We start from the raw sequence: 57,671 nt of genomic DNA, 5'->3' as shown, positions 1-57,671 counted from the left end.
GTACGCGGGTTCTGGGTACGTTTTTCAGAATCATCATCACTGCGGACATACATCACTTTGACCTTGCCGCTTTTATTCTTCAATTCATCGTTCATGCTTTTCTCCACCAGCGCTGCGCGAAGCGCGCAGATTACCCGATGTGCACGTCGTTAGCCATTATTTCATTTAAAAGCTTATGACTATTGTACTCATTGAATAAAACGCATTGTTGTTTAAAACAGTCTCTCCGATAATATGTAACATAATAGAAACATACCGGCGTCATTGCCGCGAAGTCCATCCTACTCATCCAGAGGTTAGTTATGAATACCGTTTGTACCAGCTGCCAGGCTATCAACCGCATCCCTGAAGATCGCGTTCAGGATACGGCCAAATGCGGACGCTGTGGTCACGATCTGTTTGATGGTGAGGTGATCAATGCGACCGGAGCTACACTGGATAAGTTATTAAAAGACGATCTTCCGGTGGTAGTCGACTTCTGGGCACCATGGTGTGGCCCATGCCGTAACTTCGCCCCAATTTTTGAAGATGTTGCCGAAGAGCGTAGCGGTAAAGTACGCTTTGTTAAAGTGAATACGGAAGCTGAACGCGAACTCAGCGCACGTTTCGGCATCCGCAGCATCCCGACAATCATGATTTTCAAGAAAGGTGAAGTCGTCGATATGTTAAATGGCGCCGTGCCAAAAGCCCCATTTGATAGCTGGCTTAACGAATCACTATAATCTATCCGGGGCACGTCTTGTGCCCCGTTTTGTCCTCTGCGACAATAACGTTTTTCAACGTGCTTCCCCATGACAGATAACGCCGTTCTTCAGTTACGTGCCGAGCGCCTTGCGCGCGCCACGCGCCCTTTTCTTGCCAGAGGTAATCGCATCCGTCGCTGCCAGCGTTGCCTGCTGCCACTAAAGCTCTGCCTTTGCGAAACGCTCGCGCCCTCTCAGGCAAAAAGTCGCTTTTGTCTGGTGATGTTTGATACCGAACCTATGAAGCCCAGCAATACGGGGCGTTTAATTGCCGATATTTTGCCAGATACCGTTGCCTTTCAGTGGTCACGAACCGAACCGCCGCAGGCATTACTTGAGCTGGCACGAAATCCAGATTATCACCCCATGGTAGTGTTCCCCGCTTCATATGCAGGTGAGGAACGTGAAGTAATTTTCACGCCACCAGCAGATAAACCGCCGTTGTTTATTATGCTCGATGGTACCTGGCCGGAAGCGCGCAAGATGTTCCGTAAAAGTCCGTACCTGGATAACCTGCCGGTGATTTCCGTCGATTTATCGCGCCTTTCCGCCTACCATCTGCGCGAAGCGCATGCTGAGGGGCAGTATTGCACTGCCGAAGTGGCGATAGCCTTACTGGATCTGGCTGGTGACAGGCAAGCAGCAGAAGCATTAGGTGGGCACTTCACACGCTTTAAAACACGCTATCTGGCAGGAAAAACTCAACATCAGGGAAGCGTCACAGCAGATTCAGCAGAAAGCGTTTAAAATCATTCGGTCACTGGTGTCATTAAGGAAGCCGATATGAGTCAACGTGGTCTGGAAGCGCTACTGCGACCGAAATCCATTGCGGTGATTGGGGCATCAATGAAACCCAATCGAGCAGGTTACCTGATGATGCGTAACTTACTGGCTGGGGGTTTCAATGGGCCGGTTTTACCGGTGACACCTGCCTGGAAAGCGGTTTTAGGTGTTCTTGCCTGGCCCGATATCGCCAGCCTGCCTTTTACTCCCGATCTTGCCGTTTTGTGCACCAATGCGAGCCGCAATCTGGCATTGCTTGAAGCGTTAGGTGAAAAAGGCTGTAAAACCTGCATTATTCTCTCGGCGCCCGCAGCACAGCACGCTGAACTGTTAGCTTGCGCATCACGCCATAGAATACGTCTGCTCGGTCCCAACAGTTTGGGACTTCTCGCCCCCTGGCAGGGACTCAACGCCAGTTTTTCACCGGTACCGATTAAGCGCGGTAAGCTTGCATTTATCTCTCAGTCTGCTGCCGTATCCAACACTATTCTCGACTGGGCGCAGCAGCGGGAAATGGGATTTTCCTATTTCATCGCGCTTGGCGACAGCCTGGATATCGACGTTGATGAGCTACTTGATTACCTGGCCCGTGACAGTAAAACCAGCGCAATTCTGCTCTATCTCGAACATTTGAGTGATGCCCGACGCTTTGTCTCTGCGGCACGTAGCGCATCGCGTAATAAACCTATTTTGGTGATTAAAAGCGGTCGAAGTCCGGCAGCCCAGCGTTTACTTCATACCAGTGCGGGAATGGACCCTGCCTGGGATGCCGCCATCCAGCGTGCCGGTCTGTTACGCGTACAGGATACTCACGAGCTTTTTTCTGCGGTAGAAACCCTGAGCCATATGCGCCCGCTACGGGGCGACAGGTTAATGATTATCAGCAACGGTGCCGCTCCCGCTGCTCTGGCATTAGATGAGTTGTGGTCACGAAACGGCAAGCTGGCCACGCTGAGTGAAGAGACCTGTCAGAAATTACGCGATGCCTTACCTCTCCATGTTGATATCGCAAATCCACTGGATCTGCGTGACGACGCCAGCAGCGAACACTACATCAAAACACTGGATATTTTACTCTCCAGCCAGGATTTCGACGCCCTGATGGTGATTCACTCGCCCAGCGCTGCGGCTCCAGGCACCGAGAGCGCACATGCACTGATCGAAGCAGTTAAACACCACCCCAGAGGGAAATTCATTTCCTTGCTGACGAACTGGTGCGGAGAATTTTCATCCCAGGAGGCACGCAGGCTGTTTAGTGAGGCTGGATTACCCACCTATCGCACACCGGAGGGAACCATCACCGCGTTTATGCATATGGTCGAGTATCGGCGTAACCAGAAGCAATTGCGAGAAACACCGGCGTTGCCCGACAGCCTGACCGCCAATACCGCCGAAGCACATAATCTTTTGCAGCGGGCGATTGCTGACGGGGCGACATCTCTCGATACACATGAAGTACAGCCAATTTTGCAAGCCTATGGCTTACACACACTGCCGACCTGGATTGCCAGTGACAGCGCAGAGGCCGTGCACATCGCAGAACAAATCGGCTACCCGGTGGCATTAAAACTGCGTTCCCCTGATATTCCGCATAAATCGGAAGTTCAGGGGGTAATGTTATATCTGCGTACAGCAACAGAGGTGCAGCAGGCCGCTAATGCGATTTTTGATCGGGTGAAAATGGCCTGGCCGCAGGCGCGTATCCACGGTTTATTGGTACAAAGTATGGCCAACCGCGCTGGTGCTCAGGAGCTTCGCGTAGTTGTTGAACACGATCCGGTATTTGGGCCATTGATTATGCTGGGCGAAGGTGGAGTTGAGTGGAGGCCTGAAGAACAAGCCGTGGTGGCATTACCGCCATTGAACATGAATCTGGCACGTTATCTGGTGATTCAGGGGATCAAAAATAAAAAGATCCGCGCCCGCAGCGCACTACGACCATTAGATATCGCCGGTTTAAGTCAGCTTCTGGTCCAGGTATCCAACCTGATCGTCGACTGTCCGGAGATTCAGCGTCTGGATATCCATCCGCTTCTGGCCTCTGCCGGTGAATTTACTGCACTGGACGTCACGCTGGATATTGCCCCTTTCACTGGCGACAACGAAAGCAGACTGGCTGTACGCCCCTACCCCCATCAACTGGAAGAGTGGGTTGAGATGAAAAACGGCGAACGCTGCCTGTTCCGCCCTATTTTGCCGGAGGATGAGCCTCAACTGCAGCAGTTCATTTCACAGGTAACGAAAGAAGATCTTTATTACCGCTACTTCAGTGAGATCAACGAATTTACCCATGAAGATTTAGCCAATATGACGCAGATCGACTACGATCGGGAAATGGCCTTTGTCGCCGTACGTTGTCGAGATAACCATGAAGAGATCCTCGGTGTTACGCGAGCTATCTCGGATCCTGATAACGTAGATGCAGAGTTTGCTGTACTGGTTCGATCCGATCTCAAAGGACTGGGACTCGGCCGTCGATTGATGGAAAAGTTAATTACGTATACCCGAGATCACGGACTCAGGCGCCTGAATGGTATTACGATGCCAAACAATCGTGGGATGGTCGCCCTGGCCCGGAAGCTCGGGTTTGATGTTGACGTCCAGCTCGAAGAGGGGATTGTTGGGCTAACGCTTAATCTGGCCCAATTTGAGGAATCGTGAGTAAGGTACTGGAAATGTTGACCACATTAATGGGTACTGGTGGTATCATTGCTCGCTTATGTCGTCTGCATAGCACAGAGGACCCTTCAATGAACAGAGAAGAAATGCACTGTGATGTTGTCAAAATTTAAGCGTAATAAACATCAACAACACCTTGCCCAACTACCTAAGATTTCTCAGTCAGTTGATGATGTAGATTTCTTTTATGCTCCCGCTAATTTCAGGGAGACTCTGCTGGAGAAAATAGCCAGCGCGACGCAACGGATCTGCATCATAGCTCTGTACCTGGAGCAGGATGACGGTGGCAAAGGCATACTCGACGCGCTCTATGCGGCTAAGCGGCAGCGTCCCGAACTGGATATTCGGGTACTTGTTGACTGGCATCGTGCCCAGCGAGGGCGTATTGGCGCTGCGGCCTCCAATACCAACGCTGACTGGTATTGCCGAATGGCGCAAGAAAACCCAGGGATCGATATTCCGGTCTACGGCGTACCGATTAATACTCGTGAAGCGCTTGGCGTCCTGCACTTCAAAGGCTTTATCATCGATGATAGCGTCCTGTATAGCGGAGCAAGCCTGAACGATGTTTACTTGCACCAGCATGATAAATACCGCTATGACCGCTACCAGCTGATTCGCAACGCGCAAATGGCCGATATCATGTTCGACTGGGTAACGCAGAACCTGATGAACGGTCGCGGTGTTAATCGCCTTGATGATATCCATCGTCCTAAAAGCCCGGAAATTAAAAACGACATCCGTCTGTACCGTCAGGAACTGCGTGATGCCTCGTTCCATTTCCAGGGGAATGCTGATAACGAACAGCTTTCTGTTACTCCTCTGGTTGGGCTAGGAAAATCCAGTCTGCTAAATAAGACCATTTTCCATCTCATGCCTTGTGCGGAGCAAAAGCTTACGATCTGCACCCCTTATTTCAACCTGCCTGCTGTGCTGGTTCGCAATATCATCCAGCTACTACGGGAAGGGAAAAAAGTAGAAATCATCGTGGGCGATAAAACCGCCAACGACTTTTTCATACCTGAAAATGAGCCGTTTAAGATCATCGGGGCACTTCCCTACCTTTATGAAATTAACCTGCGCCGCTTCCTGAGCCGTCTACAGTATTACGTTAATACCGATCAGCTAGTCGTTCGCTTATGGAAAGATGATGACAATACCTATCATCTGAAGGGTATGTGGGTTGATGACAAATGGATGTTGCTAACCGGCAACAACCTTAACCCCCGAGCCTGGCGCCTGGATCTGGAAAATGCCATTCTTATCCACGATCCTAAGCAGGAGCTAACCCTTCAGCGCGAAAAAGAGCTTGAGCTCATCCGTACGCATACTACCGTCGTTAAACACTATCGCGACTTACAGAGTATTGCCGACTATCCGGTAAAAGTACGTAAGCTTATCCGTCGACTACGCCGTATTCGAATCGACAGATTAATCAGCCGTATTCTGTAACCAAAACCCCGTCCAGTGACGGGGTTTTTCCTGTGGAGGTAACGGTGCGCCTGTTTATCCTTGCCTATATCCTGACACTTTCTGGCTGTAGCCATATGGCGAACGATAGCTGGAGTGGACAAGACAAAGCCCAACACTTTATTGCCTCCGCCATGCTGGCTGCAGCCGGAAACGAGTATGCGCAGCACCAGGGAAATAGTAACGACCGCAGCGCTGCTATCGGTTTTATGTTCTCAGTCAGCCTCGGTGCATCAAAAGAACTGTTGGACAGCCGCCCCTCAGGAAGCGGCTGGAGTTGGAAAGATTTTGCCTGGGATATAGCCGGAGCATCCACCGGCTACGCTGTCTGGCAAATGACCCATCGCTAGAGGCGCAGCCCTTTCCCTTTACGGTGTAGCATTAGCGAGACAAAAAAAGCGACCACCGCCATAGCGGTAACGTACCAGAAGAATGTCGTTTCCATCCCGACCGATTTTAGCGACAGCGCAACATATTCCGCAGAACCACCAAACAACGCATTTGCCACTGCATAAGATAACCCAACCCCTAGAGCACGAACTTGTGCCGGGAACATTTCGGCCTTCAGGATCCCACTGATAGAAGTGTAAAAACTCACAATTAACAAAGCACACATCACCAGACCAAATGCCATAAATGGAGACGTCACATTCTGTAGCGCCGACAAAATAGGAACGGTGAACAGCGTAGCCAGCACCCCAAAGCACAACATCGAAGTACGTCGACCAATTTTATCTGACAAAGCACCAAATAACGGTTGCACCAGCATAAAGATACACAGCGCTGCTGTCATAATACCGCTGGCTACATTGGCATGCATACCTGCTGTATTTACCAGGTATTTTTGCATATAGGTAGTAAACGTATAAAAGCAAAGTGAGCCAGCGGCGGTAAAGCCAAGCACCATAATAAAAGCTTTACGGTTGCGCCATAATCCTTTCAGGGAGCCCGCTTCTTTCAACGCACGAACATCCTGTTTCGATGTTTCATCCAACTGACGACGTAACCATAATGCGACAATCGCCAGTACTGCCCCCAGCGCAAATGGGATACGCCATCCCCACGCTCTGAGTGCAGAGTCTTCTAACGTTTGCTGCAGTATCACCACAACCAGTAATGCCAGTAATTGTCCGCCTATCAACGTAACGTACTGGAATGAAGCATAAAATCCTTTCTTACCTTCAACGGCCACCTCACTCATGTAGGTTGCGCTAGTTCCATACTCTCCACCAACCGACAGTCCCTGGAATAATCTGGCAAGCAACAGCAGTGCGGGTGCCCATGTACCGATAGTTTCATACCCCGGCAGACAAGCGATCACCAACGACCCCATACACATCATGCACACTGACAACAGCATGGATTTTTTACGCCCATGTTTATCTGCGATCCGGCCAAAAAGCCATCCGCCTATCGGCCGCATCAGGAAGCCCGCAGCAAAAACGCCGGCGGTTTGTAGGAGTTGTGTTGTGGTATTTCCGGAAGGAAAAAAGATATGAGCAAAATAAAGAGAACAGAAAGAATAGATGTAAAAATCAAACCATTCGACAAGATTCCCTGATGACGCCCCTACAATTGCCCATATACGACGACGGGTATCGCTGTCGGTCAGCGCCCCATTCTCAGTTACACTGCTATCAGCCATTAGAATTGTGCCCCTGCCAAGGATCTGTTGAATCTTACAATGATGCATCGCGTTTTTAGTAAAAAATATGTTACATAATTGTTATGCATCATTGCGAGAGTTAGATCACGATTTTAATTAGCAGAGAAAGGAATCAGATTTATATGATGGAGGGTAAGAAGCCTGAGTCTGATAGAACTACGCTTGTCAGACCTGCAGTCCGCAGACGCAAAAAAGCCCATCCGGCAGGATGGGCTTCTTCACTGGTTTGATGCCTGGCAGTTCCCTACTCTCGCATGGGGAGACCCCACACTACCATCGGCGCTACGGCGTTTCACTTCTGAGTTCGGCATGGGGTCAGGTGGGACCACCGCGCTACAGCCGCCAGGCAAATTCTGTTTATCAACACGCTTTCGCATGTCAATTTAATCTGTATCAAGCTGAAATTTCGTCTCTTCGCCAAAACAGCTTCGGCGTTGTAAGGTTAAGCCTCACGGTTCATTAGTATCGGTTAGCTCAATGTATCGCTACACTTACACACCCGACCTATCAACGTCGTCGTCTTCAACGTTCCTTCAGGAGACTTAAAGTCTCAGGGAGAACTCATCTCGGGGCAAGTTTCGTGCTTAGATGCTTTCAGCACTTATCTCTTCCGCATTTAGCTACCGGGCAATGCCATTGGCATGACAACCCGAACACCAGTGATGCGTCCACTCCGGTCCTCTCGTACTAGGAGCAGCCCCCCTCAATTCTCCAGCGCCCACGGCAGATAGGGACCGAACTGTCTCACGACGTTCTAAACCCAGCTCGCGTACCACTTTAAATGGCGAACAGCCATACCCTTGGGACCTACTTCAGCCCCAGGATGTGATGAGCCGACATCGAGGTGCCAAACACCGCCGTCGATATGAACTCTTGGGCGGTATCAGCCTGTTATCCCCGGAGTACCTTTTATCCGTTGAGCGATGGCCCTTCCATTCAGAACCACCGGATCACTAAGACCTGCTTTCGCACCTGCTCGAGCCGTCACTCTCGCAGTCAAGCTAGCTTATGCCTTTGCACTAACCTCCTGATGTCCGACCAGGATTAGCTAACCTTCGTGCTCCTCCGTTACTCTTTAGGAGGAGACCGCCCCAGTCAAACTACCCACCAGACACTGTCCGCAACCCGGATTACGGGTCTACGTTAGAACACCAGCCATTAAAGGGTGGTATTTCAAGGTTGGCTCCATGCAGACTGGCGTCCACACTTCAAAGCCTCCCACCTATCCTACACATCAAGGACCAGTGTTCAGTGTCAAGCTATAGTAAAGGTTCACGGGGTCTTTCCGTCTTGCCGCGGGTACACTGCATCTTCACAGCGAGTTCAATTTCACTGAGTCTCGGGTGGAGACAGCCTGGCCATCATTACGCCATTCGTGCAGGTCGGAACTTACCCGACAAGGAATTTCGCTACCTTAGGACCGTTATAGTTACGGCCGCCGTTTACCGGGGCTTCGATCAAGAGCTTCTCCTTACGGATAACCCCATCAATTAACCTTCCGGCACCGGGCAGGCGTCACACCGTATACGTCCACTTTCGTGTTTGCACAGTGCTGTGTTTTTAATAAACAGTTGCAGCCAGCTGGTATCTTCGACTGATTTCAGCTCCATGAGTAAATCACTTCACCTACATATCAGCGTGCCTTCTCCCGAAGTTACGGCACCATTTTGCCTAGTTCCTTCACCCGAGTTCTCTCAAGCGCCTTGGTATTCTCTACCTGACCACCTGTGTCGGTTTGGGGTACGATTTCGTGTTACCTGATGCTTAGAGGCTTTTCCTGGAAGCAGGGCATTTGTTACTTCAGCACCGTAGTGCCTCGTCATCACACCTCAGCGTTAAAAGGTACCGGATTTACCTGGAACCTCCGCCTACATGCTTAAACCGGGACAACCGTCGCCCGGCTAACATAGCCTTCTCCGTCCCCCCTTCGCAGTAACACCAAGTACAGGAATATTAACCTGTTTCCCATCGACTACGCCTTTCGGCCTCGCCTTAGGGGTCGACTCACCCTGCCCCGATTAACGTTGGACAGGAACCCTTGGTCTTCCGGCGTGCGGGTTTTTCACCCGCATTATCGTTACTTATGTCAGCATTCGCACTTCTGATACCTCCAGCACCCCTCACAGGACACCTTCAACGGCTTACAGAACGCTCCCCTACCCAACAACACATAGTGTCGCTGCCGCAGCTTCGGTGCATGGTTTAGCCCCGTTACATCTTCCGCGCAGGCCGACTCGACCAGTGAGCTATTACGCTTTCTTTAAATGATGGCTGCTTCTAAGCCAACATCCTGGCTGTCTGTGCCTTCCCACATCGTTTCCCACTTAACCATGACTTTGGGACCTTAGCTGGCGGTCTGGGTTGTTTCCCTCTTCACGACGGACGTTAGCACCCGCCGTGTGTCTCCCGTGATAACATTCTTCGGTATTCGCAGTTTGCATCGGGTTGGTAAGTCGGGATGACCCCCTAGCCGAAACAGTGCTCTACCCCCGAAGATGAGTTCACGAGGCGCTACCTAAATAGCTTTCGGGGAGAACCAGCTATCTCCCGGTTTGATTGGCCTTTCACCCCCAGCCACAAGTCATCCGCTAATTTTTCAACATTAGTCGGTTCGGTCCTCCAGTTAGTGTTACCCAACCTTCAACCTGCCCATGGCTAGATCACCGGGTTTCGGGTCTATACCCTGCAACTTAACGCCCAGTTAAGACTCGGTTTCCCTTCGGCTCCCCTATTCGGTTAACCTTGCTACAGAATATAAGTCGCTGACCCATTATACAAAAGGTACGCAGTCACCCCATAAAGAGGCTCCCACTGCTTGTACGTACACGGTTTCAGGTTCTTTTTCACTCCCCTCGCCGGGGTTCTTTTCGCCTTTCCCTCACGGTACTGGTTCACTATCGGTCAGTCAGGAGTATTTAGCCTTGGAGGATGGTCCCCCCATATTCAGACAGGATACCACGTGTCCCGCCCTACTCTTCGAGTTCACAACACGTGTGATTTTGTGTACGGGACTATCACCCTGTACCGTCGGACTTTCCAGACCGTTCCACTACCACACATGCTGATTCAGACTCTGGGCTGCTCCCCGTTCGCTCGCCGCTACTGGGGGAATCTCGGTTGATTTCTTTTCCTCGGGGTACTTAGATGTTTCAGTTCCCCCGGTTCGCTTCATTACGCTATGTATTCACGTAATGATAGTGTGACGAATCACACTGGGTTTCCCCATTCGGAAATCGCCGGTTATAACGGTTCATATCACCTTACCGACGCTTATCGCAGATTAGCACGTCCTTCATCGCCTCTGACTGCCAGGGCATCCACCGTGTACGCTTAGTCGCTTAACCTCACAACCCGAAGATGTTTCGTAAAACACCATCGTGTTGCGAAAATTTGAGAGACTCGAACACACCATTTATCTGTTCTTATTACGGAGAACAGACACAGTGTGTCGTTTCAATTTTCAGCTTGATCCAGATTTTTAAAGAGCAAATATCTCAAACGTCACCCGAAGATGAGTTTTGAGATATAACGGCCGGTGACTTTCACTCACGAACCAGCAAGTGGCGTCCCCTAGGGGATTCGAACCCCTGTTACCGCCGTGAAAGGGCGGTGTCCTGGGCCTCTAGACGAAGGGGACGTGTAAGTCTCAATCGCAAGACGCCTTGCTATTTACTTTTCATCAGACAATCTGTGTGGACACTACAAAGAAAGGTTCTTTAAGGTAAGGAGGTGATCCAACCGCAGGTTCCCCTACGGTTACCTTGTTACGACTTCACCCCAGTCATGAATCACAAAGTGGTAAGCGCCCTCCCGAAGGTTAAGCTACCTACTTCTTTTGCAACCCACTCCCATGGTGTGACGGGCGGTGTGTACAAGGCCCGGGAACGTATTCACCGTGGCATTCTGATCCACGATTACTAGCGATTCCGACTTCATGGAGTCGAGTTGCAGACTCCAATCCGGACTACGACATACTTTATGAGGTCCGCTTGCTCTCGCGAGGTCGCTTCTCTTTGTATATGCCATTGTAGCACGTGTGTAGCCCTACTCGTAAGGGCCATGATGACTTGACGTCATCCCCACCTTCCTCCAGTTTATCACTGGCAGTCTCCTTTGAGTTCCCGGCCGGACCGCTGGCAACAAAGGATAAGGGTTGCGCTCGTTGCGGGACTTAACCCAACATTTCACAACACGAGCTGACGACAGCCATGCAGCACCTGTCTCAGAGTTCCCGAAGGCACCAAAGCATCTCTGCTAAGTTCTCTGGATGTCAAGAGTAGGTAAGGTTCTTCGCGTTGCATCGAATTAAACCACATGCTCCACCGCTTGTGCGGGCCCCCGTCAATTCATTTGAGTTTTAACCTTGCGGCCGTACTCCCCAGGCGGTCGACTTAACGCGTTAGCTCCGGAAGCCACGCCTCAAGGGCACAACCTCCAAGTCGACATCGTTTACGGCGTGGACTACCAGGGTATCTAATCCTGTTTGCTCCCCACGCTTTCGCACCTGAGCGTCAGTCTTTGTCCAGGGGGCCGCCTTCGCCACCGGTATTCCTCCAGATCTCTACGCATTTCACCGCTACACCTGGAATTCTACCCCCCTCTACAAGACTCTAGCCTGCCAGTTTCGGATGCAGTTCCCAGGTTGAGCCCGGGGATTTCACATCCGACTTGACAGACCGCCTGCGTGCGCTTTACGCCCAGTAATTCCGATTAACGCTTGCACCCTCCGTATTACCGCGGCTGCTGGCACGGAGTTAGCCGGTGCTTCTTCTGCGAGTAACGTCAATCACTAAGGTTATTAACCTTAATGCCTTCCTCCTCGCTGAAAGTACTTTACAACCCGAAGGCCTTCTTCATACACGCGGCATGGCTGCATCAGGCTTGCGCCCATTGTGCAATATTCCCCACTGCTGCCTCCCGTAGGAGTCTGGACCGTGTCTCAGTTCCAGTGTGGCTGGTCATCCTCTCAGACCAGCTAGGGATCGTCGCCTAGGTGAGCCGTTACCCCACCTACTAGCTAATCCCATCTGGGCACATCCGATGGCAAGAGGCCCGAAGGTCCCCCTCTTTGGTCTTGCGACGTTATGCGGTATTAGCTACCGTTTCCAGTAGTTATCCCCCTCCATCGGGCAGTTTCCCAGACATTACTCACCCGTCCGCCACTCGTCACCCAAGGAGCAAGCTCCTCTGTGCTACCGTTCGACTTGCATGTGTTAGGCCTGCCGCCAGCGTTCAATCTGAGCCATGATCAAACTCTTCAATTTAAGTTTGATGCTCGTGAATTAAACTTCGTAATGAATTACGTGTTCACTCAGAGACTTGGTATTCATTTTTCGTCTTGCGACGTTAAGAATCCGTATCATTGAGTGCCCACACAGATTGTCTGATAAATTGTTAAAGAGCAGTTGCGACGCGCTTTAGCGCTCTGTCGCGAGGTCCCGTATAATACGTTTTCCTCATTCAGAGTCAAGCATTTATTTTTGCTTTTCTCCGCGAAGTTCTCAGTGGAACCCCGCTGACCCGGCGGCCTGTAGCCCGTTGTTCCGTGTCAGTGGAGGCGCATTATAGGGAGTTATTTCAGGCTGACAAGTTAAAAATATAAAAAACCTATCAATCGATTACTTTTCAATCAATATATGTGATACAAACCCATTAGAGCCTTCTTTTTAAACAAAAACGGGTCCTGACGGACCCGTTTTTGATGTTTTGCGGCTTACTGCACTGCCACAATACGATCGTCATTCACTTCCAGGCGAATCGTTTTGCCCGGCATCAGCTCACCAGACAGGATTTGCTGTGCCAGCGGGTTTTCGATCTGCTGCTGAATAGCACGTTTCAATGGACGCGCCCCGTAAACAGGATCGTAGCCATTCGCACTCAGCAGTTTAAGCGCCTCATCAGAAATGTGGATTTCATAGCCACGTTCTTCCAGACGTTTGTACAGACGCTGCAACTGAATCTGGGCAATAGATGCAATGTGTTGTTCCCCAAGAGGATGGAATACAACAACTTCATCTATACGGTTGATGAATTCCGGACGGAAGTTTTGGCTCACAACTCCCAGCACCAGATCTTTCATATGGCCGTAATCGAGTTCACCGAAACGTTCCTGAATCAAGTCTGAACCGAGGTTAGAGGTCATAATCACTACCGTATTACGGAAGTCAACCGTTCTCCCCTGCCCGTCAGTCAGGCGGCCGTCATCAAGTACCTGCAGCAGAATATTGAACACATCCGGATGCGCTTTTTCAACTTCATCCAGCAAAATGACCGAATAAGGACGACGACGCACTGCTTCCGTCAGGTATCCACCTTCTTCATAACCGACATATCCCGGAGGCGCCCCTACCAGACGAGACACGGAGTGTTTCTCCATAAACTCGGACATATCGATACGTACCATTGCGTCATCGCTGTCGAACATAAAGTTGGCCAGCGCTTTGCACAGTTCAGTTTTACCCACACCGGTTGGTCCAAGGAACAGGAACGAACCAATCGGGCGATTAGGATCGGACAGCCCAGCACGGCTACGGCGAATAGCGTTAGAAACAGCTTCGACCGCCTCATTCTGCCCAATGACGCGACTATGCAGTTCCTGCTCCATCCGCAGCAGTTTTTCACGTTCACCTTCCAGCATTCTGGCGACCGGGATCCCCGTCCAGCGCGCCAGCACTTCAGCAATTTCCGCATCAGTCACTTTATTACGCAACAGACGCATCGTTTTGCCTTCGGACTGGGTGGCTGCTTCCAGCTGTTTTTCCAGCTCAGGAATTTTACCGTATTGTAATTCGGACATCCGCGCCAGGTCGCCAACACGACGAGCCTGTTCAATCGCGATTTTCGCCTGCTCCAGTTCAGCCTTGATGGTTTGCGTTCCGGAGAGTGACGCTTTTTCCGCTTTCCATTCTTCCTCTAACTCAGAATACTGACGTTCTTTCTCGTCCAGCTCTTCGTTGAGCATATCAAGGCGTTTCTTGCTCGCCTCATCAGACTCTTTCATCAACGCCTGCTGCTCCAGTTTCAACTGGATAATTCGGCGGTCGAGTCGGTCCAGTTCTTCCGGCTTGGAGTCAATCTGCATACGAATGCTGGACGCGGCTTCATCGATCAGATCGATGGCTTTATCCGGTAACTGACGGTCAGCGATATAGCGATGGGACAGCGTCGCTGCAGCAACAATTGCCGGGTCAGTTATCTGCACGTGGTGGTGCAGTTCATAACGTTCTTTCAAACCACGCAGAATGGCAATGGTGTCTTCTACTGAAGGCTCAGCGACAAACACTTTCTGGAAACGACGCTCCAGCGCAGCATCTTTTTCGATATACTGACGATATTCATCGAGCGTCGTGGCACCCACGCAGTGAAGTTCCCCACGCGCCAGCGCTGGTTTCAGCATGTTCCCGGCATCCATTGCGCCATCCGCTTTACCTGCACCTACCATAGTATGCAATTCATCGATAAACAGAATGACGTTGCCTTCCTGTTTCGAAAGATCGTTCAGAACACCTTTCAGACGTTCTTCAAACTCACCACGATATTTCGCCCCAGCCACCAGCGCGCCCATATCCAGCGCCAGTACGCGACGGCCTTTTAAACCTTCTGGCACCTCACCATTAATGATTCGCTGAGCAAGGCCTTCAACGATTGCCGTCTTACCGACACCAGGCTCACCAATTAATACCGGGTTGTTTTTAGTACGACGTTGCAGTACCTGAATGGTACGACGAATTTCTTCATCACGCCCAATAACCGGATCGAGCTTGCCCTGTTCGGCACGTTCGGTCAGATCAACAGTATATTTTTTCAAGGCTTGACGTTGGTCTTCAGCCCCCTGGTCGTTCACGCTTTCACCTCCACGCATCTGTTCAATTGCCTGAGTGATATTGGCGGTCGTCGCCCCCGCTGATTTTAATAAATCTGTCAGCGTACCGCGCGACTCAAGCGCCGCCAGAACGAACAGTTCTGACGAAATAAAGTTGTCCCCACGCTTTTGCGCCAGCTTGTCGCAAAGATTCAGTACACGCACCAGTTCTTGAGAAGGCTGCACATCACCGCCGGTACCTTCTACCTGCGGTAAACGGCTCAACGCCTGATCAATAGCTGTACGTAACTGGCCGGCATTAATGCCAGCAGACGTTAATAAAGGACGTACCGATCCCCCTTCCTGATTCAGCAAGGCGCTCATTAGATGAAGTGGTTCGATGAATTGGTTGTCGTGCCCCAATGCGAGTGACTGGGCATCGGCAAGAGCAAGCTGGAATTTATTAGTAAGACGATCCAGACGCATAACTCCTCCCATAACAGGTCAAAATTGCTACTGGAGATTAAATGAGGTCATCCCTCAATTATTCAAGGTGAATGACCTGAATTATGTGAAAAGAAAATTACGCGTACCGGATCGTCTTGATTCTTTAGGTTATATCAGCCAAATAAAACTTGCCATACGACCCGTGGTATTGTCGCGACGATAAGAGAAGAAAGTCTCACTTTCGCTGAAGGTGCAATGGTCGCCTCCGTAGAGGTTCTCAACCCCGACATTTGCCAGACGCTGGCGCGCTAGTTGATAGATATCTGCCAGATACTTTTCACCGCGAGCCTGAAATGCGCTTTCCGCTTGCGGATCTATTGCCATAAACGCTTCGCGGACTTCTGGTCCCACCTCAAAAGCGTTCGGGCCAATCGCCGGCCCTAACCAGGCAATAATGTTTTCAGGTTTATCAGTAAAACACGACACCGTCTCTTCCAGGACACCCGCACATAGCCCGCGCCAGCCCGCATGGGCCGCCGCGACTTCCGTTCCTGCTCGGTTACAGAACAGCACTGGCAAACAGTCCGCCGTCATCACCGCACATACGGTGCCTGGCGTATTGCTCCAGGAGGCATCTGCACGCTTTGAAGAGTAAGGCCCGCCGCTAAGCTTGAGGACATCTTTACCATGAACCTGTTCTAGCCAGACGGGTTTCGAAGGCAGATTGCCCGCAGCAAACAGCCAATTGCGGTTCTCTTCAACATGCTCCGGGTTATCGCCGCAATGGGCCCCCAGATTCAGCGAATCATAAGGCGGCATACTGACACCGCCAATACGTGTAGAACTACAGGCTGCGACGCCTTGCGGCAGCGGCCACTGCGGGACAATTAGCTTACTCATAACCAGGCAACATCATCCTTATGTTCTTCGAAATCGGCACGCATCACCGCGATCAGATCAACCATATCTTGTGGAATCGGCGCGTGCCATTCCATTTCGATACCAGAGATCGGGTGATACAGGCGCAGCATGGTGGCATGCAGTGCCTGACGATCAAATTTACGCAGCGTAGAAATGAATTCGTCCGATGCGCCTTTCGGTGGGCGTGGACGACCACCGTAAACCTGATCGCCCACCAACGGATGGGTGATATGCGCCATGTGCACGCGGATCTGGTGCGTACGTCCGGTTTCCAGACGCAGCCGCAGACGCGTGTGCACACGGAAGTGCTCCATAATACGATAGTGAGTCACCGCCGGTTTACCCATTGGATGGACTGACATATGCGTACGTTTGGTTGGATGACGACTGATCGGTTCTTCAACCGTACCACCCGCAGTCATATGACCGATTGCCACAGCCTCATATTCACGCGTGATTTCACGCAGCTGCAACGACTCTACCAGACGCGTTTGTGCCGGAACGGTTTTTGCCACCACCATTAATCCGGTCGTGTCTTTATCCAGGCGGTGCACAATACCGGCCCGCGGAACATCCGCTATTGGCGGGTAGTAATGCAGTAACGCATTCAGTACCGTACCATCCGGATTACCGGCGCCCGGATGTACCACGAGGTCACGTGGTTTGTTGATGACAAGAATGTCATCATCTTCATAAACGATATCCAACGGGATATCCTGAGCTTCAAAACGGACTTCTTCATCAATTTCAGCATTGATGGAGACTCGTTCTCCACCTAACACTTTTTCTTTCGGTTTATCGCAAAGATGACCATTTACCAGCACGCGCTGATCGAGGATCCATTCTTTTATGCGTGAACGCGAATAATCAGGGAACAATTCGGCCAAAGCCTGATCTAAGCGTTGACCGAGCTGATTTTCGGAGACTGTTGCGGTGAGTTCTACTCGTTGTGCCATAAACTGCTTCTTCGTTTAACGTTGGGTTTTACGGCTTTGCCGTTTAATATAGTGTGCTATTGTAGCTGGTCTTAACCGGGAGCAGGAACAGAGAATCTCCCGTAAAACATTTTGAGGAAAGTCAAAACGTCATGACGCGCATGAAATATCTGGTGGCAGCAGCCACGTTGAGCCTGTTTTTGGCGGGTTGCTCTGGTTCAAAGGAAGAGGTGCCCGATAATCCGCCAAATGAAATCTACGCGACTGCTCAGCAAAAGCTGCAGGACGGTAACTGGAAACAGGCAATAACGCAATTGGAAGCGTTGGATAACCGTTATCCATTTGGACCGTATTCTCAGCAGGTGCAATTAGATCTCATCTACGCCTACTACAAAAACGCCGATCTGCCACTTGCTCAGGCTGCTATCGATCGTTTTATCCGCCTGAACCCGACACATCCTAACATTGATTACGTCATGTACATGCGTGGCCTGACCAATATGGCGTTGGATGATAGCGCACTGCAAGGATTCTTTGGTGTCGATCGCAGCGATCGCGATCCTCAGCATGCCCGAGCTGCGTTTAATGACTTTTCCAAACTGGTACGCGGTTATCCGAATAGCCAGTACACGACGGATGCCACCAAACGACTGGTCTTCCTGAAAGATCGCCTGGCGAAGTATGAGTACTCCGTTGCTGAATACTACACTGCACGTGGCGCATGGGTTGCAGTTGTGAACCGAGTGGAAGGAATGCTGCGCGATTTCCCGGATACACAGGCAACACGTGGTGCTCTACCGTTGATGGAAAACGCCTATCGCCAGATGCAGATGAATGCACAGGCCGAAAAAGTGGCGAAAATTATTGCCGCCAACAGCAGCAACACCTGATTTATCTGTAAATGCAAAACGGCAGCCTTTGGGCTGCCGTTTTTTTATCCGTTGACGCTGTAACTGAAGCGGTTTAGCTGCAACGCATCCAGTCAAATATGGCCTGCTTTCAGGTATTCCTCAAGTAATAAATCACCTGTTCCTGCGGTGCCTCACAAAAAGGTTTTCTTGACAAAAAGCGACAAAAAAATGTGATTTAAATCACACATTTTGACATTAGGAACGGTATGCTGGAATCACCAAGACGGGAAAGACAAGAGGTAAAATTTATGACAATGAACATTACCAGTAAACAAATGGAAATTACTCCGGCAATTCGCCAGCATGTCGCAGACCGTCTCGCCAAATTAGATAAATGGCAAACTCATCTGATTAATCCACATATCGTCCTGTCCAAGGAGCCACAGGGTTTCATTGCTGATGCCACCATCAATACACCGAACGGACATCTGGTCGCCAGCGCAAAACACGAAGATATGTACACCGCAATTAACGATTTGATCAACAAGCTGGAACGGCAGCTCAATAAAGTGCAGCACAAAGGCGAAGCCCGTCGTGCAACAACTTCAGTAAAAGACGCCAACTTCGTCGAAGCAGAAGAAGAGTAGTCCCTTACATTGAGTGTATCGCCAACGCGCCTTCGGGCGCGTTTTTTGTTGACAGGGTGAAAACAGTACAGGTACTTTACTGTCGTAGCCAAAGGAAAATTACATGAAACTTGTCCCGTTCTTCTTCGCATTCTTTTTTACCTTCCCCTGAATGGGAGGCGTTTCGTCGTGTGATAAAGAATGCGAAGACGAACAATAAGGCCTCCCACAACGGGGGGCCTTTTTTATTGATAACAAGAAAGGCAACACTATGACATCGGAAAACCCGTTACTGGCGCTGCGAGAGAAGATAAGCACGCTGGATGAAAAATTACTGGCTTTGCTGGCTGAGCGACGTGGACTGGCCGTAGAAGTCGGCAAAGCTAAGCTGCTTTCTCATCGTCCGGTACGCGATATTGACCGCGAACGTGATCTGTTAGACCGGTTGATTCAGCTTGGTAAAACACATCACCTCGACGCACACTACATCACCCGACTATTCCAGCTCATCATCGAAGACTCCGTACTCACCCAACAGGCGCTCCTTCAGCAGCATCTGAACAAGATCAACCCACACTCAGCACGGGTCGCTTTTCTGGGGCCAAAAGGCTCTTATTCTCACCTTGCAGCACGTCAGTATGCTGCACGCCACTTTGAGCAGTTTATTGAGAGCGGCTGCGCAAAATTTGCCGATATTTTCAACCAGGTAGAAACCGGGCAAGCCGACTACGCTGTGGTACCGATTGAAAACACCAGTTCCGGTGCGATCAACGATGTCTACGACCTCCTGCAACATACCAGCCTTTCTATCGTGGGGGAGATGACGATAACTATCGACCACTGTGTGCTGGTTTCCGGTACTGCGGATCTAAATAGCATTGAAACCGTGTACAGCCACCCGCAACCGTTCCAGCAGTGCAGCAAGTTTCTCAACCGATATCCACACTGGAAGATCGAGTATACAGAAAGCACCTCTGCAGCAATGGAAAAGGTCGCGCAGGCCAACTCACCACACGTAGCGGCTCTTGGAAGCGAGGCCGGTGGCGTACTGCATGGTCTGCAGGTCCTCGCACATATTGAAGCCAATCAGTCGCAAAATATTACCCGTTTTGTCGTGCTGGCACGCAAGGCAATAAATGTTTCCGACCAGGTTCCGGCGAAAACCACGCTGCTAATGGCGACGGGTCAGCAGGCTGGTGCGCTGGTTGAAGCGCTCCTGGTGCTGCGTAACCATAATCTGATAATGACTAAACTGGAATCACGCCCGATTCACGGCAATCCGTGGGAAGAGATGTTTTATCTCGATATACAGGCCAATCTGGAATCACCAGAGATGCAAAAAGCATTGAAGGAGCTGGGGGAAATTACCCGTTCGATGAAAGTACTTGGCTGTTATCCAAGTGAGAATGTAGTGCCAGTCAATCCGAGCTAAAGTGTGACAATGCCGGATAGCGCTACGCTAATCCGGCCTACGATTCATACGATTTTGTAGGCCGGATAAGACGCGTAAGCGTTGCCATCCGGCATTTTACTTACTGGCGACTGTCGTTAGCCTGGCGCAACAGAGTACGGCTTTCACTCTGAAAACGTTTAGCATAATCACCAAACCAGTGTTCAACCTTACGGAAGCTGTCGATAAAGGCCTGCTTGTCCCCCTGTTCCAGTAAACCAATCGCTTCGCCAAAACGTTTGTAATAACGTTTGATCAGCGCGAGGTTACTCTCTGAAGACATAATAATATCGGCATACAACTGCGGATCCTGGGCAAACAGCCGTCCTACCATCGCCAGTTCAAGGCGGTAGATCGGTGAAGAGAGCGCCAGCAACTGCTCCAGTTGCACATTCTCCTCTGCTAAATGCAAGCCGTAAGCAAACGTCGCAAAATGACGCAACGCCTGGATAAAGGCCATATTCTGGTCATGCTCAACGGCGCTAATCCGATGTAGCCGCGCGCCCCAGACCTGAATCTGTTCCAGGAACCACTGATAAGCTTCCGGCTGACGTCCGTCACACCACACAACCACCTGCTTTGCCAGGCTGCCGCTGTCCGGGCCAAACATCGGATGTAAACCCACTACGGGACCATCGTGCGCCGCCAGCATCGCCTGCAGCGGGCCATTTTTCACCGAGGCCAGATCGACCAGGATACAGTCAGCAGGCAAGCGCGGTAATTTCGCAATAACCTGCTCCGTGACGTGAATTGGCACACTGACAATCACCATTCCGGCGTCAGCCACAATTTCCTGCGCACGATCCCAGTCCTGCTGTTCGAGAATACGCACCTGATAACCCGACAGGGTGAGCATTTTTTCAAACAGCCGCCCCATCTGACCGCCGCCACCGACGATCACCACCGGACGCAGAGAAGGACAAAGCGTTTTAAAGCCTTTGTCATTCTCGCTGGAGTAAGACTCGCGCATTACCCGACGTAAAACATCTTCAATAAGATCTGGAGGGACTCCGAGCGCTTCTGCCTCCGCACGGCGCGAAGCCAGCATAGATGCCTCGCGCTCAGGTACGTAGATCGGTAGCCCAAAGCGGCTTTTAACTTCGCCGACTTCAGCAACCAGTTCCAGACGGCGCGCAAGTAAATCCAGCAGCGCCTTATCCACTTCATCAATTTGATCGCGCAACGCGGTCAATTCAGCAACCATAACTAACCTCTTAAACCAGGCGCGTCGCCAGATGGCCGTTCAAGTCTTTGCTAATTTCACGCAACAACGCGTCCGTCATTTCCCAGCTAATGCAGGCGTCAGTTACAGAGACGCCGTATTTCATTTCACTGCGCGGTTGCTCGGAGGACTGGTTGCCTTCGTGAATATTACTTTCAATCATCAGGCCGATGATTGAACGGTTGCCATCTTTAATTTGAGCAACCACAGACTCAGCCACGGCTGGCTGACGACGGTAATCTTTATTGGAGTTACCATGACTGCAATCTACCATCAGTGAAGGCCGCAGTCCCGCCTGCTCCATCTCTTTTTCGCACTGTGCTACGTCTGCCGGACTGTAATTCGGCGCTTTACCGCCACGCAGGATCACATGGCCATCCGGGTTACCCTGGGTTTGCAGCAATGCAACCTGCCCTGCCTGGTTAATGCCAACAAAGCGGTGCGACTGCGCAGCTGCGCGCATGGCATTGATTGCTGTCGCCAGGCTGCCGTCAGTTCCGTTTTTAAAGCCTACCGGCATGGACAAACCCGAAGCCATTTCACGGTGAGTCTGCGATTCAGTCGTACGCGCACCAATAGCTGACCAGCTAAACAGATCGCCCAGGTATTGCGGACTGTTTGGATCTAATGCTTCCGTTGCCAGCGGCAGCCCCATATTAACCAGCTCAAGCAGCAGTTGACGCGCAATCTTCAGGCCTGCTTCTACATCAAAAGAGCCATCCATATGAGGATCATTAATCAACCCTTTCCAGCCGACGGTGGTACGGGGTTTTTCAAAATAAACGCGCATCACCAAATAGAGGCTATCGCTGACCTCTGCGGCAAGGGTCTTAAATCGACGAGCATATTCAAGAGCAGTTTCAGGGTCGTGAATTGAGCAAGGACCACATACCACCAACAGACGCGGATCGCGACCCGCTATAATGTCAGAAATGGTTTTGCGCGATTGAGCAATTTGCTCCTCTTGCGCCAGGCTCAACGGGAATTCCGTTTTGAGTTGTTCCGGGGTCATCAGAACCTGTTCGTCGGTGATATGTACGTTGTTCAGCGCGTCTTTTTGCATGGTGGTGATCCTGTTTAGCTCGTTTGCGATAGTGTCCTCTGCGAGGAGGAGATAACGATAACATAACAGGTAAAGATTTCAATCCACAATCCGTAAATTTTAATTTACACCACTACATTTTAACGCAAAAAACTGGCCTATATATGTACATTTAAATTTACATCCTTCATATTTCAGATCCACTATGCTTTTTTAATAAACCCAGGGAGTACAGGCAATGAAGCAACTCATCAGCACCCTATTTGTATTATTTCTTAGCGGCTGCCAGATAGATCCTTATACCCACGCCCCCACATGGACCAGTACCGACTGGTACGATGCGGGGATACAAGACTCTATTTCGGGTAATGTCATTAAAGATAATGAAATACTTGCCGACAACTACAATGATCCAGAGGTCGATCGTCCACAATATCTTAAGGGTTATGCCGAGGGACAAAGAAAAATCTGTCAGCCAGACTTTGTCTATGCACGAGGATTGAGCGGAAAAACCTTCCCCCCAGCTTGCGATACTGTCGAGAATGTCAGCCAATTACACAGTGCCTGGCAAAAAGGAGCAAACGAGGGAGCTGCCTCAACAAGATTAAATTAAACAAAGACTTACAATTCACTAATCACTGAGGTTTAGCTTAGGTCGTCAATATTAGCCCTCCAGATATAATGACGCCCTGAAAAAAATAATGTTATTTTGCTACAAACAATCGCCAATTTATTTCGACGTATACAGCTGACGCTAGTAGGTAACATCTCATGAGCTTTTCTTATCGACTCATACTTCTACTGGCACTGCTCATGACCGGGTTACCGCTGTTTGCCCAAAGCATGACTGAAGAAGCAAAATCTGTACGTTCAATGGTTGCCGGCATCGTCAGTTACACTCGCTGGCCAGCACTTTCAGGTCCACCAAAACTGTGTATTTTCTCTTCATCACGTTTTTCCAGCGTATTGCAAGATACCAGTTCTGCGGCGTTGCCTTATCTTCCCGTCATTGTTCATACGGACCAGGAAGTTTTAGTTGCACAGTGTGATGGTTTTTATTTTGGTAAAGAATCGCCTACATACCAGGTGGAATTAAAGAATAAATATCCATCTAAGGCATTGTTATTAATTGCTGAAGAGAATACTGAATGCGTTATTGGTAGCGCCTTCTGCCTCATAATTAATGATAAAGACGTAAGATTTTCCGTAAATATGGATGCCCTGTCGCGCAGCGGTGTAAGGGTTAGTCCAGACGTATTGATGCTGGCACGGAATAATAAGCATGGATAAGGGTATTTCTCCCATAAAACGCCCGACGTTTAAACGGACATTACGGCGTATCAGCATAATCAGCGTTCTGGTAACAATGACGCTGATCTGGCTGCTGCTTAGCATTTCTTCCGTGTTAGCTTTAAAGCAATATGCGCAAAAAAATCTGGATTTGACCGCCGCGACTATGACTCACTCGCTTGAAGCCGCGTTAGTCTTTTCTGATGGCTTTGCCGCAACAGAAACACTGGCTGCACTGGGGAAACAAGGGCAATTTTCTGTTGCCGAAGTACGCAACCAGGATCAAAAAGTGATCGCCACCTGGCGCTATGATGCACAGGATACAACAGACAAAATCAGCGGACTGATAAGCCACTGGCTTTTCCCACAACCGGTTACTCAGCCCATTATGCACAATGGCAACGTTATCGGTGAAGTATGCGTGGTTGCGCGCGATAGCGTGATCAGCCATTTTATTTATTTGTCATTAGCCGTTCTTACCGGATGCATTTTATTGGCATCGGGTATTGCATTAATGCTCACTCGCTATTTACACAACGGTGTTGTGGAGGCTCTGCAGAATATTACTGAAGTGGTGCATGATGTTCGTACTAACCGTAACTTCTCGCGACGAGTTTCAGAAGAACGTATTGAAGAGTTTCATCTTTTTGCTCAAGACTTTAATAGTCTGCTGGATGAGATGGAAGAATGGCAGCTACGGCTCCAGGCCAAGAATGCACAACTATTGCGTACCGCACTGCATGACCCTCTTACCGGTCTTGCTAATCGGGCCGCATTTCGTAACAGCATTAACGCCCTGATGAACGACAAAGACGCTCACGGTAGTTCGGCGTTGTTATTCCTCGATGGTGATAACTTTAAATTTATTAATGACACCTGGGGGCATGCTGCAGGCGATCGGGTTCTGATTGAAGTCGCCAAAAGACTGGCCGAATTTGGTGGCAATCGCCATCAACCGTACCGTCTGGGAGGGGATGAATTTGCCATGGTGTTGTACAGCGTTCATTCAGAACACGAAGTTGAGCACATTTGTACCGCACTGTCGCAAGAGTTTAACCGACCTTTTGACCTTGATAATGGTCATCTGGCAAGCATGACGCTAAGCATCGGTTTTGCGCTGACGTGGGAACATGCCTCTGCTGAAAAATTACAAGAACTGGCCGATCACAATATGTATCAGGCGAAACATTTGCGTTCTCAACGCATAATTAAAAAATAAGGAATTACACACATGCTGAAACGTCTATTATCCCCGTTTATTTTGATAATGCTGATTCTGGCAGGCTGTCAGGCTCCTCAGGGTAAATTTACACCTGAACAAATTGCAGCCATGAAATCATACGGGTTTACTGAAGCTTCGGGAGACTGGTCTCTGGGTCTGTCCGATACCATCCTGTTTGATAAAAACGACTATAAACTCCGCCCTGAAAGTGAAAAACAGATCCAGGAAATGGCATCCAAACTGGCTGCTACCGGCTTGAACCACGCTCGTCTGGATGGTCATACCGACAACTATGGTGAAGACAGCTACAATGAGGCTCTGTCACTCAAGCGTGCTAACGTAGTTGCAGATGCCTGGGCTCAGGGTGCTAACATCCCCAGAACTAATCTGACGACGCAGGGACTGGGTAAAAAATACCCGATCGCCAGTAACCAGACGTCAAAAGGTCGTGCCGAAAACCGCCGTGTTGCGGTGGTTATCAGCACACCTTAATCATCACTCGGCTGACTGCGCCAGAACAGTATGCGAAGCACTGAACCAGCGCAGCCAGTCAATTGCTATAAAAAACAAAAGACTAATACCTGCAACTGGCATCAAGGCCCCCAGAACAATCGCCACCGCCAGCACAGCAAATCGCCCTTTCCCATTGAGCATCAGCCAGCACTGAACCAGCGTCTGTGCCGGGTTAACCGCTGAACGAGCGGGTCGACGAATCCACCACAGTCGATAGCCAATCACAATCATCAGGCAAAGCCCTGCACCAAAGATAATCAACAGCCATTGATTCAATTGACCAAACAGGATCCCCATATGGAAATCAACGCCCCAACGCGTCAGTTTCGCGATTAACGGGAAATCAGCAAATCGCGTCCGGTCGATTACCTGCATCGTTGTCGCATCAATAGAAACCGCATCGACCTGAGTAGGCCAACGGCGGTCAATCTCAGTGACGGTCCAACCATGCTGTGTATCTTTTGCCGGGCGGATCTCCAGCTTTTTAGCCTTTATCCCCGCCGCCTGCGCCACACGTAAAACGACATCAAACTGGTTACCGTCAATGACACTCATTGCGGGCATCACCATTTCAGCGTGATGCCCGGCATGGTCATGGTGAGATTCTATGGCACCATGGAGTTGAGTATTGACCTGCGGCGTCAGCCAGCCAAAAGCCGCGCGCATTTTATCCACATTCCCCCCAGCCCATTGTGACCAGGTCAACCCTGTAGCGGAGAACAACAACATTCCCCCCAACAGAAACCACCCCAGCACTACGTGTAAGCGACGGCTGTTTTGCACACGATTATTCAGCCTGCGTTTTGGTCGCGTAAAAAACCAAAGCGCGATGCCGCCCTGGGCCGCTATCCACATCCAGGATGCCGCCAGTTCACTATACAGACGCCCTGTATCGCCCAGCAGCAAAGAACGGTGAGCATAGTCGATCCATTGTCGCAGAGGTAAGATCCCACTGGTGCCATATACGGTCATATCCCCATTTACCGACAGCGTAACCGGGTCGATAAAAATCGCCCGGTTTTCTGAGGGAGCCAGTGTCGGATCAGCAAACATGACCTGGGTTGTTGTCCCTGACTCCAGAGCAGGCCGTACCGCATGCACACGCAACTGATTGCCGGTTATCTGCTGCGCTTTTGCAACTTGAGCCGCCAGCGATTGCAGCTCCCCTGGTCCTGTTCCCTGAAGCGCTCGTGAGTAAATCGCCTCTTCCAGCTGAGGCGTGGCGACATAGAGTGTACCGGTAAGCGCCGCTACAAAGATAAATGGTCCGACGAACAGACCGATATAGAAATGAAGGCGTCGCAGCAGGGCTACCCATGCCGCACGCGGGGTGCAGGTTGTCATACTTTTCCTTAGAAAAAGCAAAAGAGTGTCGTAGCGCTTATGCGTACAAACGTATTGTTAGAATCAGGAAAAAGCAGGCCTGCGCGGCGGCGCACGGGTATCGGGATAAAGCCAGGGGAAAAAGTGCCAGAATGTCGCTGTAGGATGCAACGGCATTTTTTTCTGAATAAGTAACACACCACACAGCAGGATCACCAGCGCCAGTATCAGCCCGGGGACATGAGCCAACAGGACACAATAGCCGCACGCTTCTCCGTGATCGACAGGCATCGTCATCGGTGCTGCACTCGAATGAGTTTCAGCGTGCTCCGCCATCATGCTCATGTCATGGTGCATACCCGGCATAGTGCTCATGGGATCTTGTTGCAAAGAGACAGAAATCAGCGGCGCAACGACGATCAACAGGATCGCAAACAACGCAAACCATGCCGCGTATCGTTGATTAATTGACTGAGAAGTTACACCAATAGCCACTGTTCCTCCGGCAACGAAGAGTCATTGTAAATGATTTATGAACTAATGGTTAACAATGTGAGTTTCAACGATATAAAAAAAGGGGCCAGCCAATTGGCCAGCCCCTTCTGTCAGGATGTCGCCTGAGCGATATCTTAGTTAAGACGCTCTTTGATACGAGCAGACTTACCAGTACGCTCACGCAGGTAGTACAGTTTAGCTTTACGAACAGCACCACGACGTTTGACAGAAATGCTGTCAACTACCGGAGAGTGAGTCTGGAAGACACGCTCAACGCCTTCGCCGTTGGAGATTTTACGAACAGTGAATGCAGAGTGCAGACCGCGGTTACGAATAGCGATAACCACGCCCTCGAATGCCTGCAGACGTTTTTTGGAACCTTCAACAACCCATACTTTCACTTCCACGGTATCACCCGGACGGAAGGAAGGTACGTCCTGCTTCATCTGTTCTTGTTCAAGTTGCTTAATAATGTTGCTCATAATTTAATCTCTTATCCTGGGTAAACTGATATTGGGGGCTTACGCCTGCCCATCATGTTTATGTTGCTGTTGTGCGTGTTCCTTTTTGAACTCCGCCAGCAACCTTGCTTGCTCTTCAGTCAGAGCCAGGTTTTCCAGAAGTTCAGGTCTTCTAAGCCAGGTCCGGCCCAGCGACTGTTTCAAACGCCAGCGACGTATCTCAGCGTGGTTCCCCGACAGTAACACTGCCGGTACTTCCATCTGTTCTAACACTTCAGGTCGGGTATAGTGTGGGCAGTCCAGCAACCCGTCAGCAAACGAATCTTCGATTGCTGATGCTTCATGACCCAGAACTCCCGGAATAAACCGGGAAACGGAGTCGATCAGCGTCATTGCTGGTAACTCACCACCGCTGAGAACGTAATCGCCGATTGACCATTCTTCATCAATTTCGGTTTGAATCACGCGCTCATCTATTCCTTCATAGCGACCACACACCAGAATCAGCTTCTGATTCGTGGCCAGTTCGCTAACGCCCGCTTGATCAAGCTTGCGTCCCTGAGGTGACAGATAAATCACCTTTGCGCCTTCACCAGCCGCAGCTTTTGCTGCATGAATGGCGTCCCGTAAAGGTTGCACCATCATTAACATCCCCGGTCCGCCGCCGTAAGGACGATCGTCCACGGTACGGTGTCGGTCATGAGTAAAGTCACGAGGACTCCAGCTCTGGATGTTCAGCAGACCATTTTTTACTGCCCGGCCAGTTACCCCGTAATCGGTAATTGCGCGGAACATTTCTGGAAACAGGCTAACGATACCTATAAACACAAGCCAATCCCCATAACGCCGACTTTTACCGTTTATCCGGTGGTTTAAAAACCAGGATCCCAATCTACTTCGATAGTACGAGTAGCGAGATCGACTTTCTTGATAACCTGCCCATCGAGGAACGGTACTAAACGTTCCTTGATACCAAACGCATCTTTCAGGTTTGCCTTAATGACGATTACGTCATTCGATCCGGTTTCCATCATATCGACGACTTTACCGAGATCGTAGCCTTCAGTGGTCACTACCTGACAGCCCATAAGGTCTTTCCAGTAGTAAGAACCATCTTCCAGCGCTGGCAACTGCGAGGAATCTACGACAATTTCGCAATTCGTCAGTAGATTCGCCGAATCACGATCGTCAACGCCTTTCAGCTTGATGATCAGATCCTGATTGTGGTGCTTCCAGCTTTCCAGCTGTACTTGCTGCCACTGACCCGCCTTCTGGATAAACCAGGGCTGATAGTCAAAAATGCTTTCGGCGTCTTCAGTGGAAGAAAACACTCTGAGCCAACCACGGATACCGTAAGAAGACCCCATTTTACCCAAAACGATGGGTTCCACGGGTGCCTGTGCGGCGAGTTGCTTGCTCATCATGACCACCGTGACAGATTAAGCTGCTTTGTTTGCTGCTTTGATCAGCGTAGCTACGCGATCAGAAATAGTCGCGCCCTGGCCAACCCAGTGAGCGATGCGATCCAGATCCAGGCGAGTGCCTTCTTCTTTTTCGCTAGCGATTGGGTTAAAGAAGCCAACGCGCTCAATGAAGCGACCGTTGCGTGCATTACGGCTGTCGGTGACAACAACCTGGTAGAACGGACGCTTTTTAGCGCCGTGACGAGCTAAACGAATAGTTACCATAACATCCTCTTGTGTGAATAAAACACCGGGCCCCATCGAGGGAAGGGACCCGGTGTCATATTAAAAGCCCGAAAATTTTACTGATTTCTGGGAAAAAAGCAATCAGCATGTGATGAAGCTTTATGCCAGGGCGTTACCGTTGCAGCCAGTTTGACGTCGGCGTGCGCGCAGAAAGCGGAGCGTACACGCAGTTCGTGAGCATTTACTCGCTCCGCTCGCCCTGCGGGCCGCCCTGAAGTGCGTTCAAAACACTATAGTGTTTTGTTGAGCACACTCCGGCGTCAAAATGGCAAATAAGGTAGCCCGATATATTTATCTACCAGGGAAGCCTGGCGGCATCATGCCCTTCATATTCCGCATCATCTTCGCCATTCCGCCCTTCTTCATTTTCTTCATCATGCGCTGCATGTCGTCGAACTGTTTCAGAAGACGGTTAACATCCTGTACCTGCATACCACAGCCCAGTGCGATACGGCGTTTGCGAGAACCTTTGATAATTTCCGGCTTGGCGCGTTCTTTCATCGTCATTGAGTTGATGATGGCTTCCATACGCACCAGCACTTTATCGTCCATCTGCGATTTCACGTTGTCAGGAATCTGACCCATACCCGGCAGCTTGCCCATCAGGCTTGCCATACCGCCCATGTTTTTCATCTGTTTAAGCTGCTCTAAGAAGTCGTTCAGGTCGAAACCGTCGCCCTTCTTCAGCTTGGTCGCCAGCTTTTCAGCCTGCGCGCGGTCAACCTTGCTCTCAATATCTTCAATAAGCGACAACACATCGCCCATACCGAGAATACGCGAAGCAATACGATCCGGATGGAACGGCTCCAGCGCTTCTGTTTTTTCACCCACACCGAGGAATTTAATCGGCTTACCGGTGATATGACGAATAGAAAGCGCAGCACCGCCACGGGCATCACCATCGACTTTAGTCAGAACCACACCGGTTAACGGCAGTGCTTCGTTAAAAGCTTTTGCGGTATTCGCGGCGTCCTGACCAGTCATGGCATCGACAACAAACAGCGTTTCTACCGGATTGATAGACGCGTGGACCTGTTTGATTTCGTCCATCATGGCTTCGTCAACGTGTAAACGACCAGCGGTATCCACCAGCAACACGTCGTAGAACTTGAGTTTGGCTTCTTTCAGCGCGGCGTTAACGATATCAACCGGCTTCTGACCAACATCAGACGGGAAGAAGTCCACACCGACCTGCTCGGCCAGCGTTTCCAGCTGCTTGATCGCCGCCGGGCGATATACGTCAGCGGATACGACCAGCACTTTCTTCTTGTGCTTCTCGCGCAGGAATTTACCCAGTTTACCGACGCTGGTTGTTTTACCCGCACCTTGCAAACCCGCCATCAGAACGACGGCCGGAGGTTGCGCAGCCAGATTCAACGTCTGGTTTTCTTCGCCCATTGCCGCAACCAGTTCGTTACGGACAATCTTGACGAACTCCTGCCCTGGCGTCAGGCTTTTGTTAACTTCATGACCAACCGCTTTCTCTTTTACGCGATTGATAAACTCACGCACTACCGGCAGCGCAACGTCAGCCTCCAGCAGCGCCATGCGCACTTCGCGCAGCGTTTCTTTAACGTTGTCTTCAGTAAGGCGTCCACGGCCACTGATATTGCGCAGCGTGCGCGACAAACGATCGGTTAAATTATCAAACATTGTCTCTCGCCTGGGGTGGAAACGGTCGGTCGCGACAGCGACACATCAACAGAAATTTGTCGCAGTATAACATGAAGCCGCCTTTGTTGTTATGCAACGGTTGGAGCAGCGGTCACGTAACGCTATACTGCTTTTCTTTATCACTGGCCAAACTGTCGACACATATATGCCCGTTTTTGCTCTGTTCGCCCTTGTCGCCTATTCCATCAGCCTCGCGCTGATCGTTCCCGCCCTGCTGCAGAAAAACAGCGGCTGGCGGCGCATGGCTATTCTTTCGGCGGTTATCGCACTGGTATGCCACGCTTTTGCCCTGGAAGCTCGTATTCTGCCCGGAGGCGAAAGCGGACAAAACCTGAGCCTGCTGAACGTTGGTTCACTGGTCAGCCTGATGATTTGTACCGTAATGACCATCGTAGCCTCACGCAATCGTGGTTGGCTATTGCTGCCGATTGTTTATGCCTTCGCATTGATCAATCTGGCATGCGCCACGTTTATGCCCAACGAGTACATCACCCATCTCGAAGCCACGCCGGGTATGATGATCCATATCGGACTGTCGCTATTATCTTATGCAACGTTAATCATTGCCGCACTGTATGCACTGCAGTTGGCGTGGATCGATTATCAGCTCAAAAACAAAAAACTGGCTTTCAACAACGAAATGCCGCCGTTGATGAGCATTGAACGTAAAATGTTTCATATCACCCAGATAGGCGTAGTTCTGTTGACGCTGACCCTGTGTACTGGCCTGTTTTACATGCATAATCTGTTCAGTACGGAAAATATAGATAAAGCCGTTCTCTCTATCGTGGCATGGTTTGTCTATATCGTTCTGCTGTGGGGGCATTACCATGAGGGCTGGCGCGGACGTCGTGTCGTGTGGTTTAACGTCGCGGGCGCAGGCATTCTGACGCTGGCCTATTTCGGCAGCCGCATACTGCAGCAGCTTGTGAGTTAAGTCTTTAAGGAACCCTACGTGGAACATATCTCCACCACCACGCTCATTGTCACTCTTCTCATCATGGTGGTTATTTCTGCCTACTTTTCCGGCTCTGAAACCGGAATGATGACCCTGAACCGCTACCGTCTACGTCACCGGGCAAAACAGGGTAACCGTCAGGCAAAACGCGTTGAAAAATTACTTCGTAAGCCAGACCGCCTGATAAGCCTGGTGCTCATCGGTAATAACCTGGTAAATATCCTGGCCTCGGCGCTCGGTACCATTGTCGGTATGCGCCTGTATGGCGATGCGGGTGTGGCGATTGCCACCGGTGTTCTGACTTTCGTCGTGCTGGTGTTTGCCGAAGTGTTGCCGAAAACTATTGCCGCGCTGTACCCGGAAAAGGTCGCCTATCCCAGCAGCGTATTGCTTGCCCCATTGCAAATACTGATGATGCCACTGGTCTGGTTGCTTAATACCATCACGCGTCTGCTGATGCGCCTGATGGGCATTAAAACGGATATCGTGGTGAGCGGTTCGCTGAGTAAAGATGAACTTCGTACCCTGGTGAATGAATCGCGCTCGCAAATCTCTCGCCGTAACCAGGATATGCTGCTGTCAGTGCTGGATCTGGAAAAAGTCAGCGTTGACGACATCATGGTACCGCGCAACGAAATTATCGGTATTGATATTAACGATGACTGGAAATCAATCGTGCGCCAGTTGTCGCACTCCCCGCACGGTCGCATTGTGCTGTACCGTGACTCGCTGGACGACGCCATCAGCATGCTGCGCGTACGTGAAGCCTGGCGCCTGATGGCCGAGAAAAAAGAGTTTACCAAAGAGACTATGCTACGCGCCGCCGACGAAATCTATTTCGTCCCGGAAGGCACACCGCTCAGCACCCAGTTGATTAAATTTCAGCGTAATAAAAAGAAGGTGGGTCTGGTGGTCAACGAATATGGTGATATTCAGGGACTGGTCACGGTCGAAGATATTCTGGAAGAGATTGTCGGCGACTTCACCACCTCAATGTCACCAACGCTTGCAGAGGAAGTCACGCCGCAGAATGACGGTTCAGTGATTATTGACGGCAGCGCCAACGTTCGTGAAATCAACAAAGCCTTTAACTGGCACTTACCGGAAGATGACGCGAGAACGGTGAACGGCATTATTCTTGAAGCGCTGGAAGAGATCCCGATTGCCGGTACGCGAGTGCGCATTGGTCAGTACGATATCGATATTCTCGACGTGCAGGACAATATGATTAAGCAGGTACAGGTATTACCGGTAAAACCGCTGCGCGAGAGCGTGGGAGACTAGGAAGATGATTGTAGGCCGGGTAAAACATCTGCATTACCCGGCACTACAGGCTGGTTAGCCTTTGGCTTTTGCCACAGACACCATCGCTGCACGAATGGTACGTCCGTTCAGGGTATAACCCTTCTGCATCACCATCAGTACATTACCGGCAGCCACTTCGTCAGACTCAACCATTGCAATAGCCTGATGCACGTTCGGGTCCATCGGCACATCAATATCCGCAACCACCTGCACACCAAACTTCGCTACGACATCCAGCATCGACTTACGGGTCAGCTCAATACCTTCAACCATCGCCGTCATGGAATCGCTGTCTTTGTTCGCCACTTCCAGCGCACGATCCAGGCTATCCAGCACCGGCAGCAGTTCGTTGACGAATTTTTCCAGCGCGAACTTATGCGCCTTTTCTACGTCCAGTTCGGTACGACGACGCAGGTTTTCCATTTCAGCTTTGATACGCAACACGCTGTCACGCTCACGCGTTTCGGCCTCGGCAAGCTGAGCTTCCAGATTCGCAATTTTTTCGTCGCGCGGATCCACCTGCTCAGCAGAAGCGTCTGGTTCAACCGCCTCAACTTCTTCGTGCTGATCCATGATAATTTCTTCCGGGGCTTGCCCCTCAGGCGTTTTCTGTTCTTTACTACTCATGAATTTCTCCGCGTTTTTTTCGCATTCATCTCGCTAACTTGGCTTATTATGGGGATCAGATTCAGGGATTCAAGGGAAGTACTCACATTGTCACTAATCTTCGCTACAAGGACCTCGAGAAAATGAACAAACATTTCAAGTGTATTGGCATTGTGGGGCATCCACGTCACCCCACTGCACTGACGACACATGAAATGCTCTACCGCTGGCTGTGCACGAAAGGTTATGAGGTTATCGTGGAGCAACAAATCGCCCACGAACTCCAACTGAAAAATGTGAAAACCGGCACTCTGGCGGAGATAGGCCAACAGGCGGACCTCGCTGTGGTTGTTGGTGGCGATGGTAATATGCTTGGTGCTGCGCGCACACTGGCACGCTATGACATTAAGGTTATCGGGATTAACCGTGGCAACCTCGGTTTTCTGACAGACCTTGACCCGGACAACGCCCATCAACAGTTAGCCGACGTGCTGGAAGGCCACTACATCAGTGAAAAGCGCTTTTTGCTTGAAGCCCAGGTCTGCCAGCAGGATTGCCAAAAGCGCATCAGCACCGCCATCAACGAAGTTGTTCTGCACCCTGGAAAAGTCGCGCACATGATCGAATTCGAGGTCTATATCGATGAGACCTTCGCCTTCTCCCAACGCTCGGACGGGCTCATTATTTCTACGCCAACCGGCTCAACGGCCTACTCGCTTTCCGCCGGCGGTCCGATTCTGACGCCATCGCTCGATGCCATTACGCTGGTACCGATGTTCCCGCACACATTGTCGGCACGCCCGCTGGTGATTAACAGTAACAGCACAATTCGGTTGCGCTTCTCCCATCGCCGGAATGACCTGGAAATTAGCTGCGACAGCCAGATTGCGTTACCTATACAGGAAGGTGAAGACGTATTGATTCGTCGTTGTGATTACCACCTGAACCTGATTCACCCAAAAGATTACAGCTATTTCAATACATTAAGCACGAAACTGGGTTGGTCAAAAAAATTATTCTAATTTAACACCAGCCTCTTTACTGTATAAAAAACCAGTTTATACTGTATGTAATTACAGTTATGGTTTTTCATACAGGAAAACAGCTATGTTGGCACAACTGACCATCAGCAATTTTGCTATCGTTCGTGAACTTGAGATCGATTTCCAGAGCGGAATGACCGTCATCACCGGTGAGACCGGGGCGGGTAAGTCCATTGCCATTGATGCCCTCGGTTTGTGCCTGGGTGGGCGTGCAGATGCCGACATGGTGCGCACTGGTGCCACACGTGCCGACCTGTGTGCCCGCTTCTCTTTGAAAGACACACCTGCGGCGCTGCGCTGGCTGGAGGAAAACCAGCTTGAAGATGGTCGTGAGTGTTTGCTCCGCCGCGTGATCAGCAGCGACGGACGCTCCCGCGGCTTTATCAACGGCACCGCAGTTCCACTGTCACAGCTTCGCGAACTGGGCCAACTGCTTATTCAAATCCATGGCCAGCACGCACACCAGCTCCTGACTAAACCTGAGCAGCAAAAATTCCTGCTCGATGGCTACGCCAATGAAGCCTCACTGACTCAGGAAATGGCTGCACGCTACCAGCTGTGGCACCAGAGCTGCCGTGACCTGGCGCATCATCAGCAGCAAAGCCAGGAGCGCGCCGCCCGTGCGGAGCTATTGCAGTATCAGTTAAAGGAGCTGAATGAATTTAACCCTCAGGCGGGTGAATTTGAACAAATCGATGAAGAGTACAAGCGTCTGGCTAACAGCGGGCAATTACTCACCACCAGCCAACAGGCGCTGGCTATCATGGCAGATGGCGAAGACATTAACCTGCAAAGCCAACTGTACACAGCAAAGCAGTTGGTTGGCGAACTGGCGGAAATGGACAGTAAGCTCTCCGGTATTCTGGACATGCTCGAAGAGGCCACCATCCAGCTCAGCGAAGCCAGCGACGAATTGCGCCACTACTGCGACCGACTGGATTTAGACCCAAACCGTTTGTTCGAACTTGAGCAGCGGATTTCTAAGCAAATCTCTCTGGCGCGCAAACATCATGTCGCACCGGAAGCGCTTCCTCAGTTTTACCAGTCTCTGCTGGATGAACAACAGCAGCTTGACGATCAGGCCGACTCGCTGGAAACCTTAACGCTGGCGGTGAACAATCACCACCAGCAAGCGCTGGAAACAGCTAAAGCACTGCATCAGCAGCGGCTGTATTACGCTCAGGAGCTTGGGCAACTGATTACAGAAAGTATGCATACCCTCTCTATGCCGCACGGCCTCTTTTGTATTGATGTAAAGTTTGATGAACATCATCTGAGCGCAGACGGTGCCGATCGCGTTGAATTTAAAGTCACCACGAACCCTGGTCAACCGATGCAGGCCATTGCGAAAGTTGCTTCTGGTGGGGAACTGTCACGTATCGCACTGGCTATTCAGGTCATCACTGCGCGTAAAATGGAAACCCCGGCACTGATTTTCGATGAAGTTGACGTCGGTATTAGCGGCCCTACAGCCGCCGTCGTGGGGAAAATGTTACGCCAGTTGGGTGAATCAACACAGGTTATGTGTGTCACACACCTCCCACAGGTTGCTGGTTGTGGCCACCAACACTTCTTTGTCAGCAAAGAAACTGACGGCGCGATGACTGAAACGCATATGCAACCGCTCGACAAACGCGCGCGCCTGCAAGAGCTAGCCCGCTTGCTTGGCGGTAGCGAAGTGACGCGCAATACCCTGGCAAATGCAAAAGAACTGCTGGCAGCGTAAACTTTTTTCCCTTGTAACGGTCTGAGTTCAACATAAAATCGCCAGCCGACCCGACAGCAAAAGGTTTTAAAGTGGTGAAAGGTCTATTATCATCGGCATATTACATATGAGCCGCGTACTGCTCGGGCCCGAAAAGGAATCAAATCACTATGCGCTGTAAAACGCTGACTGCTGCTGCAGCAGTACTACTGATGTTGACTGCAGGCTGTTCCACTCTGGAGCGAGTGGTTTACCGTCCTGACATCAACCAGGGAAACTATCTGACCGCTAACGATGTATCCAAAATTCGTGTGGGTATGACGCAACAGCAGGTTGCTTATGCTCTGGGTACGCCGATGATGTCCGATCCTTTTGGCACCAACACCTGGTTCTATGTGTTCCGCCAGCAACCAGGACATGAAGGCGTAACGCAGCAAACGCTGACTCTGACCTTTAACAGCAGTGGTGTATTGACCAATATCGATAACAAACCAGCGCTGACTGACAATAAATAAGGTTCAGAACGCAGGTTTCAGAGATCAAAAAAGGTGCTCAGTGAGCACCTTTTTTATATCTGCTACTTTTTAGCAGATTTCTCTGCCCGCTGTCTGCGCAGCTCTTTCGGGTCAGCAATCAATGGTCGATATATTTCTACTCGATCACCATCATGCACGGTATCGGCAAGTTTTACCGGACGACTGTAGATACCTACTTTATTTTTGCTGAGATCGATATCGGTGCGTAATTCCAGCAACCCGGAGGTGCGAATGGCCTCTTCAACCGTTGCCCCCTCTTGCAGCGTTACGCGTTGCAGGTACTGTTTTTCCGGCAGCGCATACGCGACTTCGACGACAATCTTAGCCGACACTGACACTGTAAACCTCTTTTGCACGAACGGTGAAGGCCTGCACCATGTTAGACGCCAGCTCTTTGAAGATCCGGCCAAACGCCAGTTCAATTAACTTGTTGGTGAACTCAAAATCAAGCTGAAACTCAATGCGGCACGCATCCTGGCTGAGCGGCGTAAATTTCCATCCGCCGATCAGTTTTTTGAAAGGGCCATCGACCAGATGCATCAGGATGCTCTGGTTATTGGTCAGTTGATTGCGCGTGGTGAACGTTTTGCTGATCCCTGCTTTAGAAACATCCACAGCCGCCGTCATCTGTCCTGGTGTTGACTCCAGGACACGACTTCCGGTGCAACCGGGTAAAAACTGGGGATAGGATTTAACATCATTCACTAACTGATACATCTGTTCCGCACTGTAAGGTACTAAAGCGGTCCGGCTAATCTGAGGCATAACAATTTCCATCAATATCAATCGTACAAATAATACCATTTATCATCCGCTAAAAAAAACGCTATAGCCTAACTCGTGCTAAGATAACGCCTTACGCCCCGCTGGATGAAATGGGGTGTTTTTCGATTCCAGATTACCTATACTGAGCGGCATTATGACGAAGAAAAAAGCACACAAACCTGGCTCAGCCACAATCGCGCTTAACAAACGCGCACGACACGAATACTTTATCGAAGAAGAGTTCGAAGCCGGACTCGCCCTGCAAGGCTGGGAAGTTAAATCCCTGCGCGCAGGCAAAGCCAATATCAGCGATAGCTATGTCATTCTCAAAGACAGTGAAGCTTTCCTGTTTGGCGCAAACTTCACCCCGATGGCGGTTGCCTCAACACACGTTGTGTGCGACCCCACCCGTACCCGGAAACTGCTGTTAAACCAGCGTGAACTTGACTCTCTTTATGGTCGAATGAACCGTGATGGTTATACCGTGGTTGCACTTTCGCTGTACTGGAAGAATGCCTGGTGCAAAGTGAAAATTGGCGTCGCCAAAGGTAAGAAGCAACACGATAAACGCTCCGATGTGAAGGAGCGTGAATGGCAGTTGGATAAAGCTCGTATTATGAAAAATGCAGGCCGATAAATCTCCATACTTTGTGATCAGTCTCTCCCGCGGAGACTGGTCGTTATTGTTTAGTTATTGAAACCACCCCAATACATTCACCGTATTTATAGTTTATTTTTGCTGAATCGTTAAAATCCCAAATACACCGTTCTCTTTTTATTGCCCCTCATAGCTTAATAAAATAAAACATCAAGCCACCACCATCTTATTTCCACCGGTGAATAACATTATTATTACTGGTGTTTATTATATATCTTCCCGACTCAGCAGATAAAAACAAAAAACCTTAAAATACAATGCAATATGAAAACACCCATACTCAAACAACCTTTAATTAGTATCTACCTGAATTATCACCATATGTTTTTAATATGTAGAAGTTGCAGAATACTTTCTTTGTGACTATATCATCTAATACGAAAGAACTATCTGACCACAGGGCCAGGATTAATTTTATATAAGCAGCTGACATCATTACGACCTAACCAATGAAATTACATGTGTAAATTCATCTTCATGATGAACGGGGCACCTGTCTGCTCATTATTCCCAGCGCGCCGTTGCGAATTAATACTCCCGGCCAGCCATCAGGAGTGAACATATGCGTCTACTCGCCGTTGTATCAAAATTGACTGGTGTCTCCACAAATATTGAAGCCTCTGAAGTTACGCTCAGTGCACCGTCTGTCGTGAAGCTGTCCGTTCAACGTGAGGACATCAGTCAACTGACTCGTATTAATCAGGATCTGGTTATCACACTCCGCTCAGGCGAAACCATCACGATTAAAAATTTTTACGTCGCAAACGGTAATGACAAAAACCAGCTCGTTCTCGAAGATAACAACGGCGCACTGTGGTGGGTTCAGGATACCGATGGCGCATTCCACTTTCAGCACATTGATGACCTGACACCGCTGATGACAGCGGAAGGCAGTCATGAAGGCGGAGCTGTCTGGCCCTGGGTTCTCGGCGGCGTCGCGGTTGCGGGGGGCATCGCCCTCGCTGCAGGCGGAGGCGGTGGTGGAGGTGGTGGTGGCGGTGATAGCGGGAATAACGCTGGCAACGGAAATGGCAACGGCGGTAATGGTAGCGGAAACAGTAATAACGGTAATGGTGACAGCGATGGTGATGGCGGTGCGCCGCCGACAACGACGCCAGCAACACCAGATGTGCCCGTTATTACCAGCGTAACAGATGATCAGGAGCTTATTACTGGCATCGTAAATCAGCAGGAATCCACCAACGATAGTACCCCTACTCTTCAGGGAACCGGCCCCGCGAACACTACTTTGCATATTTTCGACAACGGCACTGAAATTGGCCAGGTCACTATTGATGCCAATGGTAACTGGACATTTACGCCTTCATCTCCTCTCGCGGATGGTACTCACGAGTTCACGGTCAGCGCATCGAACAATGCGGGCAGCAGTGAAATGTCTGAAGTCTGGGAGATTATCATCGACACCGTCTCCCCTGATGCGCCAGTAGTCAGCCAGGTAACCGACGATGCAGATTCCATTACCGGACCTGTCAACAATAACGCCGTGACTAACGACGACACGCCAACCCTCTCCGGTACCGGTGAAGCCGGCAACTTCATCAGCATTTCTGATAATGGCATCCTGATTGGCATGACCCAGGTTGATGAGAATGGCAACTGGACTTTTACGCCGGATATACCGCTGAGCGAGGGCATCCACAATCTGACGGTCACGCAAACCGACGCTGCAGGTAACGTGAGTACAGAAACCTCCGTACCAACATTTACCGTCGATATCACCCCACCGTTAGCCGCAACAATTTCCGGTATTAATCCTGAAGGTACAACGGTAACCGGCAACGCGGAAGCCGGTAGCAAAGTCATGATTATTGGCAGCAATAACCAGTTGCTCGGCTCAGCCATCGTCGAGCCAGGCGGCAATTTCTCTATTAATATTTCACCATCGCAGACACATGGCGAATCACTTACGGTCAGGATTCAGGACGAAGCGGGCAACGTTGGTCCGGAGACGCAATTCAACGCTCAGAACTCTGGCTATCCGGGTGTACCGGTTATCGTCAGCGTGATGGATGATGTCACACCGTCTACCGGAACCTTGAGCAACAATCAGGCTACTAACGACGCTACACCTACCCTTTCCGGAACCGCAGAAGCCAACAGTACAGTTAAAATTTATAACAACGGTACGCTTATCGACAGTGTGCTTGCAGACGGTAGCGGCAACTGGAGTTGGACGTCCGGCATGCAGTTGCCAGATGGTCCGTACGCTTTCACTGTCACCGCGACTAACCAGTCGGGTACAGGGGGAATGTCGCCAGCATTCAACATAAATATCGACACTCAGCCACCATCACCTCCGGATGATCTGAACGTATCAACTGATGGATCCGTCGTCACAGGAACGGCCGAGCCAGGCAATACTGTGGTTATTACCGATGGCAACAGTAATCAGATAGGTAGTGGCGTCGCCGGACCGGATGGTTCTTTTACCATTACGATTACCCCGCCGCAGACCAATGGCGAAACGCTAACGGCCATCGCAACCGATCCGGCAGGAAACCCGAGCCAGCCAGAAACCGCGCTTGCACCGGATACTACCGCCCCACTGCCGCCTGGCAATTTGCTGATCACTCCTACTGGCGACCAGGTCTCCGGCACGGCAGAGCCCAACAGTACAGTGCATATACTGAATCCGGCCGGCGACATCATTGGTACAGCAACAGCCGGCGTTAACGGGGAGTTTACCGCAACGCTGGTTCCGCCGCAGATTAACGGAGAGAAGCTTGCCGCTAACGCCACTGATGCGGCTGGCAACACAGGTGAAAATGTTAATGTCACCGCGCCGGACACCACGGCGCCTGATGCACCAACAGGTGTAACCGTCGCCGGGGATGGTGGTTCGGTGAGTGGTCACGCTGAGGCGGGTAGCACCATCACCATCAAAAACAGCAATGGCATTGCTATTGGCACTGGCCAGGCAGACAGCGGGGGGAATTTCACCGTACCGATCTCGCCGTCACAAATCAACGGTGAAACGGTAAAAGCCACCGCAACGGACAACACAGGAAACGAGAGCAAGCCGACCACTGCGCTTGCCCCGGACCTCACTGCGCCAGACCAGCCCGTTATCATTGCCGTCATAGACAATGTTGCCGAGATCGTCGGCAACATCGATAACAATACGCTCACTAACGACGACAAACCGGAAATCAAGGGCACCGCCGAGGCCGGTTCTCAGGTCAAAATATATGATAATGGCGTACTGCTGACGACCGTTACCGCCGATATCAACGGTAACTGGAACTACACACCAACCACCTCACTGGGTCAGGGTGCGCACGTATTTACAGTGACGGCGACGGATGCCGCCAACAATACCAGCAGCGCCGCAAGCTGGAAAATTATTGTTGATAGTGTTGCTCCAACCGTACCGGTCATTACCCTCATAAGCGACGATGTCGGCACTATCACCGGTAACATCGCGAATAACGGCTGGGTGACCAATGACAGTACACCCACCATCTCTGGGACCGGTGAGCCTGGTTCTCTGGTGACGCTGTATGATGGCAGCCTGCTGATGACAGTGATACTTATCGATAAATCAGGTACCTGGAGCTATACCGTACCAGCGGACAAAGCGCTCAGCGACCGCGATCACCATTTTAAGGTGACAGCCACAGATGCAGCCGGTAACGTCGTCACCTCACAAACCATCGTCACTGTTACCGTTGATACTCAGGCCCCTGGAGCCCCCACTATTTCGACCGCCACAGACGACGTCGGAAATGCGCCAGTCGATCTGCCTTCCGGTAGCCGTTCAAACGATAACCTGCCGCTACTGAAAGGCACCGGAATAGTTGGATCCACCATCACTATTTACGATGGTGCTACCCCTATTGGAACGGCGACAGTCATCACGGGAGGGGGCTGGAGTTTCCAGGTTAGCCAGCCTCTCAGTGAAGGCCCCCACAATCTGTCTGCTATCGCGACAGACACAGCGGGCAATGCCAGTAACGCCGGAAATTTCACGCTGACTATTGATACCACACCACCCGCAACACCCGTCATCACTTCTGCGGAAGGCCTGATTGGCAGTGATACGAAAACGTTGAGTAACGGGGGCAGCACGAAGAGTACCGAGCCAAAACTGTCTGGAACCGGTGAGGCTGGTGCGACAATTACTATTTTTGATAATAGCGGTCCCATTGGCACCGCCCTCGTGAAGCCCGATGGAACCTGGACATTTACGCCTCCCACTCCCCTGTCGGATGGCCCACACAAATTCACCGCAACGGCTACCGACATTGCGGGCAACACGGGGATCCCGTCAGCAGGCTTTACTCTGACGGTGGATAATCAGCCGCCGGTGAGGCCCGCTCCACCGACGATGACTGATGATACCAACCCGATAACCGGAATTATCACCAACGGTACCACTAACGATACCACGCCAACCTTCAGCGGGACGGGGAGTGCCGGGGATCGTATTTCCATTTTCCTTAATGGCAATACTACACCGCTGGGTGAAGCGACGGTCGGTGCAGATGGCAGCTGGAGTTATACGCCAGCCCCCCCTGTCGCTCAGGGTAATTACCAGGTGACTATCACGGCAACCGATCCGGCAGGAAATGTCAGCTTACCATCGGATCCTGTCCCACTGAACATCGATACAACACCGCCTGCACCTCCGGTGATTATCGCCGCCAGTGATGACGTCGGTAACGTCAAAGGCGATATCGGTCCCAATGCCGTGACCGATGACACGACACCGACCATTCGCGGAACCGGTACTACCGGAGACACCATCACCCTGTATAACGGCAGCACGGTTATCGGCACCACTACCGTCGTTAACGGCGAATGGAACATCACTCCCGGAATGGCGCTGGCAAACGGAAACTATACCCTGAACGCCATCGCAACCGATGTGGCTGGTAACGCCAGCGGCAGCTCAAACAGCATCTCGTTTACGGTAAACAACACAACATTGACCTCGCCACTGGTAACAGATATTCAGGATAACGCCGGTTTTATTACGGGTTCGCTTGGTAACGGAAGCGTCACGGATGATACGACCCCCACCATTAGCGGAACCGGCACTCCCGGCAGCACCGTATTAATTTATGATGGCAGTAATCCTGTCGCTATTGCTACGGCAACTGTTGGCGCGAATGGGAACTGGAGTGTTGAAGTTACTCTCTCCGCTAACGCCTCTCACACACTGACTTTCGGCGCAAAGGATGCCGCAGGTAACGTGCTACCAGCAGGGAACGCTGTCACCTTAACTGTCGACACTCTGGCACCCGACGCACCTACAGTCACCAGCGTAGATCCAAACGGTACGCTGGTTATCGGTAAAGCCGAAGCGGGCAGTACCGTTATCATTCGCAGCGGTACTACGGTTCTCGGCCAGGGGATCGCAGACGGTTCCGGAAATTATTCCGTCACCCTGTCACCGGCGCAAACAACAGGTCAGGCATTGAACATCATCGCCCAGGATCCCGCGGGTAATCAGAGCGGTCCAACCTCTTTTGCAGCCGCCACTTCCAGTGTACCGCACCCGCCAACTCTTGAAATCGTGGATGATCTCACTCCCGGCGTTGGCGTCATTGGTAACGGTAAAACCACCAACGATACCCAACCGCTACTGCAAGGAAGCGCGACTGCTGGCGCAACGGTCAATATATTTCAAAATGGGATCCTGCTGACCACAGTGACTGCCGATGCCATTTCTGGCTCATGGAGTTATCAACTGCCTACAATCCTGGCGGAAGGTACAACCTATAATTTTACTGTGTCACAAACTGTTGGCGGTACTGACAGCGGTCTGTCACCCAACTACGCCATCACCATCGACAGCACCGCCCCGCTGGCGCCGACCATCACCAGCATCATAGACGACATCTCACCGGGCGCAGGATCGTTAGATAAGGGGCAAATGACTAACGACTCGCGCCCAACCTTAAACGGAACCGGTGAAGCTGGCGCCACTATCACCCTCTATGATAAAGGTGTTGCGATTGCCACAACCACGGTAAACAGCAGCGGATTCTGGAGCTTTAGCCCGACAAACTCGCTGGGAGAAGGCGAGCATATTTTTACCGTGCGCGCGACTGACGCAGCAGGCAATCAGGGAGATGAGTCTACGGACTTCCGGATTATTGTTGATACTTTGATCCCGGACGCCCCATCCATTGTGACGGTAACGGACGATGTTGGCACTCCCCAGACGCTTACATCAGGACAGTCAACCAACGATAGTACGCCAACGCTCAACGGCGTTACCGAGCCTTATTCCATTGTCACTATTCGCGATAATGGCGCGGTAATTGGCACTGCCACCAGCGACGAAAACGGCAACTGGAACTTTACGCCGCCATCTTCACTCAGCGAAGGCAGTCATTCGTTGACCGCAACCGTCACGGATGGTGCTGGTAATATCAGCCCGGCGACGCCACCGTTCGTCCTGATTGTAGACACACTACCACCCGCCGCGCCGCTTATTACCTCAGTAATTGACGATCAACCCGGCAGCACATCGCTGACAAACGGGCAACTGACCAATGACGCGCAACCTACGCTGAACGGTACAGGGGAAGTTGGCTCCACCATCACGATCCGCGATAAAGGCGTTGATATCGGCACGGCCCTGGTCGATGAGTCAGGTAACTGGAGCTTCACACCGGATAACGCGCTGAGTCAGGGGCAGCATGTATTTACCGCCGTTGCTACTGACAAGGCGGGTAATACAGGCGGTTCCTCCTCGTCCTTCACCCTCGAACTGGATTCCCTTGCCCCGCAGGCACCGGTCATCAGTACAGTGCAGGATAATACGGCTCCCACAACAGGCCCGATTAATAATGGTCAGACAACGAACGAAACCCGCCCGGCATTGAGCGGTACTGGCGAAATTGGCGCAACTATTACTGTCCTGAGTGACGGTCAGCCAATCGGCACCACCACCGTAGGCGCTGGTGGGACCTGGAGTTTTACCCCCACAACAGCGCTGGGCAATGGTACGCATACGCTGACCGTAACCGCCACCGACAGCGCAGGCAACACCAGCCCTGCATCTAACAGTTTTACGCTCACGGTTGATACCGTATCGCCAACCATGCCCGCCATCACTCAGGTCGTCGATGACGTCGGCCCGATAACCGGTATTCTGAGCAACGGCCAGGCCACAAACGATGCACTCCCCACACTTAGCGGCACCGCTGAGGCCAATTCAACGGTCAAAATTTACGATAACGGATCGCTTATCGGTACGGTTTCAGCAGACGGGAATGGAGCCTGGAATTTCACCCCCGGGACCGCACTTGGTAACGGCAATCACACACTGACCGTGACTTCAACGGATGCCGCCGGAAACGTCAGTCCCTCGTCGGCCGGGTTTGGTATCATCGTTGATACCGTCCCCCCTCTTGCGCCCACGATTATTGAAGCTTTCGATGACGTGCAGCCAGGAACCGGTACGCTGTCGAGCGGTGCGTTTACCAATGACACCCGTCCTGTTCTGAGCGGTTCAGCGGAGGCCAGTGCGCGAGTCGCCATTTACGACAATGGCACACTGCTGTTTACGGTAACAGCGGCAATAGATGGCACCTGGGAATATCTGCCAACCACCCTGAGTAATGGCCAGCACGTATTTACCGCCATCGCCACTGACGCCGCCGGAAACGTCAGCTCTGCCTCCGCCGCGTTTATTATCAATGTCGACACGGTCCCGCCTTCAATACCACAGCTAATCACGGTGGTGGATGATGTTGCAGGCGGTGCGTTTAATGTGGCGCTGAGCAACGGGCAACTGACTAATGATGCCCGTCCAACGCTAAACGGCACCGCCGAAGCGGGCAGCACCGTTAGTATCTATGACGGTGGTACACTGCTCGGCACCGCGCTCGTGCAAAGCAATAACAGCTGGTCGTTTACGCCAGGCACACCGCTTGCTAACGGTTCACATACCTTCACTGTGACCGCCACCGATGCCGCGGGAAATACCAGCGGCGCGACAGCCGGGTTTACCGTTATCGTGGACATTACTGCTCCGGCGCAACCATCAATTAGCAGCATTATTGATGATGTGGGACCAAACACAGGGGTAATTGGCAACAACCAGGTCACCAATGACGCGCGCCCGACATTAAACGGCACCACGGAAGCCAATGCCCGGGTCGATATTTATGACAACGGCAACTTTGTCATCAGCGTGACGGCAGACGGAAACGGCAACTGGAGTTACACCCCACCCACAGCGCTGACTCAGGGTGCGCATGCCTTTACTATCACGGCAACGGATACCGCAGGAAATACCAGCGGGACATCGTCTGCCACCGCGATAGTGGTCGATACCCTCGCTCCGGGCATTCCTACCGGACTGGTGATTAACGCCAACGGCACCACGTTAACAGGTGTTGCTGAAGCAAACAGTACAGTAATCATCACCTCAAGTAGCGGAACCGTACTCGGCACCGCAACGGCCAATGCATCCGGCAACTTTACTTTCATCCTTAACCCACCGCAGATCAGTGGGCAAACGCTGCTGGTTAGCGCACAGGATGCGGCAGGCAACATGGGTTCGCCAGGTAGCGCGCTGGCTCCGTTTACAGGCGTGCCACCTGCTCCTGTTATTTCCAGCGTATTTGATGATATAGGTACGATAACTGGCGCAGTCGCCGCCGGGAAAACCACCAATGATACCCGCCCGACGCTTAGCGGAACGGCGCAGGCTAACGCCGTCGTCAGCCTCTACAATAATGGGGTATTGATGGGCACAACGACTGCTGACGGTAACGGACTCTGGAGCTTTACCCCTGGCAGTGCACTCAGCGAAGGCAACCACGCATTTACCGCCAGTGCGGCAAATGCCAACGGTTCAGGCGGTTTATCCGGCGCATTCAGCGTCATCGTGGATACCACGCCACCGCCAGCACCAACGGTCCTGATCAGTGCCGATGGCGGAACCATCAGTGGTATCGCCGAAGCGGGAAGCACCGTCACCATCTCCCTGCCTGGTGGTGGCAGCGTAACGGCTATCGCCAACAGCAGCGGTGTATACAGCGTAACTCTGCCGGTTCGCCAGATTGAGGGCCAGTCGTTGTCCGCCACCGCAACCGATGCGGCTGGCAACACCTCATCACCGACAAGCGTTATCGCCCCGGTATTGCCGCTGTTGGCCGAAGATAACGTCACCCGGCTGGCATTACAAACCGATGTCACCATCACCAATGAGCACAAAAGCGATTATGGTTTTCTGTTGGTGGATGCTCTGGGAACAGTGGCTAACGTGCTGGGGAACAACACGGCCGCCGTCAACTTCAGCATCCAGCCTGGTGGCAGTGGTTCCGTCACCATCAACGCTGCCGCAACCGGCATTGTGCTGTCACTGCTGAGCACCATGGAGATCGTTATCCAGCGTTTTGACACCGCGCTCAACGCCTGGGTTACGGTAGTCGATACCTCAAAACCCCAGTTTGCCGATCTGCTAACGCTCGGTGCTTCAGGAGTAACGCTCAACTATGATGGATTGACAGGCGGGGATTACCGCGTAGTCAGCTACAACACCAGCCTGCTGGCTACCGGTGCCTATACCAGTCTGGATGTTGCGGTGGTGAAAACCAGCGCCGGAAACATCACCGGTGGCTTGACGGAATCCGGCAACATCATCACAGATACCGACCCCACCAACGGACAGGATAACGCCCCTTCCGGCACCCGGGTGACCTCGATTACCGATGGCAACGGGAATCTGGTGAACATCCCCGCGGGTGGAGCCGATATTCAGGGTAAATACGGCATCCTGCATATTAACCAGGACGGTAGCTATACCTACACTCTCACCAACACATCGGCATCGGTCTATGGGCGTTCCGAAAGCTTCACCTATACGCTGACTCACGGTAATGATCACTCTTCGGCAAAATTAGTGGTCACACTAGGTCAAAACCCTGCAACCAGCACCGTAACGGCTGCGGATGATGTAGCCTCACTGACCTACGGAACGGAAGTCAGCGCGGTCGACCATGGACCGTCAAAACAAACCGGCTTCACACTCGCGAATATCGGCCTGGGTAATGTTCTGGACGTCAGTCTGGTAAACGGCCTGACCAACCCGATCAAATTCAACGTTGATGACGGCGCCACCCGCACGCTGACAATTCAGGCTGATGTTCTCGGCGTTACGCTTGGCGGTTTTGATCTCTACGTCTACCGTTTCAATGAGACAATCCAGCAGTATGAGCAATATCGGGTACAACCAAACTGGGTCACCGCGCTGTTAGGCGGCAGCTCAACGGCATATACCATCACGCTGCCTGGTGGCGACTATTTGTTCCTGCTTAACGCCTCAGGCGGCCTGACCCTGCTGACAAGCTATACCCTGAATATTCAGGCGGATCACACCTACGCAGTAGACAGTCTGAGCGCCTCAACCAACGGCAACATTCTGGCTAATGACTCGGCTCCGGCCAATACGGTCATCACTGAAGTGAACGGCGTCACGGTCAATGCCACGGGCACCACGCGCATTGACGGGCAGTACGGTACGCTGATAATCGATGCGAAAGGCAATTACACCTACACGCTGAAAAGTGGATTGGGCGCAGACAGCATCAATACGCCGGACAGCTTTGTCTATACGGTAAAAGCACCAAACGGCGATACCGGCAGCGCGTCGCTGAACATCAAGGCGACGCCACAGGCGCTGGATGCAGTAAATGACATCAGCAGCCAGATGGCGGTCACCACACTGCAGGACACCTCTCAGCCGTTTACTGATACCAGCGTAGGGAATGCCAGTTGGAACACTTTGCTGGTGCCAAGCTCGAAAAGCGGCACTGGCACCATCGAGGTGGCAGCGGGTACAGCGGTGCAGAACGTCGTGCTGCACTTTAACGTGGCATCCGGGCTAACGCTTGGCGGGCTGAATGTCGTCTGGGCGTTGTACGACAGCAAAGGCGTTAAGGTGGCCGGGGATTCATTCAACGGTGGGTTGTTGCTCGGCGGCAACATTGATATCGCCCTGAACGGGCTCGTGCTGCACGCAGGGAACTATCGTCTGGACTATACCGGTAGCGTCGGTGCACTGGGTGTGGGTTCCATTACCATCACGCCGAGTGTCAAAGGCTCGGTAGTCGACCTCGATAACTTCGAAACTTCCGGCGTGAATAACGTCACAGGCAATATCTATGACGGGGACCATATTGCCAGCGTGCATACCCTGCTGACGGTGAATGGCGCAGGCGGCAGCACCGCTACGCTGGATCCACTGGGAAGCAGTACCGCCAGCGCTACCATCAATGGATTGTACGGCAAACTGACCATCGGGATTGACGGCCATTACACCTATACCCTCAACAATGATGTCTCTCTTGCGACGATCACCAACAAAGAGACATTTACCTACACCCTGAACGACCAGAAAGGCCATACCGATACTGCCACGCTGACCATCGACATGAATCCGCAGGTCGTGAGCACCGCCGATGCCGATCGTCTTATCGGCAGCGCATATGGCGATACGCTGATTTATCACCTGCTCAGCGCCAACGATGCGACCGGTGGCAACGGAACAACGGACACATGGACTAATTTCTCACTGGCGCAGGGAGACAAAATCGATATCGGCGACCTGCTGGTCGGCTGGAACGGGCAAAACGCCACGCTCGGCAATTATCTCTCCGTTTCCACCAATGGTAACAACACGGTGGTTTCTATCGACCGCGACGGTACGGGCGCAACGTATCACTCGACTAATCTCATTACTCTGGAGAACGTACACACCACGCTCGACGAGCTGATCCAACAAAACCACATTGTGACCTGAAATCAGTACCGTAACGCCATAACTACAGCCCCGGATGCCATGACGTCCGGGGCAATAACAGTCGTCACAGCCGTATTTTGAAAGGGATAAACTATGAGACGTGTCGCCCCTGTCGCTTTACTGCTGGCATTAACGCTCTGTTCCTTATGGGTTAATGCCGAAGATGAACCTCAAGTTATTACGCCGGAAGGGCTGGCCACCAGCCAGATGCTTCCCTCTCTCGATGGTTCCATGGCCGAACTACCGCTTAGCGCCGCCGCGCCCGGCAATCTGACGCTTAGCGATGCGGTAAGCCGCGCTGTAAGCTGGCACCCCTCTATTCGTGAATCCATCGGTAAACTGCTCTCACAGAATGAGCAGATCGACGTGGCGAAATCGAAATATTATCCGCAGGTCACTGCCGGAATGAACAACGGATACAGCAATACCTATAACGATCACGGTTTCAGCCCGTCACTGGTGATCTCGGTATCGCAAATGCTGTACGACTTCGGCAAAGTCGCAAGCCAGGTCCGGGCTGAAACCGCCGGGGCCGCTCAACAACAGGCAAACGTATTACTCAGCATTGATACCGTCGCCCACGCCACCGCAAACGCCATTGTCCAGGTTCAGGCGTGGCAGCAAATGGTCGATGCCGCCGAAGAGCAGCTCGTTGCCCTGAACGGCATTGGCAGGCTGACCCGGGAACGCAATAATGAAGGGGCGACGTCGCAGTCAGACGTGGTACAAACTGACGCGCGTATTGAGTCTGCTCGCTCACTGCTGGCGCAGTATCAGGCTAACCTAGACAGCAGCAAGGCGACGCTGATGAGTTTTCTCGGCTGGAACTCACTCAACGGCATCAGCAATGAGTTCCCGGTCAAACTGGACAGCAGTTGTGATGTGGCAAAACCGGATGACCGGCTGGTTCCAGCCGTACTCGCGGCATGGGCACAGGCAAACATCGCACAGGCAAACCTGGACTACGCCAATGCGCAAATGACACCGACCTTCTCTCTGGAGCCCTCTGTTCAGCATTACCTTAATGACAAGTATCCCAGCCATGAAGTACTCGACAAAACACAGTACTCAACGTGGGTAAAAGTTGAGATGCCGCTGTATCAGGGCGGCGGCCTCACAGCCCGACGCAACGCCGCCAGCCATGCGGTCGAGTCCGCACAATATTCCATCCAGCGCACCCGACTCGACGTACGTCAGAAATTACTGGAGTCCCGTAGCCAGGCGATGAGTCTCGCCAGCGCCCTGCAAATTCTGCGCCGCCAGCATCAGCTGAGCGAACGTACGCGCGAACTTTATCAGCAGCAGTATCTCGACCTCGGTTCACGTCCGCTGCTCGACGTACTGAATGCAGAACAGGAAGTGTATCAGGCCCGTTTTGCCGAGCTACAGACCCAAAGTCAGCTTCGTCAGCTTCAACTGAACTGCCTCTACAACACCGGATCGCTACGTCAGGCGTTCGCCTTAAATAACCGCAGCATCCAGTCGGTGGAGATACAGCTATGAGCCAGGTCGACCCGCATACCGAAGATGTCATTGGAGAACCGACTCTCAGCCAATGGGCGCAGGCGATTACCCACATTGCCGGCCACTACCGCGTGACCTGTTCACCCGGTGCAATTCAGGCCAACGCCCCGTGGTTTGCTGGTAAAAACAGGTCTCTCGCCCTGACGCAGCTGGCCCGACAGGCTGGGTTGTCATTTCATACACTGGATACCACAAAACAGGTATTCAGCCAGTGGCGTTTACCAGTGGTGGCTGAACTTCGCGACGGCCAAATTATGGTGATAGAACATTTCAACGGCGAAGATACGCTGGATGTGTTTATCATTGCCGAAGAGGGACAGCGCAATCGGTTGACTGTTACGGAACTGCTGCCGGAAATCCACACCATCACCGCACTGCGCCCATTATCAGCGCTGAAAGACAGTCGGGTAGATCGCTACATTTCGCGCTTTAAGCCTGACTGGATGCGTGAACTGGTGTTAAAGGACATCCGTCCTTACCTGCCGGTAATGATCGCCGCATTTCTGATTAACGTCCTGTCGCTCGCCGGGATTATCTTTTCCATGCAGGTCTATGACCGGGTTATCCCGGCCCAGTCGTATCCCACCTTGTATGTTCTCTCAACTGGAGTGCTGGTCGCGGTGCTGTTTGGCTTTTTACTCCGCGAAGCGCGAACCCATATTATGGATCTGCTCGGTAAACGCGCTGACATGCGGATTTCCGATCGCGTGTTCAGCCATGCCTTGCGGCTGCGCAACAGCGCAGTGCCTCGCTCAACGGGAAGCTTTATTTCCCAGCTACGCGAGCTGGAGCAGGTGCGTGAGATGATCACCTCCTCCACCATGTCGACCATTGTTGATCTGCCCTTTTTCTTTCTGTTTATTGTCGTGCTGGCATGCATTGCCCCACCGCTGGCGTGGATAGCTCCTGTCGCCGCCATTCTGATGATCCTGCCGGGATTGCTGTTACAGAAAAAACTGTCGGTGCTCGCCAACCAGGCTGCTCACGAATCCACTCTACGTAACGCAGTGCTGGTCGAGAGCGTACAGGGGCTGGAAGACATCAAACTGATGCAGGCGGAGAACCGCTTTTTGCAGCAGTGGAACAGCTACATCCGCATTACCGGAGAGTCCGGTCTGCGCACCCGCAAGCTGACACAGGGACTGATTGGCTGGGGAATGTCGGTACAAAGTCTGGTCTACGCGGCAATCATTATGTTCGGTGCACCGATGGTCATTGAAGGTACGATGACCACCGGGGCCGTGGTGGCGGCCTCCATGCTCGGCTCACGGATGATCGCCCCAATGGCTAATCTGTGCGGCGTGCTGGCACGCTGGCAGCAGGTCAAAGCGGCGAAGATGGGTCTGGACAGCATTATGCAGTTGCCCACTGAAACCCAGCACGATGAAAACCGGGTACATCAGGAGATCTTTCATGGCCACTATCTGTTTGAAAATGCGCATTTTCGCTACCACAGTGAGGACCAGCGCGTACCGCTGCGCATCTCGCGCCTGGAAATCATGCCAGGAGAACGGGTCGCCATCCTCGGACGTAACGGCGCAGGAAAATCCACTCTGCTACAGGCAATGGCAGGTGGCATAGACATTATTCAGGGCGATGTCCGGCTTGATAACCTGAGCCTGGCGCAAATCGATATGGCTGATTTACGCAGAAACATCGGATTTCTCAGCCAAAACGCGCGACTGTTTTTCGGGACGCTGCGCGAGAACCTGACCCTCGGCGCACCACATGCCAGCGATGCGCAGATATTTGACGCACTGGAAGTCAGCGGCGCAGCAGCATTTGTGAAGCAGCTCGCCAAAGGGCTGGCTCACCCTATTATGGAGGGTGGCAACGGTCTCTCCGGCGGGCAACGACAGTCAATTCTGCTGGCAAGAATGCTTCTGAGATCCCCCAATATCGTACTGCTCGACGAGCCAAGCGCATCGCTGGATGAACACACCGAGCGAGAGTTTATTCAACGACTGAACCTGTGGCTGGGCAACCGCACGCTGGTTGTCGCCACCCATCGCGTTCCGGTTCTCGAACTTGTCGAACGCGTGGTGGTGTTAAAAGAAGGTCAACTGGTAATGGATGCCCCGAAAGCACAAGCGCTGAATGCAAGCCGGGCTTCCACACAGACTCACGGTCGGGAGTGGAAAAATGAAAACCAATCCGCATGATGCCGCCATGGACGACCTCGATATCCGCCGCGAACACCGTTTTTCCGGTGCCAGCAGTATTATTCTGCTCAGCACACTGCTGTTTGCGGTATTAGCGATATGGGCGTATTTCGGCAAACTGGATGAAGTTTCCACCGGTAGCGGGAAAGTGATCCCCAGCTCGCGTGAGCAGGTGTTGCAGTCGCTCGACGGCGGTATCCTCGCAGAACTGACAGTGCGCGAAGGAGATAAAGTGCAAGCCAATCAAATTGTGGCTCGTCTCGACCCGACCCGTTCTGAATCAAACGTTGGTGAAAGCGCAGCCCGATTCCGCGCCTCGCTGGCCTCCAGCGCAAGGCTCAATGCCGAAGTCAACGATCTACCGCTGACATTTCCCGACTCGCTAAAAGCCTGGCCGGAGCTTATCGCCACCGAAACCCGCTTGTATAAAAGCCGTCGGGCACAACTTGCCGACTCGATGGTGGAACTGCAGGATGCGCTGGTATCAGTGAATAAAGAGCTGGCGATCACCCAACGACTGGAGAAAAGCGGAGCCGCCAGCCATGTGGAAGTGCTGCGCCTGCAGCGACAAAAAAGCGATTTGGGGCTGAAAATCACTGACCTGCGCTCGCAATATTACGTGCAGGCGCGTGAAGCACTGTCAAAAGCGAACGCAGAAGTGGATATGCTCGCATCTATTTTGAAAGGACGCGAGGATTCTGTTACCCGCCTGACGGTGCGTACCCCCATGCGCGGCATCGTGAAAAACATCCAGGTCACCACCATTGGCGGCGTAATTCCGCCTAACGGCGAAATGATGGAGATCGTGCCAGTGGATGATCACCTGTTGATTGAAACACGCCTGTCACCGCGCGACATCGCATTTATCCATCCCGGCCAGCGGGCGTTGGTGAAGATCACTGCCTATGACTACGCCATTTATGGCGGGCTGGAAGGTGTGGTTGAAACCATCTCACCGGATACTATCCAGGACAAAGTAAAACCGGAAATTTTCTACTACCGTGTTTTTATCCGCACCCACCAGGACTATTTGCAGAACAAACTGGGACGTCATTTCTCTATCGTTCCGGGTATGATTGCCACAGTGGATATAAAAACAGGTGAAAAAACCATCGTCGACTATTTAATCAAACCGTTTAACCGCGCAAAAGAAGCGCTGCGCGAGCGGTAAATCGTTGAGGATAAGGGGTTGCAGGGGCTGGTCACGCATGTCACAAGTCTGTTATACTTACTGCAACACATTGGGGCTGATTCTGGATTCGACGGGATTTGCGAAACCCAAGGTGCATGCCGAGGGGCGGTTGGCCTCGTAAAAAGCCGCAAAAAAATAGTCGCAAACGACGAAAACTACGCTTTAGCAGCTTAATAACCTGCTAAGAGCCCTCTCTCCCTAGCTTCCGCTCTTAAGACGGGGATCAAGAGAGGTCAAACCCAAAAGAGATCGCATGGATGTCCTGCCTGGGGCTGAAGTGCTAAAACTAATCAGGCTAGTTCGTTAGTGGCGTGTCTGTCCGCAGCTGGCGTGCGAATGTAAAGACTGACTAAGCATGTAGTACCGAGGATGTAGGAATTTCGGACGCGGGTTCAACTCCCGCCAGCTCCACCAATCATGATTGGACAGTGCCAGGACAGCACTAGCAAAAACAGGAAGTTAGCAGTCTCAGCAGGACACCGACCAGACGGTGAGGGGACAAAAAAGGATACGCAAAGGAGCCGCGGCTCCCTAGTGACATGAAAGCCCGCTGATGCGGGCTTTTTTATGCAAAGGGTAAAGGAGAAGGCTATGTCATTAAGTTATGCTTGGGAAAAATTTCATATCGCAGTTCTCACTCTAGCTGGAGCTGGCAGCACTAAGGAACGTTTGTCCAATGCCTATATTTTTAGCATTGGACATATTAAAACTTCAGAAGACATCCCTGCAGACCTCCGTGAAAAATTCGAAAATCTTTGTGATACATTGACCAGCGTTGATCCGACAGGACAAGAAGGAAAAGTTCAAGCAACTGTTGCCCAGATGGATGAGCTTGATATTTCGAAAGTTACTGAAGATATTATTAGTTTTTACGATACCCTCTGCCGCCGTTTAGCTCTTGAGGATGGAACGCACTAACATGGGGTGTCGGGGGTCGGAGGTTCAAATCCTCTCGTGCCGACCAAAAATCCTCTAAGAACCAGCCTGTTACGGCTGGTTTTTTTATGCCTGTTTTCTGTACGGGGAAACTCCGGGGAATTATTGGGGTGAAACTATCGACAGATCACCAGCCAACTACGATCTATCGGATTGTAATATCCTCTTGAGTAGCAAGCACGATAATTGCCAGGAACCTTTTCCCTATACAGTTGTCTGACAATAGCATTCATCTGACATTAAGAAGCCCTATGATTACTAGTCTCTCATTGGTATTTGCCGTGATTACCACTCTGTGCATCATGTTGTTCGCTGCGGTAAAAGTAGGGGTTGGTTTGTCTAACAATCCAGACAGAAATGATAATTAACCTAAACCACGTAACCCCACTTCATACTTCACTTAACAGTGATGTGCTCACATCACCGGGCAATCATCAAATTCCGCTTTCCTGGCATCATTAATGATGTACGTGATCACCCCGAATATAGCGGGCGCAGAACTGTAACCATCATCATCTGCTGGCAGCGCCTCCCTTCTCCCGTTATCCAGATTAACCAGGTGGGGCTGAGGATGAGTCCGATATCGCTTGATCCTGAATTCCCCGTCTATCGCGCATATCAGCAGCGAGCCATCACAGGGAGAAAGTGACGCATCAACAACAAGCAGCGCCCCCTGGATTATCCCTTCCCTGAAATGTGAACGTGATGCACGCATGAAGTAAGTCGCTGCGGGCTGACTGATAAGCTGCTGATCAAGGGAAATCCTTGTTTCAACGTAATCTGCCGCAGGTGAAGGAAAGCCCATGGCTATAGACCTCCGTTTGGATTGAACAGCTGAAAGGTACGGTTCTCGCCTTCCTGCGTTGATACATCGCGGAATGTTGTCACATACCACTCGATCCATTCGTTGGCCTGCTTCATCGTCCAGTTCCAGTTAACCTTGCTCAGTTCCTGGACAAACCGTTGCGTGGTTACGGTCTTCCGGCCATTTGGTTCCTGCTGTATCGAAGCATACCAGGCTATTTCAATATCGCTGCGTCGTGGCATCATCACGCCCTCTCTTGAATACTGCATAAAAACACAGTATAAATACTGTATATCCATCCAGTAAAGGAGCAATAAGCAATGTTCGTGGAACTCGTTTATGACAAAAGGAATTTTGATGGTCTGCCC

45 protein-coding genes, 1 tRNA gene, 3 rRNA genes, 1 other RNA gene and 1 other annotated feature (2 of these 51 running past the window's edge) are annotated in these 57,671 nt (G+C 51.6%); of the genes, 27 read left to right on the top strand and 23 right to left on the bottom strand.

Annotated elements, in window-relative coordinates:
• On the bottom strand, positions 1–95 hold the 5' portion of the coding sequence (locus tag SK36_RS03725) for a tRNA/rRNA methyltransferase (RefSeq protein ID WP_045446316.1). 955 nt of this gene lie to the left of the window's left edge; 95 of the gene's 1,050 nt are visible here — the first part of the coding sequence; the start codon lies at positions 93–95; the stop codon falls past the left edge of the window.
• A gap of 207 nt (positions 96–302) precedes the next feature.
• On the opposite strand from SK36_RS03725, the gene trxC reads away from it, so the two are divergent.
• The 5 genes from trxC (at position 303) to SK36_RS03700 (ending at position 6,025) form a co-directional block, all read left to right on the top strand.
• Positions 303–722, top strand: coding sequence for a thioredoxin TrxC (trxC, locus tag SK36_RS03720; protein ID WP_045446319.1), 420 nt, complete (start codon positions 303–305; stop codon positions 720–722).
• A gap of 69 nt (positions 723–791) precedes the next feature.
• Positions 792–1,490: a tRNA-uridine aminocarboxypropyltransferase gene (gene tapT, locus SK36_RS03715; protein ID WP_048220786.1), complete on the top strand. Its 699-nt coding sequence runs from the start codon at positions 792–794 to the stop codon at positions 1,488–1,490.
• A 36-nt stretch (positions 1,491–1,526) separates the two neighbouring features.
• The gene (gene patZ, locus SK36_RS03710) at positions 1,527–4,187 is read left to right on the top strand and encodes a peptidyl-lysine N-acetyltransferase PatZ (protein ID WP_048220785.1); all 2,661 of its coding nucleotides are present in this window, start codon (positions 1,527–1,529) and stop codon (positions 4,185–4,187) included.
• Positions 4,188–4,301: 114 nt separating this feature from the next.
• Complete coding sequence (gene pssA / locus SK36_RS03705; protein ID WP_048220784.1) at positions 4,302–5,657, top strand: CDP-diacylglycerol--serine O-phosphatidyltransferase; 1,356 nt, start codon at positions 4,302–4,304, stop codon at positions 5,655–5,657.
• Between the two features lie 44 nt (positions 5,658–5,701).
• Entirely contained in the window at positions 5,702–6,025 is a 324-nt protein-coding gene (locus SK36_RS03700; protein ID WP_048220783.1) for a YfiM family lipoprotein, read from the top strand.
• Here SK36_RS03700 and SK36_RS03695 read toward each other — a convergent pair.
• The 8 genes from SK36_RS03695 to rluD all read right to left on the bottom strand — a co-directional run bounded on the left by SK36_RS03695 (position 6,022) and on the right by rluD (position 17,466).
• Complete coding sequence (locus SK36_RS03695; RefSeq protein WP_048220782.1) at positions 6,022–7,320, bottom strand: MFS transporter; 1,299 nt, start codon at positions 7,318–7,320, stop codon at positions 6,022–6,024. The two genes, SK36_RS03700 and SK36_RS03695, sit on opposite strands and share 4 nt — an antisense overlap.
• A gap of 252 nt (positions 7,321–7,572) precedes the next feature.
• Positions 7,573–7,688, bottom strand: a 5S ribosomal RNA gene (gene rrf / locus SK36_RS03690).
• 91 nt (positions 7,689–7,779) lie between these two features.
• Positions 7,780–10,685, bottom strand: a 23S ribosomal RNA gene (locus SK36_RS03685).
• A 217-nt stretch (positions 10,686–10,902) separates the two neighbouring features.
• Positions 10,903–10,978, bottom strand: a tRNA-Glu gene (locus SK36_RS03680).
• Between the two features lie 85 nt (positions 10,979–11,063).
• Positions 11,064–12,605 (bottom strand): 16S ribosomal RNA (locus SK36_RS03675).
• Together the 16S, 23S and 5S rRNA genes with 1 tRNA gene alongside form the textbook arrangement of a ribosomal RNA operon.
• A 449-nt stretch (positions 12,606–13,054) precedes the next feature.
• Positions 13,055–15,628, bottom strand: a complete 2,574-nt coding sequence (gene clpB / locus SK36_RS03670) for an ATP-dependent chaperone ClpB (protein WP_045446336.1) — start codon at positions 15,626–15,628, stop codon at positions 13,055–13,057.
• A 129-nt stretch (positions 15,629–15,757) separates the two neighbouring features.
• Positions 15,758–16,489, bottom strand: a complete 732-nt coding sequence (gene yfiH / locus SK36_RS03665) for a purine nucleoside phosphorylase YfiH (protein ID WP_048220781.1) — start codon at positions 16,487–16,489, stop codon at positions 15,758–15,760.
• The gene (gene rluD / locus SK36_RS03660; protein WP_045446340.1) at positions 16,486–17,466 is read right to left on the bottom strand and encodes a 23S rRNA pseudouridine(1911/1915/1917) synthase RluD; all 981 of its coding nucleotides are present in this window, start codon (positions 17,464–17,466) and stop codon (positions 16,486–16,488) included. The genes yfiH and rluD overlap by 4 nt, the downstream gene beginning before the upstream one ends.
• A gap of 131 nt (positions 17,467–17,597) precedes the next feature.
• On the opposite strand from rluD, the gene bamD reads away from it, so the two are divergent.
• From bamD to pheA, 4 genes are all read left to right on the top strand, one after another.
• A complete protein-coding gene (bamD, locus tag SK36_RS03655; RefSeq protein ID WP_048220780.1) occupies positions 17,598–18,335 on the top strand; it encodes an outer membrane protein assembly factor BamD in 738 nt (245 codons plus the stop codon).
• Between the two features lie 269 nt (positions 18,336–18,604).
• The gene (raiA, locus tag SK36_RS03650; RefSeq protein WP_045446346.1) at positions 18,605–18,943 is read left to right on the top strand and encodes a ribosome-associated translation inhibitor RaiA; all 339 of its coding nucleotides are present in this window, start codon (positions 18,605–18,607) and stop codon (positions 18,941–18,943) included.
• Positions 18,944–19,045: 102 nt separating this feature from the next.
• Positions 19,046–19,171 (top strand) — a sequence feature (Phe leader region).
• Positions 19,047–19,094, top strand: a complete 48-nt coding sequence (gene pheL, locus SK36_RS24560) for a pheA operon leader peptide PheL (protein ID WP_100250063.1) — start codon at positions 19,047–19,049, stop codon at positions 19,092–19,094. (Overlaps the previous feature by 48 nt.)
• A 22-nt stretch (positions 19,172–19,193) precedes the next feature.
• A complete protein-coding gene (gene pheA, locus SK36_RS03645; protein WP_045446349.1) occupies positions 19,194–20,354 on the top strand; it encodes a bifunctional chorismate mutase/prephenate dehydratase in 1,161 nt (386 codons plus the stop codon).
• Between the two features lie 100 nt (positions 20,355–20,454).
• Here pheA and tyrA read toward each other — a convergent pair whose 3' ends face one another.
• Positions 20,455–21,576 carry a bifunctional chorismate mutase/prephenate dehydrogenase gene (tyrA, locus tag SK36_RS03640; RefSeq protein WP_045446352.1) on the bottom strand — a complete coding sequence of 374 codons (1,122 nt, stop codon included), beginning with the start codon at positions 21,574–21,576 and terminating at the stop codon, positions 20,455–20,457.
• A gap of 10 nt (positions 21,577–21,586) precedes the next feature.
• The gene (aroF, locus tag SK36_RS03635) at positions 21,587–22,657 is read right to left on the bottom strand and encodes a 3-deoxy-7-phosphoheptulonate synthase AroF (RefSeq protein WP_045446355.1); all 1,071 of its coding nucleotides are present in this window, start codon (positions 22,655–22,657) and stop codon (positions 21,587–21,589) included.
• 217 nt (positions 22,658–22,874) lie between these two features.
• On the opposite strand from aroF, the gene SK36_RS03630 reads away from it, so the two are divergent.
• From SK36_RS03630 to SK36_RS03615, 4 genes are all read left to right on the top strand, one after another.
• A complete protein-coding gene (locus SK36_RS03630; RefSeq protein WP_045446358.1) occupies positions 22,875–23,249 on the top strand; it encodes a DUF2799 domain-containing protein in 375 nt (124 codons plus the stop codon).
• Between the two features lie 158 nt (positions 23,250–23,407).
• The gene (locus SK36_RS03625; RefSeq protein ID WP_048220779.1) at positions 23,408–23,926 is read left to right on the top strand and encodes a regulatory sequestration protein YfiR; all 519 of its coding nucleotides are present in this window, start codon (positions 23,408–23,410) and stop codon (positions 23,924–23,926) included.
• Positions 23,919–25,145 carry a diguanylate cyclase DgcN/YfiN gene (gene dgcN, locus SK36_RS03620; RefSeq protein ID WP_045446363.1) on the top strand — a complete coding sequence of 409 codons (1,227 nt, stop codon included), beginning with the start codon at positions 23,919–23,921 and terminating at the stop codon, positions 25,143–25,145. The genes SK36_RS03625 and dgcN overlap by 8 nt, the downstream gene beginning before the upstream one ends.
• Before the next feature lie 12 nt (positions 25,146–25,157).
• Positions 25,158–25,640 carry an OmpA family protein gene (locus SK36_RS03615; protein ID WP_045446366.1) on the top strand — a complete coding sequence of 161 codons (483 nt, stop codon included), beginning with the start codon at positions 25,158–25,160 and terminating at the stop codon, positions 25,638–25,640.
• A 3-nt stretch (positions 25,641–25,643) separates the two neighbouring features.
• On the opposite strand, the gene SK36_RS03610 is transcribed toward SK36_RS03615, so the two are convergent.
• From SK36_RS03610 to ffh, 7 genes are all read right to left on the bottom strand, one after another.
• On the bottom strand, positions 25,644–27,005 hold the full coding sequence (locus tag SK36_RS03610; RefSeq protein ID WP_048220778.1) for a PepSY-associated TM helix domain-containing protein: 1,362 nt from the start codon (positions 27,003–27,005) through the stop codon (positions 25,644–25,646).
• Positions 27,006–27,068: 63 nt separating this feature from the next.
• Positions 27,069–27,479, bottom strand: coding sequence for a DUF2946 domain-containing protein (locus SK36_RS03605; protein ID WP_404842369.1), 411 nt, complete (start codon positions 27,477–27,479; stop codon positions 27,069–27,071).
• 134 nt (positions 27,480–27,613) lie between these two features.
• Positions 27,614–27,961 (bottom strand): 50S ribosomal protein L19, encoded by a 348-nt coding sequence (rplS, locus tag SK36_RS03600; RefSeq protein WP_004104634.1) that lies wholly within the window; start codon positions 27,959–27,961, stop codon positions 27,614–27,616.
• 39 nt (positions 27,962–28,000) lie between these two features.
• Positions 28,001–28,768, bottom strand: coding sequence for a tRNA (guanosine(37)-N1)-methyltransferase TrmD (gene trmD, locus SK36_RS03595; protein WP_003031232.1), 768 nt, complete (start codon positions 28,766–28,768; stop codon positions 28,001–28,003).
• Positions 28,769–28,812: 44 nt separating this feature from the next.
• Entirely contained in the window at positions 28,813–29,361 is a 549-nt protein-coding gene (gene rimM / locus SK36_RS03590) for a ribosome maturation factor RimM (protein ID WP_003031230.1), read from the bottom strand.
• Between the two features lie 18 nt (positions 29,362–29,379).
• A complete protein-coding gene (gene rpsP, locus SK36_RS03585) occupies positions 29,380–29,628 on the bottom strand; it encodes a 30S ribosomal protein S16 (protein WP_003031228.1) in 249 nt (82 codons plus the stop codon).
• 312 nt (positions 29,629–29,940) lie between these two features.
• Positions 29,941–31,302 carry a signal recognition particle protein gene (gene ffh, locus SK36_RS03580; RefSeq protein WP_045446375.1) on the bottom strand — a complete coding sequence of 454 codons (1,362 nt, stop codon included), beginning with the start codon at positions 31,300–31,302 and terminating at the stop codon, positions 29,941–29,943.
• A gap of 166 nt (positions 31,303–31,468) precedes the next feature.
• On the opposite strand from ffh, the gene SK36_RS03575 reads away from it, so the two are divergent.
• The gene (locus tag SK36_RS03575; protein ID WP_045449751.1) at positions 31,469–32,260 is read left to right on the top strand and encodes a cytochrome C assembly family protein; all 792 of its coding nucleotides are present in this window, start codon (positions 31,469–31,471) and stop codon (positions 32,258–32,260) included.
• Between the two features lie 18 nt (positions 32,261–32,278).
• Entirely contained in the window at positions 32,279–33,565 is a 1,287-nt protein-coding gene (locus SK36_RS03570) for an HlyC/CorC family transporter (protein WP_045446378.1), read from the top strand.
• Positions 33,566–33,619: 54 nt separating this feature from the next.
• On the opposite strand, the gene grpE is transcribed toward SK36_RS03570, so the two are convergent.
• Entirely contained in the window at positions 33,620–34,213 is a 594-nt protein-coding gene (gene grpE, locus SK36_RS03565; protein ID WP_045446381.1) for a nucleotide exchange factor GrpE, read from the bottom strand.
• Positions 34,214–34,335: 122 nt separating this feature from the next.
• Between grpE and nadK the strand changes: the two genes are divergently transcribed.
• From nadK to bamE, 3 genes are all read left to right on the top strand, one after another.
• Entirely contained in the window at positions 34,336–35,214 is an 879-nt protein-coding gene (nadK, locus tag SK36_RS03560; RefSeq protein WP_045446384.1) for an NAD(+) kinase, read from the top strand.
• Between the two features lie 85 nt (positions 35,215–35,299).
• The gene (gene recN, locus SK36_RS03555; RefSeq protein WP_048220777.1) at positions 35,300–36,961 is read left to right on the top strand and encodes a DNA repair protein RecN; all 1,662 of its coding nucleotides are present in this window, start codon (positions 35,300–35,302) and stop codon (positions 36,959–36,961) included.
• A gap of 149 nt (positions 36,962–37,110) precedes the next feature.
• Positions 37,111–37,455: an outer membrane protein assembly factor BamE gene (bamE, locus tag SK36_RS03550; RefSeq protein ID WP_045446389.1), complete on the top strand. Its 345-nt coding sequence runs from the start codon at positions 37,111–37,113 to the stop codon at positions 37,453–37,455.
• Between the two features lie 62 nt (positions 37,456–37,517).
• Here the strand turns inward: bamE and SK36_RS03545 are convergent, their stop codons facing one another.
• Together SK36_RS03545 and SK36_RS03540 are read right to left on the bottom strand one after the other, a co-directional pair.
• Positions 37,518–37,808 carry an RnfH family protein gene (locus SK36_RS03545; RefSeq protein ID WP_136345272.1) on the bottom strand — a complete coding sequence of 97 codons (291 nt, stop codon included), beginning with the start codon at positions 37,806–37,808 and terminating at the stop codon, positions 37,518–37,520.
• Complete coding sequence (locus SK36_RS03540) at positions 37,798–38,280, bottom strand: type II toxin-antitoxin system RatA family toxin (RefSeq protein ID WP_071829014.1); 483 nt, start codon at positions 38,278–38,280, stop codon at positions 37,798–37,800. Before SK36_RS03540 ends, SK36_RS03545 begins: the two co-directional genes overlap by 11 nt.
• Before the next feature lie 115 nt (positions 38,281–38,395).
• On the opposite strand from SK36_RS03540, the gene smpB reads away from it, so the two are divergent.
• The 8 genes from smpB (at position 38,396) to SK36_RS25195 (ending at position 56,866) form a co-directional block, all read left to right on the top strand.
• Entirely contained in the window at positions 38,396–38,878 is a 483-nt protein-coding gene (smpB, locus tag SK36_RS03535; protein ID WP_048222548.1) for an SsrA-binding protein SmpB, read from the top strand.
• Between the two features lie 583 nt (positions 38,879–39,461).
• Positions 39,462–50,684 (top strand): BapA/Bap/LapF family large adhesin, encoded by an 11,223-nt coding sequence (locus SK36_RS03530; protein ID WP_048220775.1) that lies wholly within the window; start codon positions 39,462–39,464, stop codon positions 50,682–50,684.
• Positions 50,685–50,777: 93 nt separating this feature from the next.
• Complete coding sequence (locus SK36_RS03525) at positions 50,778–52,187, top strand: TolC family outer membrane protein (RefSeq protein ID WP_048220774.1); 1,410 nt, start codon at positions 50,778–50,780, stop codon at positions 52,185–52,187.
• Positions 52,184–54,370, top strand: coding sequence for a type I secretion system permease/ATPase (locus SK36_RS03520; RefSeq protein WP_048220773.1), 2,187 nt, complete (start codon positions 52,184–52,186; stop codon positions 54,368–54,370). Before SK36_RS03525 ends, SK36_RS03520 begins: the two co-directional genes overlap by 4 nt.
• Positions 54,371–54,377: 7 nt before the next feature.
• On the top strand, positions 54,378–55,541 hold the full coding sequence (locus tag SK36_RS03515) for a beta-barrel domain-containing protein (RefSeq protein WP_136345271.1): 1,164 nt from the start codon (positions 54,378–54,380) through the stop codon (positions 55,539–55,541).
• A 72-nt stretch (positions 55,542–55,613) separates the two neighbouring features.
• Positions 55,614–55,976: a transfer-messenger RNA gene (gene ssrA, locus SK36_RS23320) on the top strand.
• Positions 55,977–56,153: 177 nt separating this feature from the next.
• A complete protein-coding gene (locus tag SK36_RS03510) occupies positions 56,154–56,480 on the top strand; it encodes a hypothetical protein (RefSeq protein WP_048220772.1) in 327 nt (108 codons plus the stop codon).
• A gap of 269 nt (positions 56,481–56,749) precedes the next feature.
• Positions 56,750–56,866 (top strand): YnaM/YnfT family protein, encoded by a 117-nt coding sequence (locus tag SK36_RS25195; protein WP_352471416.1) that lies wholly within the window; start codon positions 56,750–56,752, stop codon positions 56,864–56,866.
• A gap of 47 nt (positions 56,867–56,913) precedes the next feature.
• Here SK36_RS25195 and SK36_RS03505 read toward each other — a convergent pair whose 3' ends face one another.
• Complete coding sequence (locus SK36_RS03505; protein ID WP_048220771.1) at positions 56,914–57,303, bottom strand: HumD family translesion DNA polymerase; 390 nt, start codon at positions 57,301–57,303, stop codon at positions 56,914–56,916.
• 2 nt (positions 57,304–57,305) lie between these two features.
• Entirely contained in the window at positions 57,306–57,548 is a 243-nt protein-coding gene (locus SK36_RS25190; RefSeq protein ID WP_000982849.1) for a hypothetical protein, read from the bottom strand.
• 75 nt (positions 57,549–57,623) lie between these two features.
• On the opposite strand from SK36_RS25190, the gene SK36_RS03495 reads away from it, so the two are divergent.
• Positions 57,624–57,671 carry the beginning of a DinI family protein gene (locus SK36_RS03495; RefSeq protein ID WP_048220770.1) on the top strand. The gene runs 195 nt beyond the window's last position, so 48 of the gene's 243 nt are visible here — the first part of the coding sequence; it begins with the start codon at positions 57,624–57,626; its stop codon lies beyond the right edge, outside the window.

The organism is Citrobacter sp. MGH106 (genome assembly GCF_001037495.1).
Lineage (GTDB): Bacteria > Pseudomonadota > Gammaproteobacteria > Enterobacterales > Enterobacteriaceae > Citrobacter > Citrobacter murliniae.
Note: the sequence above shows the minus strand (reverse complement) of the source record. Positions and strands in the feature narration are given on the sequence as shown.

Coding starts and splice junctions, on each gene's coding strand:
- trxC (WP_045446319.1), top strand. CDS start 303: ATGAATACCGTTTGTACCAGCTGCCAGGCTATCAACCGCATCCCTGAA.
- tapT (WP_048220786.1), top strand. CDS start 792: ATGACAGATAACGCCGTTCTTCAGTTACGTGCCGAGCGCCTTGCGCGC.
- patZ (WP_048220785.1), top strand. CDS start 1,527: ATGAGTCAACGTGGTCTGGAAGCGCTACTGCGACCGAAATCCATTGCG.
- pssA (WP_048220784.1), top strand. CDS start 4,302: ATGTTGTCAAAATTTAAGCGTAATAAACATCAACAACACCTTGCCCAA.
- SK36_RS03695 (WP_048220782.1), bottom strand. CDS start 7,320: ATGGCTGATAGCAGTGTAACTGAGAATGGGGCGCTGACCGACAGCGAT.
- clpB (WP_045446336.1), bottom strand. CDS start 15,628: ATGCGTCTGGATCGTCTTACTAATAAATTCCAGCTTGCTCTTGCCGAT.
- yfiH (WP_048220781.1), bottom strand. CDS start 16,489: ATGAGTAAGCTAATTGTCCCGCAGTGGCCGCTGCCGCAAGGCGTCGCA.
- rluD (WP_045446340.1), bottom strand. CDS start 17,466: ATGGCACAACGAGTAGAACTCACCGCAACAGTCTCCGAAAATCAGCTC.
- bamD (WP_048220780.1), top strand. CDS start 17,598: ATGACGCGCATGAAATATCTGGTGGCAGCAGCCACGTTGAGCCTGTTT.
- raiA (WP_045446346.1), top strand. CDS start 18,605: ATGACAATGAACATTACCAGTAAACAAATGGAAATTACTCCGGCAATT.
- pheA (WP_045446349.1), top strand. CDS start 19,194: ATGACATCGGAAAACCCGTTACTGGCGCTGCGAGAGAAGATAAGCACG.
- tyrA (WP_045446352.1), bottom strand. CDS start 21,576: ATGGTTGCTGAATTGACCGCGTTGCGCGATCAAATTGATGAAGTGGAT.
- aroF (WP_045446355.1), bottom strand. CDS start 22,657: ATGCAAAAAGACGCGCTGAACAACGTACATATCACCGACGAACAGGTT.
- SK36_RS03630 (WP_045446358.1), top strand. CDS start 22,875: ATGAAGCAACTCATCAGCACCCTATTTGTATTATTTCTTAGCGGCTGC.
- SK36_RS03625 (WP_048220779.1), top strand. CDS start 23,408: ATGAGCTTTTCTTATCGACTCATACTTCTACTGGCACTGCTCATGACC.
- dgcN (WP_045446363.1), top strand. CDS start 23,919: ATGGATAAGGGTATTTCTCCCATAAAACGCCCGACGTTTAAACGGACA.
- SK36_RS03615 (WP_045446366.1), top strand. CDS start 25,158: ATGCTGAAACGTCTATTATCCCCGTTTATTTTGATAATGCTGATTCTG.
- SK36_RS03610 (WP_048220778.1), bottom strand. CDS start 27,005: ATGACAACCTGCACCCCGCGTGCGGCATGGGTAGCCCTGCTGCGACGC.
- rplS (WP_004104634.1), bottom strand. CDS start 27,961: ATGAGCAACATTATTAAGCAACTTGAACAAGAACAGATGAAGCAGGAC.
- rimM (WP_003031230.1), bottom strand. CDS start 29,361: ATGAGCAAGCAACTCGCCGCACAGGCACCCGTGGAACCCATCGTTTTG.
- rpsP (WP_003031228.1), bottom strand. CDS start 29,628: ATGGTAACTATTCGTTTAGCTCGTCACGGCGCTAAAAAGCGTCCGTTC.
- ffh (WP_045446375.1), bottom strand. CDS start 31,302: ATGTTTGATAATTTAACCGATCGTTTGTCGCGCACGCTGCGCAATATC.
- SK36_RS03575 (WP_045449751.1), top strand. CDS start 31,469: ATGCCCGTTTTTGCTCTGTTCGCCCTTGTCGCCTATTCCATCAGCCTC.
- grpE (WP_045446381.1), bottom strand. CDS start 34,213: ATGAGTAGTAAAGAACAGAAAACGCCTGAGGGGCAAGCCCCGGAAGAA.
- nadK (WP_045446384.1), top strand. CDS start 34,336: ATGAACAAACATTTCAAGTGTATTGGCATTGTGGGGCATCCACGTCAC.
- recN (WP_048220777.1), top strand. CDS start 35,300: ATGTTGGCACAACTGACCATCAGCAATTTTGCTATCGTTCGTGAACTT.
- bamE (WP_045446389.1), top strand. CDS start 37,111: ATGCGCTGTAAAACGCTGACTGCTGCTGCAGCAGTACTACTGATGTTG.
- SK36_RS03540 (WP_071829014.1), bottom strand. CDS start 38,280: ATGGTATTATTTGTACGATTGATATTGATGGAAATTGTTATGCCTCAG.
- smpB (WP_048222548.1), top strand. CDS start 38,396: ATGACGAAGAAAAAAGCACACAAACCTGGCTCAGCCACAATCGCGCTT.
- SK36_RS03530 (WP_048220775.1), top strand. CDS start 39,462: ATGCGTCTACTCGCCGTTGTATCAAAATTGACTGGTGTCTCCACAAAT.
- SK36_RS03525 (WP_048220774.1), top strand. CDS start 50,778: ATGAGACGTGTCGCCCCTGTCGCTTTACTGCTGGCATTAACGCTCTGT.
- SK36_RS03520 (WP_048220773.1), top strand. CDS start 52,184: ATGAGCCAGGTCGACCCGCATACCGAAGATGTCATTGGAGAACCGACT.
- SK36_RS03515 (WP_136345271.1), top strand. CDS start 54,378: ATGGACGACCTCGATATCCGCCGCGAACACCGTTTTTCCGGTGCCAGC.
- SK36_RS03510 (WP_048220772.1), top strand. CDS start 56,154: ATGTCATTAAGTTATGCTTGGGAAAAATTTCATATCGCAGTTCTCACT.
- SK36_RS25195 (WP_352471416.1), top strand. CDS start 56,750: ATGATTACTAGTCTCTCATTGGTATTTGCCGTGATTACCACTCTGTGC.
- SK36_RS03505 (WP_048220771.1), bottom strand. CDS start 57,303: ATGGGCTTTCCTTCACCTGCGGCAGATTACGTTGAAACAAGGATTTCC.
- SK36_RS25190 (WP_000982849.1), bottom strand. CDS start 57,548: ATGATGCCACGACGCAGCGATATTGAAATAGCCTGGTATGCTTCGATA.